This is a genomic window from Varibaculum cambriense, assembly GCF_022133705.1.
Classification (GTDB): Bacteria; Actinomycetota; Actinomycetes; order Actinomycetales; family Actinomycetaceae; genus Varibaculum; species Varibaculum cambriense_A.
Genome location: NZ_JAKNHJ010000021.1, coordinates 1 through 41,985, shown reverse-complemented (window position 1 = coordinate 41,985; position 41,985 = coordinate 1). Strand labels below are relative to the sequence as shown.

32 protein-coding genes, 4 tRNA genes and 1 riboswitch are annotated in these 41,985 nt (G+C 52.3%); of the genes, 27 read left to right on the top strand and 9 right to left on the bottom strand.

The features are described from left to right. Positions 1–321 precede the first annotated feature (321 nt). The 12 genes from brnA (at position 322) to L0M99_RS09180 (ending at position 10,268) form a co-directional block, all read left to right on the top strand. Entirely contained in the window at positions 322–585 is a 264-nt protein-coding gene (gene brnA / locus L0M99_RS09235; RefSeq protein ID WP_024058129.1) for a type II toxin-antitoxin system BrnA family antitoxin, read from the top strand. A gap of 462 nt (positions 586–1,047) precedes the next feature. Beyond that, positions 1,048–1,785 carry a GntR family transcriptional regulator gene (locus L0M99_RS09230; RefSeq protein ID WP_238128409.1) on the top strand — a complete coding sequence of 246 codons (738 nt, stop codon included), beginning with the start codon at positions 1,048–1,050 and terminating at the stop codon, positions 1,783–1,785. Continuing rightward, on the top strand, positions 1,782–2,399 hold the full coding sequence (locus tag L0M99_RS09225; RefSeq protein ID WP_238128408.1) for a histidine kinase: 618 nt from the start codon (positions 1,782–1,784) through the stop codon (positions 2,397–2,399). Before L0M99_RS09230 ends, L0M99_RS09225 begins: the two co-directional genes overlap by 4 nt. 9 nt (positions 2,400–2,408) lie before the next feature. Beyond that, positions 2,409–3,215: an energy-coupling factor transporter transmembrane component T gene (locus L0M99_RS09220; protein WP_024058132.1), complete on the top strand. Its 807-nt coding sequence runs from the start codon at positions 2,409–2,411 to the stop codon at positions 3,213–3,215. After that, a complete protein-coding gene (locus tag L0M99_RS09215; RefSeq protein WP_024058133.1) occupies positions 3,209–4,063 on the top strand; it encodes an energy-coupling factor ABC transporter ATP-binding protein in 855 nt (284 codons plus the stop codon). The genes L0M99_RS09220 and L0M99_RS09215 overlap by 7 nt, the downstream gene beginning before the upstream one ends. Further along, positions 4,047–4,850 (top strand): energy-coupling factor ABC transporter ATP-binding protein, encoded by an 804-nt coding sequence (locus L0M99_RS09210; RefSeq protein ID WP_024058134.1) that lies wholly within the window; start codon positions 4,047–4,049, stop codon positions 4,848–4,850. Before L0M99_RS09215 ends, L0M99_RS09210 begins: the two co-directional genes overlap by 17 nt. A 34-nt stretch (positions 4,851–4,884) precedes the next feature. Then, positions 4,885–5,652 carry a BtpA/SgcQ family protein gene (locus tag L0M99_RS09205; RefSeq protein WP_024058135.1) on the top strand — a complete coding sequence of 256 codons (768 nt, stop codon included), beginning with the start codon at positions 4,885–4,887 and terminating at the stop codon, positions 5,650–5,652. After that, positions 5,645–6,148, top strand: coding sequence for an ureidoglycolate lyase (locus L0M99_RS09200; protein ID WP_024058136.1), 504 nt, complete (start codon positions 5,645–5,647; stop codon positions 6,146–6,148). The genes L0M99_RS09205 and L0M99_RS09200 overlap by 8 nt, the downstream gene beginning before the upstream one ends. Then, positions 6,138–7,082: a carbohydrate kinase family protein gene (locus tag L0M99_RS09195; RefSeq protein WP_024058137.1), complete on the top strand. Its 945-nt coding sequence runs from the start codon at positions 6,138–6,140 to the stop codon at positions 7,080–7,082. Before L0M99_RS09200 ends, L0M99_RS09195 begins: the two co-directional genes overlap by 11 nt. A gap of 93 nt (positions 7,083–7,175) precedes the next feature. Beyond that, positions 7,176–8,270 (top strand): pseudouridine synthase, encoded by a 1,095-nt coding sequence (locus tag L0M99_RS09190; RefSeq protein WP_238128406.1) that lies wholly within the window; start codon positions 7,176–7,178, stop codon positions 8,268–8,270. 32 nt (positions 8,271–8,302) lie between these two features. Beyond that, on the top strand, positions 8,303–9,058 hold the full coding sequence (locus L0M99_RS09185) for a glutamine amidotransferase-related protein (RefSeq protein ID WP_024058139.1): 756 nt from the start codon (positions 8,303–8,305) through the stop codon (positions 9,056–9,058). 10 nt (positions 9,059–9,068) lie between these two features. Continuing rightward, positions 9,069–10,268 carry a glutamate--cysteine ligase gene (locus L0M99_RS09180; RefSeq protein ID WP_024058140.1) on the top strand — a complete coding sequence of 400 codons (1,200 nt, stop codon included), beginning with the start codon at positions 9,069–9,071 and terminating at the stop codon, positions 10,266–10,268. A gap of 294 nt (positions 10,269–10,562) precedes the next feature. Here L0M99_RS09180 and L0M99_RS09175 read toward each other — a convergent pair whose 3' ends face one another. Beyond that, positions 10,563–12,035, bottom strand: coding sequence for an amino acid permease (locus tag L0M99_RS09175; protein WP_024058141.1), 1,473 nt, complete (start codon positions 12,033–12,035; stop codon positions 10,563–10,565). Between the two features lie 158 nt (positions 12,036–12,193). Continuing rightward, positions 12,194–12,271: riboswitch (ZMP/ZTP riboswitch) on the top strand. Between the two features lie 25 nt (positions 12,272–12,296). Between L0M99_RS09175 and glyA the strand changes: the two genes are divergently transcribed. From glyA to L0M99_RS09155, 4 genes are all read left to right on the top strand, one after another. Beyond that, positions 12,297–13,589: a serine hydroxymethyltransferase gene (gene glyA, locus L0M99_RS09170; RefSeq protein WP_024058142.1), complete on the top strand. Its 1,293-nt coding sequence runs from the start codon at positions 12,297–12,299 to the stop codon at positions 13,587–13,589. Positions 13,590–13,662: 73 nt separating this feature from the next. After that, positions 13,663–14,565, top strand: a complete 903-nt coding sequence (locus L0M99_RS09165) for a bifunctional methylenetetrahydrofolate dehydrogenase/methenyltetrahydrofolate cyclohydrolase (protein ID WP_024058143.1) — start codon at positions 13,663–13,665, stop codon at positions 14,563–14,565. Between the two features lie 14 nt (positions 14,566–14,579). Beyond that, entirely contained in the window at positions 14,580–15,689 is a 1,110-nt protein-coding gene (locus L0M99_RS09160) for a BMP family lipoprotein (protein ID WP_024058144.1), read from the top strand. 26 nt (positions 15,690–15,715) lie between these two features. Then, positions 15,716–16,564 (top strand): exodeoxyribonuclease III, encoded by an 849-nt coding sequence (locus L0M99_RS09155; protein WP_238128405.1) that lies wholly within the window; start codon positions 15,716–15,718, stop codon positions 16,562–16,564. Positions 16,565–16,617: 53 nt separating this feature from the next. On the opposite strand, the gene L0M99_RS09150 is transcribed toward L0M99_RS09155, so the two are convergent. After that, positions 16,618–18,018, bottom strand: a complete 1,401-nt coding sequence (locus L0M99_RS09150) for a class II fumarate hydratase (RefSeq protein ID WP_024058146.1) — start codon at positions 18,016–18,018, stop codon at positions 16,618–16,620. Positions 18,019–18,189: 171 nt separating this feature from the next. Here L0M99_RS09150 and L0M99_RS09145 point away from each other — a divergent pair, with 171 nt between their 5' ends. Continuing rightward, on the top strand, positions 18,190–19,065 hold the full coding sequence (locus tag L0M99_RS09145; RefSeq protein WP_024058147.1) for a hypothetical protein: 876 nt from the start codon (positions 18,190–18,192) through the stop codon (positions 19,063–19,065). A gap of 78 nt (positions 19,066–19,143) precedes the next feature. Here the strand turns inward: L0M99_RS09145 and ppgK are convergent, their stop codons facing one another. From ppgK to L0M99_RS09130, 3 genes are all read right to left on the bottom strand, one after another. After that, positions 19,144–19,893 carry a polyphosphate--glucose phosphotransferase gene (gene ppgK, locus L0M99_RS09140; protein ID WP_024058148.1) on the bottom strand — a complete coding sequence of 250 codons (750 nt, stop codon included), beginning with the start codon at positions 19,891–19,893 and terminating at the stop codon, positions 19,144–19,146. A gap of 3 nt (positions 19,894–19,896) precedes the next feature. Next, positions 19,897–20,808: a type I methionyl aminopeptidase gene (gene map, locus L0M99_RS09135; RefSeq protein WP_024058149.1), complete on the bottom strand. Its 912-nt coding sequence runs from the start codon at positions 20,806–20,808 to the stop codon at positions 19,897–19,899. A gap of 170 nt (positions 20,809–20,978) precedes the next feature. Then, entirely contained in the window at positions 20,979–21,803 is an 825-nt protein-coding gene (locus tag L0M99_RS09130; RefSeq protein ID WP_238128404.1) for a substrate-binding domain-containing protein, read from the bottom strand. Between the two features lie 195 nt (positions 21,804–21,998). On the opposite strand from L0M99_RS09130, the gene pheS reads away from it, so the two are divergent. Continuing rightward, the gene (gene pheS, locus L0M99_RS09125) at positions 21,999–23,084 is read left to right on the top strand and encodes a phenylalanine--tRNA ligase subunit alpha (RefSeq protein ID WP_024058151.1); all 1,086 of its coding nucleotides are present in this window, start codon (positions 21,999–22,001) and stop codon (positions 23,082–23,084) included. 2 nt (positions 23,085–23,086) lie between these two features. Further along, the gene (gene pheT, locus L0M99_RS09120) at positions 23,087–25,735 is read left to right on the top strand and encodes a phenylalanine--tRNA ligase subunit beta (protein ID WP_024058152.1); all 2,649 of its coding nucleotides are present in this window, start codon (positions 23,087–23,089) and stop codon (positions 25,733–25,735) included. Between the two features lie 93 nt (positions 25,736–25,828). On the opposite strand, the gene L0M99_RS09115 is transcribed toward pheT, so the two are convergent. Then, positions 25,829–25,903: transfer RNA gene (locus L0M99_RS09115), tRNA-Ile, on the bottom strand. A 56-nt stretch (positions 25,904–25,959) separates the two neighbouring features. Between L0M99_RS09115 and L0M99_RS09110 the strand changes: the two genes are divergently transcribed. The 3 genes from L0M99_RS09110 (at position 25,960) to L0M99_RS09100 (ending at position 30,333) form a co-directional block, all read left to right on the top strand. Then, positions 25,960–26,478 (top strand): hypothetical protein, encoded by a 519-nt coding sequence (locus tag L0M99_RS09110; protein ID WP_024058153.1) that lies wholly within the window; start codon positions 25,960–25,962, stop codon positions 26,476–26,478. Positions 26,479–26,517: 39 nt separating this feature from the next. Further along, positions 26,518–26,589 (top strand) — tRNA-Asn (locus tag L0M99_RS09105). 255 nt (positions 26,590–26,844) lie between these two features. Next, entirely contained in the window at positions 26,845–30,333 is a 3,489-nt protein-coding gene (locus tag L0M99_RS09100; RefSeq protein WP_238128403.1) for a hypothetical protein, read from the top strand. Positions 30,334–30,464: 131 nt separating this feature from the next. Here the strand turns inward: L0M99_RS09100 and L0M99_RS09095 are convergent, their stop codons facing one another. Further along, a complete protein-coding gene (locus L0M99_RS09095; protein WP_278611511.1) occupies positions 30,465–30,776 on the bottom strand; it encodes a DUF4352 domain-containing protein in 312 nt (103 codons plus the stop codon). Positions 30,777–30,933: 157 nt separating this feature from the next. Here L0M99_RS09095 and L0M99_RS09090 point away from each other — a divergent pair, with 157 nt between their 5' ends. Together L0M99_RS09090 and L0M99_RS09085 are read left to right on the top strand one after the other, a co-directional pair. Beyond that, a complete protein-coding gene (locus L0M99_RS09090) occupies positions 30,934–31,776 on the top strand; it encodes an ABC transporter ATP-binding protein (RefSeq protein WP_238128402.1) in 843 nt (280 codons plus the stop codon). Further along, positions 31,761–33,464: a hypothetical protein gene (locus L0M99_RS09085; RefSeq protein ID WP_238128401.1), complete on the top strand. Its 1,704-nt coding sequence runs from the start codon at positions 31,761–31,763 to the stop codon at positions 33,462–33,464. The genes L0M99_RS09090 and L0M99_RS09085 overlap by 16 nt, the downstream gene beginning before the upstream one ends. Positions 33,465–33,618: 154 nt before the next feature. On the opposite strand, the gene L0M99_RS09080 is transcribed toward L0M99_RS09085, so the two are convergent. Then, positions 33,619–33,709, bottom strand: a tRNA-Ser gene (locus L0M99_RS09080). Between the two features lie 275 nt (positions 33,710–33,984). Here L0M99_RS09080 and L0M99_RS09075 point away from each other — a divergent pair. Beyond that, positions 33,985–35,319, top strand: a complete 1,335-nt coding sequence (locus L0M99_RS09075; protein ID WP_238128400.1) for an MFS transporter — start codon at positions 33,985–33,987, stop codon at positions 35,317–35,319. 195 nt (positions 35,320–35,514) lie between these two features. After that, a complete protein-coding gene (locus tag L0M99_RS09070; protein ID WP_238128399.1) occupies positions 35,515–37,149 on the top strand; it encodes an inorganic phosphate transporter in 1,635 nt (544 codons plus the stop codon). A gap of 109 nt (positions 37,150–37,258) precedes the next feature. Here L0M99_RS09070 and L0M99_RS09065 read toward each other — a convergent pair. Beyond that, positions 37,259–37,331: transfer RNA gene (locus tag L0M99_RS09065), tRNA-Arg, on the bottom strand. 191 nt (positions 37,332–37,522) lie between these two features. Here L0M99_RS09065 and L0M99_RS09060 point away from each other — a divergent pair. Continuing rightward, entirely contained in the window at positions 37,523–41,704 is a 4,182-nt protein-coding gene (locus L0M99_RS09060) for a DNA helicase (RefSeq protein WP_238128398.1), read from the top strand. Positions 41,705–41,985 lie beyond the last annotated feature (281 nt).

The following is a 41,985-nucleotide window of genomic DNA, read 5'->3' as shown; positions in this document are numbered from 1 at the left end:
TTTTTCCCTATTACAAGCGGACACAAGTCCTGAAAGATCTTAAAACCCCAACCCCCAAGAAAAACGGACACATCTCCTGAAACCACACACCACCGCTACCGCAAGGAAAAAATTCCCCAAGCGCTTGCGCTTGTGGGCATTTTTGACGCAGCGGTATGTAAAGCCGCGTAGCGGTTTTACATACCGCAATGTGATGTCCCGCGACATATGTCCGCATATGTCGCGGGATTTTTAGGATTTTGGGGTGTCTCGGATGCAAGGAGGATTGGCGCACGCGGATAATTTCGGTACGTCGCGCCAGGCAGAAGGAAGTAGAGATTTATGAGCAAAACATTTGATACCTTAACCGCCGAGGCGATTGATAAAAAGTTTGACGACGGTGAGGACGTCCTCGAATGTTTTGATCTAGAAAACCCACAGGTAAATACCCCGCTGCGTTCAATCGAGCAGAAGCGGGTAACTCTCACAATGCCGGAGTGGATGATTCAGCGACTGGATAAGCAGGCAGCCGACCTGGCTATTTCTAGGAATGCAGTAATAAACACTTACCTGGCAGAAAAGCTTACTAACCAAGCACTGAGTTGATCTCCATATTAGGTTTTACTCGTAGCTGGGCGCTATAGCGTGGAAGCTACGCCGAGCGCTTGCGCTTGTGGGCATTTTTGACGCAGCGGTATGTAAAACTGCGGAGCAGTTTTACATACCGCGTAATCTAATGGTTCAGGATCAATGTCCGCACATGTAACGGAACTGTGCAATGTCATGGTTGGATTTATCTCGACTTGTAATTCAGGGTGAGCTGCTAATTTTTGCCATCTATTATTGTCTCTAAATCTAAATTGCGCATCTTAATAAGAATTATCTGCGGTTGCGACTGTCTAAGGGCAAGTGAGTGGTATACAAAAGCTGAAACTCAATTATATGTACATATATACAGGTAGGAAGTGAACTCAAATGCTGTACATAAAGGCTGTACAGCAAAAGTGTTGACTTGTATATTGGCTGGAAGTATTTTCTTTACAACACGGTTTTTGTAAAGGGGCAAAAATGCTTAATAGTTCACCACCAGTTTATGAGCAGATTGCTGAGATAATACGTAGACAGATTCATGATGGAGACTATCTTGTAGGTGAGAAACTACCTTCAGAAAATGATCTTTGTGAAATCTATAATGTTGCGCGGGGAACCGTACGAAGGTCTATAAAAGGGCTAATTGCAGAAGGTATCCTTGAATCCAAAAAAGGTAAAGGAACTTTTGTGTCCTCGCCAGAGAGCAAAACTCTCTTATGGAATTTTGGATCTTTGACTGATCGTTTAAAAGGTACTGATGAACGCGCGCTCGCTAAGGTGCTAGAGCAGGCTGTCATAGTGCGTGAGAATCGGCGAATGTTGCGGTTGAAGAGATTACGAGCGATGGAGACTCCTAGCGGCGTGATACCTATCAGTTTGGATATTTCATTTCTTCCTCTCGATTTATTTCCAGCCATTGATACTTATAATTTTAATGACGAATCTATTTATGAAATTCTGCGCGAAAAATATAATAGAAATCCCACCAGGTCCGTTGTTTCTCTTAAATCAAGAACAGTAGATAGAGAAACAAAAAGAATCCTAAAAGAATTGCCAAGTACCCGTTGCTTATTACATGCAAGTGGAACTACTTATGACGAACACTACGCCTGCATTGAAGAAAGTGAGATAACTTATTCATCTCGTGTGCAGGCCAGTATGCAAATTGACCATATTAACGGATACACCAAACCATTAGAAAAAGGAGTTAAATGATGTCCACAAAAAGTATGAATAAAATGACGGTCTATTTAATACCGGTTGCAATCGCATTAAATATTGTGGTTTCGCAGATTGTGTTTGCCCTGAAGCTTCCTATTTGGTTGGACTCAATTGGAGTGGTACTTACTGCGGTAATCGCTGGTTTTTGGCCGGCAACTGTTGTGGGGCTACTAACAGGAGCTGCCTCCTTGATAACTAATCCATCTAATATTTTCTATATTCCGTTGTTTATTGTAACGGCAGGTGTGGCAGCGCTATTGACCCGTAAAAATGGCTACTCTTCTTTCCTGCGGTCGTTGCTGTCAGGAATCATTAATGGTTTAGCGACCGGAATCACTGGATCCTTAATTACAATTATGGTTTATGGTGGTCTTTCCTCTACTGGAACTGGGATTATCGCCGGGGTGCTACGGCAGCTAGGAGCTCCGAACTGGTCTGCTGCTATGGCGGCAGGAGTGTCTGGTGATATTACCGATAAAATATTAACTGCTTTGATCGTTTTTTATATTTTGATTGCTCTGCCGCAGCGTACTCTTGCAAAATTCCCTCGGGGGGAAGCCTATCTTCTTACCCGCGAAAAAAAGCAATTAAAAGGCGATTTGAAATAGGTTTTAGTGATGGGACAATCTGAAGAAATCGAAAAAGATATTAATAGGTTTGTGTTTCACCCGAGACAAGATCGACGTTATCAGAGAATCAATCCCTTAGTGAGATTTACTGTCCCACTGATCCTGATGCTTGGAGTTCTTGCTTGTGGAAATGCCACGATCTTCTATGCCTTCACAATCGTTAACTTACTTGTAGCGGTTGTTCTCCAAGTGTTTAAGGTCTTCTGGTCGCGTTTCTGGAAAATTGGATTAACGGTATCGATATTTACTCTGGGGGTAAGAGCTTTTTTCGAATATGGAAGTCACATAGTTTTCACTGTCGGGCCTCTGTCGGTTACTACGGAAGGGTTGATATCAGCTAACTGGTATATAGCAATGCTGCTAGCTGTATGTGCTCCTCTGGTTCTGCTGACTTCAACTCTGTCTCTACAAGACCTGTCTAACGCTTTAGAACAGTTGGGTGCGAGGCGGCAGGTATGTTACGTAGTTATGAATTCAGCAAGGTTGATTCCTGAACTGGCTGATAGAGGTAAAGCAGTTCGTGATGCTCAACGTTCCCGAGGGATTCAAGTAGAGGGAAATCGTATCGTTAAACTGAAAGCAGTTCTCCCGACTGTTGCCCCTCTGGTCTTGTCGTCGCTTTCTAGTGTTGAAGAAAGAGCTGTCGCGATGGAAGTTAGAGGAGCCAGTATCACCGAAATAAAAGGTACGCGGTTAATCCCTCAGCAAACTCTCTCATGGCTGGGTTATGGTGTTATTTTCGTCGCGGCTTTTCTTTCAATATTTATAGGAATCGGAGGGCGATTTCTTTGGTAGCAGCAATAAAGACTTTAAATTTAGGGGTTAAACATCCTCTGGCAAAGAGCTGGGCCCTGGAAAACGTAAATCTCAGTTTAGAGTCTGGGAAAGTCTATGGGTTGATTGGAGCTAATGGGTCAGGGAAAACGACTCTATGTAACACTCTCAAAGGTCTGATTCCAGGGGTTCTCGGAGGCGAGCTTAAAGGGACGATAGAGATATTTGGAAAGAATATTGCGGAGTTCTCACAACGAGAACTTGTTGAAAATGTTGCCTTGGTATTCGAAAATCCTTACACGCAACTAACTGGAACCTGTCAAACTGTAGTTGAAGAAATTGCTTTTGGGCTTGAGAATTTAGGTTGGCAACGGGATCGTATAATCAGCAGAACCGCACGTGTAATTGACGAAATGGATCTGAAAGATTTAGCATTTCGCGATCCATTGGAGTTGTCTGGTGGGCAGCGACAGAGGGTGTCAGTAGCGTCAGTTATGGCGATGGATACGCCAATTATTGTGATTGATGAACCAACTTCACAACTTGATCCCGCGACTACGGAAATGATTTTCGCAGCTATTACAAAAATGAAGCAGGAAGGGAAAACTGTTTTAGTAAGCGAAAATAAAATTGATCAATTGGTGGAAATCGCAGATGAACTAGTGGTACTCGATAACGGGAAAGTCTATGCGGTGGGTAATGCTAGAGATATCCTTACACAAGCTCAAAATGATGAAATTCGCTGCGGATTTCCTGAGCTTTTTACCCTGTCAAACTGGTTAAATTTGGATCCTCGATGGATAACGTTTGCTGAGGCTAAAACCACTGTTAATACAATTTTAAAGGGAAAAAATGATAACTTGCGATGAAGTCGAATTTGAGTATCCAGGTGGAACGACTGCTCTTAGAGGGGTGTCGTTAACGTTGGGGCAACAAGAACGCGTAGCACTGATAGGGCAAAACGGAGCTGGGAAAAGCACTTTATCAAAGTTACTTAATGGACTGCTAAGGCCTACGGCGGGATCTATTCTCTTAGAAGGTAAAGATACAGCGGAGTTTCGAACCGATGAAATAGCGCGGCAAGTGGGATACGTGTTTCAGAATCCTGATGATCAGATATTTTCAAAAACTGTTAAAGAAGAATGTGAATATGCGCTGAAACGTATCGGACTTAGTGAGACAGAGAGAAATAGAAGAGTAGAGGAAGCTCTATCAGTCTGCGGATTGTTGAATCAAACTGAGACTAATCCGTTGGACTTGCCGCTTGCACAACGTAAGTTTGTTGCAATCGCTGCTGTTCTAGCTATGAATCCCAACTATGTGATCCTAGACGAACCTACTGCAGGGTTGGATGAGGTTGGCCGGGAAGATCTGACAGCAATTATGGAATGGGCTTCAGACTCAGGGAAAAGCGTTATTGCAGTTTCCCATGATATGCGTTTTGTAATTGAGAATTTTTCCCGAATAGTAGTGATGAGTCAAGGAACGATTATCTGTGATAGCTCGGTTTCAGAGGCCTTCTTAGATGACCAAGTATTGGCGGAAGCTAAGTTAAATGTTCCTCCGGCGGTAGCGCTTGCTCGATCTGCAGGCGCACCCAAAGGCTTATTGAAAATGAACCAGATTAAACATTGGTATAAAGAATTTTTAAAGTAATGAATAGTTATGTTTTGGAGAAAGTGTTTATAAAATGATGAAAGACAGTAATAATCTACTTAAAGGTTGGCCGGGAAACGGCGAGAAACTACTGCTGGGTATGATCCATCTTAAAGGTGACGGAATTGAGGACATATACTCCCGAGCAATAAGGGAATGCGAAATATATTCTACCGGCGGCTTCGATGGAGTGGTGGTTGAAAACTATTTTGGCTCTCTTGAAGACGTGCGATATTGCCTTCCACGATTAAAGGGCAAATTTCCAGATTTGTTTGTTGGTGTGGATGTTATTTGGGATAACGATAAAAGTTTCGATTTAGCTGTTGAGCACCAGCTGCCTTTTATTCAACTAGACTCGCTTTCGGGACAACTTTCGCCAGAAGACGAGCCAGCTTTTGAAAAGCGCATCCGCTGGTGTCAAGAGAACACATCCACGGTTATTTTAGGTGGAGTGCGATTGAAGAACCAACCGGTGCTAAGCGGAAATTCTCTCGAAGTTGATTTACAACTAGCTAAAAGTCGCGGTGATGGGATCATCGTTACAGGGGTAGATACCGGCGTGGAGACTGACCTAAAAAAGATAAAGCAGTTTCGAGAACTTATAGGAGATTTCCCTCTGATAGTAGGTGCTGGAGTCAACGAGAATAACTGCGCTCAACAGCTGTCAATAGCTGATGGTGCGATTATTGGATCTTCTCTTAAGCATGGCGGAATAGCTAAAGGAGATTTAGAAATAGACAGGGTAAGGCGATTGGTGTCACTAGTGAGGTCTTTGACGGGAAAGGAGAATATCAATGACTAAGAGACTGGTCGTGGGACGCGATGATATTTCTGCATGGGGTACGGCACTAAGCTTTAAGGAGGAAAGCGAGTCTGTCGTAGTAACCAATGGTGATGGTTGGAATGACTACAAGAGTGCGAAAAAAATTTCCGATACTGCAGTAAATCTAGCTATGACACAGGTTGATGTCTTACCTAAACAGATTGAAAAAATGGAGCGGCACGATCACACTCAGGAAACTCTGTGTCCGACGGACCACCCAATAGTGCTGGGTGTATGCGCAAAGGAATTTGAGATCCCGGTGGCTGCTGAATGTGTGTTATTGGAAATTCCCTGTGGTACTTCTCTAGTTATGGATAAGGGCACCTGGCATTCTCCATGTTTTGGGATAAGGAAAGCAACCCAGTACTACTGGATCGCTACCTCTGATCCACGCTTCCCATCGGAGTGGGTACCGTTAGCAGGAGGCGGCTTAGAGACTCACGCAGAGACGGAAAGTAACCATAATGTCTTTTAGCGAGTTAAAGGGGGCGCCTGAACCTGATTTAGAGAACCAAGTTGATATCTGTTTCATTGGGGAGCCTGTTCTTGACGTATATGTAACCCTTGACCATTGGCCAAAACTTGGAGACAAAGCGTGCTTGTTGAATCAAGAAAACCTTCCCGGGGGAACCGTAGCTAACATGGCGGTCGACACTTCCTGGCTGGGACTGAAGACTTGCATGGTTGGCAGGTTAAAAGCTGGAGAAATCAGCGAGCAACTTGTAGCTGATTTAAGCGCACACGGCGTTAGCGCAAATCTTATCGACATGGTTCCTGATGCTCCTGAGCCGCTATGCTACGTATTTTTAACTGAAGGTAGTAACGTCGCAGTGTATCCAGATCGTTCAACGGAAAAGTTGTTACTGGATCAGGAAAGCCTTGAAAGTATTTCGAGGTCGAAAGTTGTGTGTTCAACACCTGAGAAGCTACGAAGGATAAGTAATAAGGATGATTTTCTCAGAGTAATTCGAAAACTGAAGTCTTCTGGAGGGCAACTGGTACTTGATATAGATACAGGTGCAGAGTTCAATCCGGGTAATCCTCTAGAACAAGCCGCCAACGTGATAATCATGAACGAGTTCGGGGTTGAGCGTTTATTCGGTATGAACTGGGAACAGCTATCTGCGCGACTGCCGAACCAACCACTAGATGTTTCATCTTTTTTTGCTGATTCAGATATTACGTTAATTGTCACCGGGGCAGAAAAGGGGGTATGGACTTACCGAGGTGGGTGGCGCCTGTGGAAAGTAACTCCAGCTACGGTTGTGGATCCTACGGGAGCAGGCGATGCTTTTATCGCAGGATTAGTAGCTGGTTTAGCGAAAAAGTATTCTTTCGAACAGTGCATTTCCCAGGCGTTAGACTGCGGTGCGCGGGTTGTCGGAGTCAAGGGTGCCCGATTGTGCTGACTGAGTATGCATACCTATAACAGAAAAGAACATGCGTACAGGTGCGATATACAGTAGGGGGGCTGACGGAAAAATCTCGGAGATAGGCGGGGTGTGGTGGGAAGACGTAGGAAGCGGAGGGCGGGGACACGTCCGCCTGCGCGGGGCGGAATTGATCCGGTGGGGTTTGTTTCTACTGGTCAGAAAGCTTTATCGCGGCAGTTGCAAGCCCAGCTGGAACGCAAACTATCACTGTCTACCAGTGAGATTGCGGATTTTGTAGTGAACGCGTTCGCGGCGGGGGATGTGGTGTCTCCCTTAGGGATCGCTTTATCCCCGGACAGCGAGCTTTTTGAGGGGCAACGCTACTACTTGCATCGAGTAGCTCCCGATGAGGACGCTGCTTTACCAAAGTTGCAGGTGCTTTGGGAGGGCGAGGGGGCAATCGTAGTTAATAAACCCGCTAGCCTGGCAACTATTCCCCGCGGCTCCTGGGTTACCCGCTCGGTGGTGGTAGCGGCTCGCCGCCAATTTAGAAACGACGAAATAACCGCTGCTCATCGCCTAGATCGCCTCACTACCGGATGTTTATTGCTGACCCTAGATCCGAAATGTCGGGCGCGTTACCAGCAGCTATTTGACCGCCGGCAAGTAAAGAAAACCTACTTGGCGCGCAGCCGCGGCGGTGGCGATAGGGGAGAAGGGGTGACTCCCCAGGTGGGGGAGTGTTTTGACTTCCAGCTCCCTATGTTTAAGGAAACCGGCTCGCTCACAGTATCGATAGGAGCGCCCCCGCGCGGGAAAAAGGTGGCGCGCTGCCAAAGCCGTACCCGCGGCCTCGTCCTCGGAAAATTCCCCCTCCCCGAAAAGGCAGAAAAGCCGGAGGGAGAGGGAAACGTAAACCCGGACAGCCAGGGACACGTGCCAGAAGAAGAATTATTGTGGCAGTTAGAGCCAGAAACCGGGTTTACTCATCAGCTGCGCGCCACCTTGGCGCATTTCGGGTATCCCCTGTTGGGCGACCCCCTCTATCCGGAAGTTTTGCCTGCAGATACCCCAGAAAATGTTGAGCCCCAGCTGTGCCTGCACGCCCAAGAGCTACAGTTTCCCGATCCGGAAAATCCTGCTAACACCGTAACCGTCACTGCCCCCACTCCCACCTGGGCAAAAGGCTATGAAAGTGCTAACAGCCCGAAGGGTTTGGCATGACGGATGGCGCGCTAACCCGTAAGCTATAACCCATGCGAGAAAGGCTGCCGTTTTTATTTATCCAATGCCGTCCCGCCGGAAAAATAGCGCGTGACGAGCTGCAAACCATTGCCGAGGTCACCGGACTAAAGATTGGCCAGGAACTACATTCTTACCTGCTGCCAGAAGAAACTGACCTTGACCTGGTGCGCGACCTTGACTTTAAGAACCGGTACAGCGCAGTCATTATTTCCGGTTCTCCCTTTCGGGCGCAGCCACCAACTGGCTCCGATAATCCCCTACAAAGGCAGCTATATAACCAGCTAATGCCACTCATGCATTACCTACTAGACCAGGATTTTCCCACCTTGGGGCTGTGCTACGGGCTGCAAATGTTGGGACAGGCGGCTGGCGCCACGTTAACCGACCGCACCGGCGAAGACCTGCAGGCGGTGGAAGTTACTTTAACCGCGAAGGGGCAACAAGACCCGGTGACCGGGCAGCTAGATCCGGTAATCCGCGGTTACACCGGGCATGGGGATTCCCTGGCGGAACTTCCGGAGGGAGCAACTTTGCTGGGCAGCGGGAAACACTGCCACTACCAGCTACTTCGATTACAAAATAATCTGTACGGCACCCAATTTCACCCCGAAATCACTACTGCGGGAATGCAGATCCGCATCGACCAATATGGGGACGCCTACTATGCGGCCGCCGAACGCGAAGCAGTCATTGCCCGCTGCATGAGTCAAGATGTAACTAGCTCGCACCGGTTGCTATCAGCCTTTACCGAGCATTACCGCCGTTAGGAGGCAGGCGATGAGCATAAAGTTTTCTCGTTCTGAACGATCCACCATTGGGATCGAATGGGAACTACAACTAATTGATAAAGACTCTTTCGACCTGCGGCAATGCGCTAGCGCGGTGATGGAGGAAGTGGAGCGGCTCCACCCCCAAAACCCCCTGGTACATCGGGAAATGCTGCTGAATACGGTAGAAGTAATATCCCGTCCTCGCCACAGCGTTCGTGACTGCATCATGGATCTGAAAGAGGGTATCAATCTGGTGCGTCCGGTTACTTCGGCGCTGCGAGTAGAGCTAGCATCTGCCGGATCCCACCCCTTCGCTAACCCCAGTTATCAACAGGTCACCGATTCTAAACGTTATGAAGAACTGGTCAATCGCACCCAGTATTGGGGACGCCAGATGCTACTTTTTGGCACCCACGTGCATGTGGGGGTAGAAGACCGCGACAAAGTCTTGCCGATCCAAAACTATTTGACCAGCAAACTTGGTCATATGCAGGCGCTATTTGCGTCCTCGCCCTATTGGGCGGGAGTCGACACTGGATATTGCGACAATCGGGCAATGGTATTCCAGCAGCTACCCACCGCCGGCAAGCCCTATCAGTTTGAAACCTGGGAGCAACTGGAAGATTTCACAGCGGGGATGCTCAAAACTGGGGTGATTGATTCTTTCGATGAGGTGCGTTGGGATATTCGCCCCTCGCCCAAGTTTGGCACCATTGAAGCGCGGGTAGCCGATGCCTCCTCCACTATTAAAGAGGTCGCCGCCGCAGCCGCACTCACCCAATCCCTGGTAGAAACGGCTTCCCGTCAGCTAGACGCCGGTAAAGAACTACCGGTTATGCCGGATTGGTTCGTGCGCGAAAACCGTTGGCGTGCAGCCCGCTACGGGATGGATGCCATCTTGATCGAGGACGCACACGGGGAAGAAGAACTGTTAACAGATTCCCTACCCGCGTGGTTAGAGGAACTGACGCCTGCCGCCGAAGATTTAGATTGCGCAGAAGAACTCTGGTCAATCCTGGAAATGGTGAAAATCGGTGTCGGCTATCAGCGGCAACGCACCATTTTTGACCGCACCAATTCTTACGAGGCAGTAGTAGCCTTCCTAATAGCCGAAATGGAGGCCGGCGAACCCTTAGACCCAGGGTGTTTTGTCGACAAATCCCTGCATAAGAGCGGGGTCAAAGGCTGGAAAGCCCGCGCCCGCTAATAGTGCCAGACACCAATAGCAGTAACGCTCACGGACAGCGCGGGGGAGAGTTTTATCCGAGCAGGCTAGGTGGGCGCAAAATTTGGAAAACGTCGCTACGTTTTCCAAATTTTTGGGCAGGAGGAAAAACTCTCCTCCGCGCGTAGCTCTAGGATTCCTCAGCGTGATAAGGGCGCACTTAGCGAGGGAAGGACTGTGATCTAGCGGGCGCGCTGGACATAAGAAATCGGGGAGAGACTAGGTCTCTCCCCGATTTCTTGGGCGGGAGGAAAAACTCTCCCCCACGCTTAAGTGTTACTGGTTATCGCTTGCTCCGGTCTCGGCGGGTGCGTCAGCAGTAAACATGTCATGGTCAACGTGGTTACGCACTATGAGCCAAGCCAGAGCCAGGGCTACGGTTACGCACGCGAAAGCGATAATCGCGGTTGGTCCCAGTCCGCCCTCGAACCACATAAGCACAATCATTGCTCCCAAAACTGCTAATACCAGGTAGTTAGAGTAGGGAGCGAGAGGCACATGGAACTTGGGGCGTTCAATACCATTCTTACGGCAGTGACGCACAAACAAAATATTTGAAATCATGATCGATCCCCACATGGCACAGATCCCAATCCCCGCCATATTGGCAATCACGTCAAAAGCTTCATTGGGGTAGAACAGATTCACCATCACGCCTACTAAACCGATAGTGCCAGCAGCGATAATAGCCGCATAGGGAACCGCGTTCCGGTTCATACCGGACAAGAAACGAGGAGCAGACCCGGACACCGCGAGGGAACGCAGACCCCTTCCACAAGTGTAAAGTTCCGCGTTAATAGCGCTAGCGGCAGCCAGCAATACCACCAGGTTCATGATGTGACCAGCAGCGGGAATCCCCAGACCGCTAAAGAAAGTCACAAACGGCGACTCGTTACGGTTATATACGTTATAGGGCAACAGCAAAGTAAACAGGACAATACACCCTACGTAGAACAACAAAATACGCCACATCATCGAGTTAACTGCCCTTGGCATTTCCTTTTGGGGATCCTCGGCCTCACCAGCGGCAGCCCCCAAATATTCAGAGCCCCCGTAGGCGAACAAAATCCCTAAAGAAAGGGTCACCATAGTGAATGCACCCTTAGGGAATAGTCCTCCATGCTCGGTGATTGCGTGCACGCCGGGAGTGTAGCTATTGCCATTGACCGTTAAGGAAATCCCGAAAACAATCGCTATTACCGCCAAAATCATGAAGATTACGATCGCAGCGACTTTAATCATCGCGAACCAAAACTCGAATTCGCCGAAAAACTTTACGCTGGCCAGATTGACAATCACCATTAAGGCCAAGGCGATAAAAGCCCACGCCCACAACGGGACAATCTGGAAGGGCTTCCAATAATGCATATAGTTAGCGATTGCGGTGATATCCGCCATCAAAGCAGAAGAATAAGTAATAAAGGCAAACCATCCGGTGAAATAGGCGCCGCGCTCGCCCATAAACTCGCGAGCATGAGAAATAAATCCTCCAGAAGAGGGGCGATACAGGCTAAGTTCTCCGAGGGCGCGAAGCATTAAATAAGCTATCCCCCCACAGATTGCGTAAACAATAGCAACTGACGGTCCCCCGTCAGCGATACGTCCAGATGCGCCATAAAACAGGCCGGACCCGATGGCCCCGCCCAGCGCAATCATGCGCATGTGGCGAGACTTTAACCCTTTGCGGTAGCCCTCATCGGATTTATCACGATGCGGGGTACCGCTAATCGGTTTTTGAGTTTCGCTCATTAGATTTCTCCTAAGTTTTACCTTTGATGCTCGATATCAGAGCACATAGGGAGTATAAGTTAGGGCAGTGACAGACATTTTAGGTAGTCAGCATGTGGAATCAGATATTTATATCAGGAAATATTTAGGTAAAAGTCCCCTCGGTCACGGTAGACTTAGGGCGTAACCGTGACTGGCGTAGGTGGGATACCACCGGGGAACAAGTGGTCAATCAGTCGCTCGCCTGGGCTGATTTGGCACTACGAAAATAAGGAAAACTCAATGGGAGACAAGCTTCTTATTCAATCCATTTCACAAGTAGATCCCGAGATTGCAGCGGTGCTAAACCAAGAGCTAGAGCGGCAACGCGGCACTTTGGAAATGATCGCTTCCGAAAACTTCGTGCCACGCGCCGTGCTGCAGGCGCAAGGATCCGTCCTCACCAATAAATATGCGGAAGGCTACCCAAGCCGACGTTACTACGGTGGCTGCGAGGCGGTCGATGTAGCCGAGAACTTGGCCCGGGATCGCGCTAAGGAAGTATTTTCCGCCGAGTTCGCTAATGTGCAGCCCCATTCGGGTGCGCAAGCCAACGCAGCAGTGCTATCGGCACTGGCTAAGCCAGGGGACACCATTATGGGGCTGGCGTTAGATCACGGCGGGCACCTTACCCACGGTATGAAAATCAATTTCTCCGGTCAGCTCTATAACGCCACCGCCTACCAGGTGGATAAAGAGAGCAACTGGGTGGATATGGATCAGGTGCGCGATGCGGCCTTGAAGTATCGTCCCAAAGTTATTATCGCGGGCTGGTCGGCATACCCCCGCCAGGAAGACTTCAAAGCTTTCCGGGAGATCGCGGACGAGGTCGGAGCCTACCTGTGGACAGATATGGCGCACTTTGCGGGGCTGGTAGCTGCGGGATTACACCCGAACCCAGTGCCGTATTCCGATGTGGTTTCTACCACCGTCCATAAGACTTTGGGCGGGCCGCGCTCCGGGATGATTCTGTCGCGCGATAAGGAACTCGGAAAGAAAATTAATTCCGCGGTTTTCCCCGGCCAGCAGGGCGGCCCGTTGATGCATGTAGTTGCGGCGAAAGCAGTCGCCATGAAGATTGCGGGCAGTGACGATTTCAAAGACCGGCAAAAACGCACTTTAGAGGGAGCGAAGATTCTGGCCAAGCGGTTAACTCAAGCAGATGTGGCCGATTGCGGGATTTCCTTACTGACTGGAGGAACCGATGTGCACCTGGTGATGGTCGATCTGCGTAACTCCCAGCTAGATGGGCAACAGGGCGAAGATTTGCTGCATGAAGCCGGAATTACTATTAACCGCAATACGGTGCCTTTCGATCCGCGTCCTCCGCGGGTAGGATCCGGGCTGCGGATTGGCACCCCGGCGCTCGCTACTCGCGGTTTCGGGAAGAAAGAGTTCACCGAGGTAGCAGAGATTATCGCCGGAGTGCTGGTGGATGCTTGCCGAGGCAATGTCGATAAGTCCAGCTATCGCGAGCGCGTAAATGCTTTGATTAAACGTTTCCCGTTGTATGTGGGGCTCAATCAGATAGCGTAAAGCGCAATCAATAGTCGATGGGGGAGCGGGCAGACTGGTAGGGTCTGCCCGCTCCGCAAACTAAGGAGAATAAATGCGTAAAGGTTGGAGCGGGGACGCGGTGCTGCTGGATGGGGCGGCGCGGGCTCGGCAGTTGAAAGAAGAAATGCGTCAGCAGGTGGAACGCCTGCATGACCAGGGAATTAAGCCGGGGCTCGGTACTATTTTGGTGGGAAGTGACCCGGGTTCGGTTTCCTATGTGGCCGGTAAACATCGTGACTGTGCCGAGGTAGGAATCGAGTCGATTCGGGTAGAACTGCCCGAGACGGTTTCCACTGCCCAGGTTTTAGCCGAAATTGAAAAACTCAACGAGAATCCGGCTTGTACCGGCTATATTGTGCAGCTGCCGCTGCCACGCCAAGTTGACGTTAACCAGGTGCTAGAGGCGATCGATCCCGATAAAGATGCGGACGGACTACACCCCATGAACCTGGGACGGCTGGTGCTGCGGGTTAAAGAGCCGGTAACCTCCCCGCTGCCTTGCACCCCCAGAGCCTGTATCGATTTGCTGCAGCAATACCAAGTGCCACTAGAGGGCGCGCAAGTGTGCGTAGTGGGACGGGGAACCACGGTGGGACGTTCCCTGCCGCTAATGCTTACTCGCAAAGATATTAATGCCACCGTCACCTGTTGCCATACCGGAACCCGGGATTTAGCTGCCCATACGCGCGCAGCAGATGTGATTGTTGCCTGCGCGGGATCCGCGGGAATTATTAAACCCGAAATGGTTAAAGAGGGCGCAGCAGTACTGGATGTGGGGGTTTCCCGCGGCGCCATCAATCCTAAAACCGGGAAAGCCCGGCTAGAGGGCGACGTGGCAGAAGGCGTCGACCAGGTAGCGGGCTGGCTCTCGCCGAACCCGGGAGGAATCGGTCCGATGACCCGCGCTAATCTGCTGCTCAACGTGGTAGAAACCGCGATGCGGCACGCCAACTAGGTGGAGAATTCCCTATGCGGATCTGGAAAGTTTCGACTGCCATAACCTGGGCGGCAACTTTGGTGCTAACTCTGGGTGCTTGTACTGCCAAGCCTCAGGCCACTCCTAGTACCTCGTCACCGGTAAACACTCAGGTAAATAAAGCGTTTTGTGTGGTAGAAAAACAGAATTCGCAAGATATAAGAGCCGTGGCGTTAGGGAAAGAAATGGAGGAGGCACTGGCAAAGCCGGAGAATAAGCAGATAGCCAAGGTCGTTAATCTCAGTGTGAAAACCGCGGAAGAAATCGCGGGAAAACTCCAGGAAAAGAAATGCAAAAATGTGCTTTCTTTAGAACCCGGATTTGCGTGGGCTCTGTTGCAGATCGCTAGAGATAACGCAGATATGAATTTTGCGGTCATGGGAGCGGTCGGGAAAACGGAAGCGTTAACTAATGCCAGTGGGATCGATTTTGATTTGCGGGAACCAGCTTTCCTTGCTGGATATGCCGCTGCCGGCGTCACGAAAAGTGGATTAGTGGGAGCCGTAAGTGACCTTGAGGCAGATAAAACCGCTAAAGAAGCAGGCGGTTCTCCCGGTATCTATACCCCATCTTCCTGGGCAAATAGCTTTCGTCTGGGGGTGGAGTACTATAACCAGTTTAAAGGTTCGGGAGTAAAACTTGCCGCTTGGGATCAAAACTCTAGAGAGCCAGTTCAGGTGACAAGTGTGCAGCTGCGCGACCAGCTACTCAAACTAGCGGATAAAAAGGTGGACATTATTTTTGTAATGGCACCCCCGGGTGAATCTGGAGTGGTAGAGGGACTCGCGGCGAAAGAGGCCACCGTCATCTGGAACGGGCAGGATTTGGCCGCCGCCTCCCCAAAGTTACAGAGCAACGTGCTCACTTCGACAGTGGTTGATCCTTCCGGGTGCGTAAAAAAGTTGCTTAAGCAATTGCAAACCGGTTCGATTGCCGGGAACGATTACCGGGGAACTCTCAAGAACTCCGGAGTTAAACTCGCTGGTTGGGGTGAATATGCTCCTAGGTTTTCTGATAGTCTTACCGCCGAATTGGCAGGGATTCGCAGCCAAATCGACAGCAAAAAAATTGATATCACCAAACTTGCAGCTCACCAAAGATAGTAGCGGGCACCAGGTAAGGGAGAAATATGCTCAAGATAGCCACAGTTAATGTAAACGGGATCCGGGCAGCGTTCCGAAAAGGAATGGATACCTGGCTGGAGCAGGCAAATCCCGATGTAGTGTTGGCGCAAGAAGTACGGGCTAGCGAAGAAATCACGCAGGAACTTTTTGGGGATGAATGGCAGGTGGCAGTAAATGCCTCGCAGCTCAAAGGGCGCGCGGGAGTAGCGGTCGCGGTGCGTAAATCCTCGCCCTGGCACTTAGAAGATTCTAAAGCCGACACGGTACCGGTCGAGGTTCCCCAAGATGGCGGTCGCTGGTTAGAAGCCTTATTGGTAAAAGAAAATGAAACCGGGGGTGGTGAGGATGCGCGGTTGCGAGTAATCTCTGCCTATTTTCATTCCGGGGAAGTGGGATCTGAAAAACAAGACCATAAAATGGGACATCTAGAGCGAATCGGGCACCGGCTAGAGCAGCTGATGTGTGCGGACGCGTCCTCGGATAATACCGAACCCTTAGTGCTGGTGGCCGGGGATTTTAACGTGGTACATACGGAGAGAGATATAAAAAACTGGAAACCGAACCACAATAAACGCGCCGGAGTCTTAGACGAAGAAATCGCTTTCTTGGATCGTTGGCGCGAGCAGGGGTGGGTAGATGTGGTGCGTACCCTAGCCGGTGAGGTGCAAGGGCCGTATTCCTGGTGGTCGTGGCGGGGAAAAGCCTTCGATAATGATGCCGGGTGGCGTATCGACTATCACTTAGCCACCCCGCGACTGGCGGAGGCGGCGCGCAGCCAGCAAGTAGATCGCGCCGCGGCCTATGACCAGCGGTTTTCCGACCATGCCCCGGTGGTAGTTACTTACGAAATATAAAATCGCGCTTGCCAGTGATAACAACTGGCAAGCGCGACCTAGTTAGTAGTTAATTACTTGCTGGCTTTCGGGTGAGTCATATCGGCAACATTTAGAGCTTTATCTAAATCTTCCTCACTGATTTCCCCGCGCTCAACAAATCCCAGATCCAGAGCCGATTCCTTGACCGTCATCTTCTCTTTCACCGCGTGTTTAGCGATCTTAGCGGCATTTTCATAGCCGATGTAGCGGTTCAGCGGAGTAACAATCGAAGCCGAGGATTCTGCCAATTCTAGGCAGCGCTCCGGATTAGCCACGATGCCATCCACGCAACGCTCGGCCAGCAGACCGGCGACTGCTCCCAGGCAGTTAATCGACTCTAGCAGGTCGACTGCCATTACCGGCAGCATCACCAGCAGGTCGAAGTTGCCTTGGGCACCCGCGAAAGCGATCGTCTGATCGTTACCGATTACCTGGGCAGCTACCTGCACGGTGGCCTCCGGCAATACCGGGTTGATCTTGCCAGGCATAATCGAAGAGCCAGGCTGCAAATCTGGCAGGGTGATTTCGCCGAGTCCGCAACGAGGCCCAGAAGATGCCCAGCGCAGATCGTTGGCGATCTTCACGAAGGAAACTGCTACTACCCGCAGCGCCCCCGACATTTCTACTAGGGAGTCTTGCGCGGCTTGGGCTTCGAAATGGTTATCTGCCTGACGGAACGGTAGATCCATATTCTCGGCGATCAGGGCAATCACTCGCTCGGAGAAACCTTCGGGAGTGTTAATCCCGGTACCGACGGCAGTTCCGCCCAAGGGTAGCTCTGCCAGGTTCTTTTCCGCGTCCTTTACCCGGTCAATGCCTTTGCGTACCTGCGCGGCATAACCGGAGAACTCTTGCCCCAGCATAATCGGGGTGGCATCCATTAGGTGGGTGCGCCCCGCCTTGACGATGTTTGCAAACTCGTCAGCTTTCTTTTCTAGGCTGTTAGCCAGCTGATCCAGTTTCGGAAGTAGGGCGTGCTCTACGGCCTCGTAAGCGGCGATATGAATGGAGGAGGGGAACACGTCATTAGAAGACTGGGAAGCGTTCACATGGTCATTGGGGTGAACTTTGCTGCCCTTAAATCCGGTTGCCAGGGTAGCGACGACCTCGTTGGTGTTCATATTCGAGGAGGTGCCGGATCCGGTTTGGAAAATATCGATCGGGAACTGGTCGTCATGTTTGCCAGCGATAACCTCTTCGGCGCCTTTAACAATGGCGTCACGGGTTTCGGTATCGATTACCTCTAGTTCGGCGTTAGCAATTGCTGCGGCTCGTTTGATTTGACCGAGGGCTGCAATATGGTGGCTGGAAAGAGTGCGACCTGAAATCGGGAAATTTTCTACCGCCCTTTGAGTTTGGGCTGCGTAGAGGGCGTCCTTAGGTACCCGAACTTCCCCCATGGTGTCATGTTCAATCCGATATTCTTCGCTCACGTGTAGCTCCTTTGATGTTAGTGATAAACGATTACTTAGCTACTAGCCTACCTGGGTTAGGTGCGAAGAACGTCCTAAAAATCCGGGGAAAAGTCTTGAAATTTGCTGCAGGTGTGATTTTAGAGGTGGTAGCCCCTTAGACTGGAAGTAACGACAGAAAGTGGGAGCACCATGAGCAAAGATGCCTCAGACGATAAACCTACCGAGTACCTACCGGGGGGAGCGATGGCAAACGCCTACGTTCCTCGGGGACGTCAGACTAATCGACGGATCACTCGGCAGGTAGCTCAGCCTGATGTTGACAGCGGCGCGCAAAGAAAAATCTCGGTACCGAATCCGCCGGCAGGCGCGCCCTCGGCAGTTCCTGATGCCGCTGCCTTAGCCGCCAATGCTCAAACGGAAGCGATTCCTAAAGCTAATGCTCCCGCCGCAACCAGCAGCGGCTATGTTCCTTCCCATGCGGCAGGTACCCGGGTACTTGACGGATCCGGGAATTCCTATCCGGATTCGGGAGCAGCTACTACCCAGCTGCCTCCGATTGATCCCGCTGCTGCCACCCCGCAGGTAGATTCTTATCCGCAAGGGGTTCCTCCCGCCTACGATCCGCAAGTCGACGCAGAAAAACTACGTGAAGAGCAAGAATACGAGGAAGAACGCGCCGATAAACGCCGCCTGTTGAAAGTAGTGGGAATCGTGACTGCAATTGTGGCGCTGTTAACGGGAGCGGTAGTCGTAGTGGCGCTAATGATTTCCTCTCGACAAGTCTTACCACCGGCAGAGCAAGAAACCACCACTTCCCAAAGGGCTACTACCAGTTCTTCAACTCCGGAAACTACCCGTAGCCAGCCCCAGACGCCAGAGCCAACCTCCAGCGAGCCTTCACAAACTCAAACTACCAGCCGAGAGCCAACGCCTACGAAGACTACTGGCACCACCCGGCCTACTGCGGAAAATCCAACCCCACCAGCCGAACAACCCACCGGAAGTCAGCAGCCTAGCGAGCAGCCTAGCGAGCGGCCCGACCCCAGTGAGAGCAACTCCCAATAAAAGCGAGAGGACGCGCCCGCCTTACCCAAGTAGTTAAAAATAATTGGTAAGGCCGGCGCGCCCTAAGGTACGACGGTTTTACTTAGCGGCTTTACTGGCGCTAACCGCTGCCCCTACAATCCCGGCGGTGTTACGCAGTTCCGCCGGAACAATCGGAGTTTTAATATCCAATAGCGGCAAGAACTTCTCGTGTTTACGAGAAACGCCCCCACCTACTACAAACAAATCCGGACTAAATAGTTTCTCGAGTTCCTGGTAGTACCGGGTCAGGCGCTTCGCCCATTTCTTCCAACCCAAATCATCACGTTTACGCACCGAAGCAGCTGCTCGAGTTTCTGCGTCATGACCATTAATTTCTATGTGACCGAGTTCAGTATTAGGCACCAGCACCCCGTCAATAAACAGGGCAGTTCCAATCCCGGTTCCTAAGGTAGTAAAAATAGTAACCCCAGGTTGATCTTTGAAAACGCCGTATGCTTGCTCTGCCACCCCGGCAGAATCAGCATCGTTTAGAACTGTAACTGGGCGCCCGAACGCATTAGAGAACACTTCCGCTGCGTCACAACCTACCCATTCTTGATCCAGGTTAGCGATGAAAGGAACCAGCCCTCCCGGAAGGGGAGCCGGGAAACAAACCCCCACCGGCACGTCCTCGGGAAGGTCGAAATGAGCTAGGACATCCGCCGAGGTTTTTGATACCGCTTGCGGGGTTGCCGGGTAGGGGGTTTCTATCCGGAAACGCTCCTGGGTTAGCTCGCCGGTCTCTAAATCGACCGGCGCTCCTTTAACTCCAGATCCGCCGATATCGATGCCAAATGCGATAGCCATTTGTTACTCCTTACTAGGCAGAGTCAGTATTTCTGCGCCGTATTCAGTTACCACAACGGTGTGTTCAAACTGGGCAGTTCGGGAACGATCCTTAGTTACTACTGTCCAGCCATTGTTCCATTGTTCCCACTCGATTGTACCTAAAGTGAGCATCGGTTCGATAGTGAACACCATTCCCGGCTCCATTACGGTGTCATAGGAGGGTGCGCAATCATAATGAGGGACAATCAGACCGGAATGGAAGGCCTCTCCCACGCCGTGCCCAGTAAAATCGCGTACCACTCCGTAACGGAAACGCTTCGCGTAGGCGCTGATTACCCGCCCAATAATGTTGATTTCGCGTCCCGGTTTCACCGCTTTAATCCCGCGCATCATGGCGTTATAAGTGCGCTCTACCAGCAGCTCAGATTCTTTATCTACCTGACCCACGCTAAACATGGCGCAGGTATCTCCGTGTACCCCGTCCTTGTAGGCGGTGATATCCACGTTGACAATATCGCCTTCCTGCAGCGGTTTATCATCCGGGATCCCGTGACAAATAACTTCATTTACCGAGGTGCACAGGGATTTCGGGAAACCCATATAGTTTAGGCAAGAAGGGTAGGCTCCCTGAGAAACAATATACTCGTGACCGATTTTATCGAGTTCATCGGTAGTTATACCGGGTCCAATCGCTTTACCTACCGCGGCGAGGGCATCGGCAGCGATCTGTCCGGCCGCGCGAATCTTTTCGACCGTTTCGGCGGATTTGGTATCGGAAGCAGTTACCTTTTCGGGGCCGTCATGGAAAAGGTATTCTGGGCGTTCAATATTTTTAGGTACCTCAAGCTCGGGGCTAATCTGTCCGGCTTCTTGATGCCCCAGCGGGGCACGTTCGGCAAGTTCTTTAAGGCTAAGTCCTGGATATTCATTCATACCGCTATTCTACGCGTTCAGGTAAATGTTCCAGATTTCGAATATCGGATTCCGTGGTTGGGGTAGCTGGGGTGAGGGCGCAGGCAGGCATAGCAGAGGACGCGCAGAAAATGCAGACCAAGCTAGTGAAACTGCATCCGTAGCAAACAAAAATAACAGCAGTGAAAACCCTAGACAGACTCGCGAGCCACGTATTGCAAAATCTGACCGCTGGGGGCTTTGCCTAAATCTAGATCGCCGCCCTCGCGCTGTGCGATATGTATTAACTCTTGATAGGCCAAAGCCGGGGTGTCTACCACCACCGACGCTAGGGGAGGACGGGAAACCTGCCCCGAGGGCGAATCGAATCCCCCAACTACCGAAGCGTCCTGGGGAACCATCTTTCCGCATTCACGCAGGCCATGAACAACCGCCATGGCGGCCATATCATCAATAGCGCAAAACCCATCTAAGCTCGGATGTTTTTGCAGCGCCCCCAACAGATAGGAAGGAATGTTCTCGGGATCTTGGGGAAGCACCAGTTGGGTGGGGGCAGAAAGTCCCGCCGCCTGGCAAGCCATTTGTGCAAAGAAGTAGTAAACGGTTGCGCCCTCTTCCGGATGTTTTCCGCGCCAATGCACGAAAGCCAAGTTACGCCGATTACGGGATGCCAGGGCATCTACCTGGATTTTCACCATTTGGAAGGTCATTAAACTGGTTGGATTTTGCCGATCCTTGCCCTGCGTTAAGGAGTCAAGAACCGTAGCCCCACACTGTTCTAGCTGCTTTAGAGTGTTCTGATCTAAAGGCAGGAGCGGTAAAACTGCCGCGTCGGTTTCCTTAATCGTGGAAATCAGATTTTCCGGATGATCTTCGAGGTGAACGGTGCAAACTACACTAACCCCGGCCTGGGCTAGCAGCACCGTCATGTCGCGCAGCAAAGCAGAGTTAATGGCGCCGATATCAACGCAGGGCACAACGAGATCAACTTTCGTTTTTCCAGCCAGGGTCGCCAAAATGCCTCCTCAATTACAAGTGTGATTCCATTCTACATATTAATGGCGTTCATACCGATAATCTTGGGTTTTTAATGTGCCAAAAGGCGTGAAATCTCTAGGGGGTTCGCTTAGTGGGCGGAAATTAGCCCTGAATTTGCTCGGCAACTAGAGTGTAAGACAAAAGGGAAAGAATTATTTAAGAAAGGTGAACCAGTGTCTGAGGCGACCACACCTATTTCTCCGTTAGATCAAGAGGGGATAGCTCGGGCAGTTGAGGCCGCGAAAGCGGATTTCTCTGCGGCGGGCTCACTAGACGAATTAAAGAGGGCGCGGGGAGCGCACCTGGGGGATAACGCCCCGATCATCCTGGCTAACCGGGAAATCCGCAACCTCGAAAAGAAAGACAAAGCCCAGGCGGGAAAGAATCTGGGCGGCGCCAAGAAACAGTTGCACGCCGCTTATGACCAGCGGCGCTGCGCCCTCGAAAAGGAAAAAGAAGCCCAAACCCTGGCGGCGGAGGCGCTAGACGTAACCCAAGTGGCAAGCCGGTATCCGCAGGGAGCGCGCCATCCCCTGGAAACCTTGATGGAAGATATTTCCGACTTTTTTGTGTCTATGGGTTGGGAAATCGCGGAAGGCCCGCAGGTCGAGCATGAATGGTTCAACTTTGATTCCCTCAACATCGATCCGGATCACCCGGCGCGGCAAGAACAGGACACCCTATATGTAGATGGGCGTTCCTTGGGAGGAGAAAATCCCGGGGATGGCAACTTGGTGTTGCGTACCCACACTTCGCCGGTACAGGCGCGAGTGATGCTTTCGCGAGGAGTCCCGGTCTATATCGCTTGCCCCGGGAAAGTTTTCCGCGCCGATGAACTAGACGCCACCCACACCCCGGTATTTCACCAGGTAGAAGGCCTGGCGGTGGATAAAGGTCTGACTATGGCAGATCTGAAGGGTACCTTGGATCATTTCGCACAATCCATGTTCGGGATGGAAGCGAAAACCCGGCTGCGCCCCTCGTTTTTCCCCTTCACTGAACCCAGCGCGGAAATGGACTTGTGGTTCCCGCAAAAGAAAGGCGGGCCGGGCTGGATCGAATGGGGCGGTTGCGGCATGGTTAACCCAAATGTGCTGGTAGCGTGCGGGATTGACCCTAATGTGTATTCAGGGTTCGCCTTCGGTATGGGCATTGAACGCACGTTGATGCTGCGGCATGGAATCACCGATATGCACGATATTGTCGAGGGCGACGTGCGATTTTCTAAACAGTTCGGTACTACCGGAAGGGGTAACTAGCAATGCCATTTGTAGCGCTTGATTGGCTCAAAGATCACGTCGAGGTAGTGCCGGGCACGGACATCAAACAGCTTTCATATGACCTGGTGAAAGTAGGTTTGGAAGAAGAAGCCATCCATCCCGCAGCAGTAATCGGTCCTCTGGTGGCAGGGCGGGTTTTGACCCTGGACGCCAAAGAACAATCCAATGGGAAAGTCATTAACTATTGCCGAGTAGATGTAGGCGAGTTTAATGACCGTCCCGGGGAAGGCAAAGAGCCCTCCGAACTGCCCAGTCGCGGAATTATTTGCGGCGCCCATAACTTTAAAGTTGGGGATTTAGTGGTGGTGTCGCTGCCGGGAGCTGTTTTGCCGGGTGATTTTCAGATTGCTGCCCGTAAAACCTATGGACATGTTTCTGACGGAATGATTTGTTCCCAGCGGGAGCTGGGGATTGGTGATGACCACAATGGCATTATTGTCCTGGAACAGTTGCTGCCGGAAAAGGCAGCGGCCGGGGAGCTGCCCGCTCCCGGAGAATCGGTGATTGAACTGCTGGGATTGGGGGAGGAAACCCTAGAAATCAATATCACCCCTGATCGCGGCTACTGTTTTGCAATGCGCGGGGTGGGGCGTGAATACGCGCATTCCACCGGCGCGAAGTTTACCGATCTGGGGTTGGCGGAAAACCTTCCTTCCGGGGCAGTCCCGGCGGTCACTGAGGACGGATTTGCGGTTAAAGTCGCAGATGAGGCTCCGGTAAATGGCAATGTTGGGTGTGATCGGTTTGTCACCCGCATTGTGACCGGCATTGATGCCCAGGCGGCGACTCCCGATTGGATGGTGCGCCGTCTAGAACAGGCAGGCATGCGTTCCATTTCTTTGGCAGTCGATGCCACCAATTATGTGATGCTGGATTTGGGGCAACCCCTGCACGCCTACGACTTGGAAAAAGTGTGCGAACCGATTGTGGTTCGCCGGGCTAAAGCCGGCGAAAAGCTAACTACCCTTGATGAGGTAGAGCGCACCTTAGATTTCGAAGATCTGCTGATCACCGACTCCCCGCAGGGTCAGGAAGGCTCCCGCGTGCTGGGTCTGGCCGGAGTAATGGGGGGTGCCTCCACCGAGGTAACCGCCGATACGGTGAACGTGCTGGTAGAAGCGGCGCATTTCCAACCTACCTCGATTGCGCGTACTGCGCGGCGGCATAAACTACCCACCGAAGCCTCTAAACGTTTTGAACGTGGCGTGGACTTCGAGCTGGCGCCGGTAGCTGCCCAGCGGGTAGTGGACATTTTGGTGGAATATGGCGGGGGCACCGACAGTGGGCGGGTCAGCGACCTCAATAACACCGAGCCTTTCCCGGAAATCGTAATGCCGCTGCATGAACCGGCACGGCTGACCGGGGTGGAATATGATCAGGAAACCATCACCCGCCTCTTAAAAGACGTGGGATGTGAAGTACGGGTGGAGGACGGCAAAGTCATTGCCCAGCCGCCCTCTTGGCGCCCAGATTTGACCGGACCGGCGCATTTGGTAGAAGAAATTGCTCGGTTGGCCGGCTATGACACGATTCCTTCGCGCAGGCCGCGCCCGATTGCCGGCCGCGGATACACTCCCAAGCAGCGGGCTCGCCGTGACGTGGGGCGGGCGCTCGCACAAGGCGGCCTGGTGCAGGTGCTTTCTTACCCCTTTATTTCCGAGGACGTGTTTGATAGCGAACTGTTAGGAGAAAAGGATGTGCGCCGCCAGGCGGTGCGGGTCGCGAATCCGCTGGCGGATGATCAACCGTTGCTGCGCACCTCGCTGCTCGATACTTTGCTGGGGGTAGCCCAGCGTAATATCGCGCGTGGTAATGAGCAGTGCGCGATATTTGAGACCGGTTTAGTGACCCGAGGAATGGGAACTGAACTTACCGGTTCCTTCGGGGTGGCGCAAAAACCGGATCCTGACCAGCAGCACGCCCTCGAAAAAGGAGTCCCTTACCAGCCAGAACATATTGCTGGGGTGCTAGTGGGACAGGCGGAACTAGCCGGCGCGCTGGGTGCAGGCCGCTCCTATGATTGGGCGGACGCAGTGGAGTTTGTGCGGACGGTGGCGCAAACTTTGGCGGTACCGATGCGCGTGCAAGGCAAAGATGGACGTCAGCGGGTAACTAACGACAATATGATGGGGGAGCCGAACTCGCCAGAGGCAGTCGCGCCTTTCCATCCAGGGCGGTGCGCCCGGATCGTGGTGCGGGGTGCCTGCGTTGGGTTGGCCGGCCAGCTGCACCCGGCGGTTTGCCGCAACTTTGGCTTACCGGAATCTGCTTGCGGCTTCGAGATCGACTTCGAGAAGTTTACGGCCGCGATGCCGAAGAAAGATTTGCAGGTGAAGCCGGTATCGTCCTTCCCACCCGCAAAAGAAGATATTGCGCTGGTAGTGGAGGCAGATATTCCCGCGGCTGACGTACAACAAGTGATTGAGAAACAGGCGGGAGACCTGCTGGAAGAAGTACGTCTCTTCGATGTTTTCAGTGGCGAACAGCTGGGAGAAGGCAAGAAGTCACTGGCGTTCTCGGTGAAGATTCGCTCCAGGGAAGGCACGCTTAGTGCTAGCGAAATTCAGGCGGTGCGCACCCGGATTATTAAGGCTACTGCGAAGAAGTTTAAGGCGACTTTGCGCGCCTAAGGGGATACTCGTTGGTGGTGATGAGGGTGCAAACGCGCCCTCATCACCGCTAAATATAGAGGCCGAGGACGTTGGAAACAGGGAACACAGGGGTGCCCCGTGCGGGACTTGAACCCGCGACCCACGAATTATGAGTTCGCTGCTACTAACCAACTGAGCTAACGGGGCGAATCTAGCCTACCGGATGGTGGGCAGAATAATGAATTTTGTTTAGGGTGGAGAACGTGACCAACATTTTGCGAAAGTTGCAGGGGCGTAAGCTTCCGGACGCAGTAAAAGCCGTCCTCACCTCCTCGGATAGAGTTTTTGAATTCCTGGAGGTAGCGGAGGATCGTTTCCTGGTTGTGACTATGCAGGCATTAACCGAAGTGGAATCCGGGCAGGTAAAGTCACGTTTTGGCTGGGATGAAGTTTCTCACGTCCGTTGGGATAGTGAAGCTGGCACGCTGCGGATCGTTTTTCATGAGGGCGAAGATTTGGTTCTTACTCCGATTGAAGCTCCCAAACACAACTTTATGGACATTATCCGAGAGGCACTGAGTGAGGCGCAGGTGTTTATTACCCCCCTAGAGCTGCCTTCCGGACAGAGAGTTAGCGCACAGATCTTGCGTGACGATAACCGCAATTTACGTTTACATCCGCCGATATCAAGCTTCAAAAACCCTGATGACCAGCAGTATTTGCGTTCGGTAGTGAGTGAGTGGGAACAAAAATTGGGGATTGTTCTGGGGCAGGAAGATTAGGAAGTTTTCGCCCTCTCACGGTAGGCTTATTCAAGTCGATCCCCCATAGCTCAACGGTAGAGCATTCGACTGTTAATCGAAGGGTTACTGGTTCGAATCCAGTTGGGGGAGCTCAAAACCTCAGTGCTTACCGGCACTGAGGATTTTTATTTTAGCGGCACGTAGGGGTGTTCGAGGTTAATAGCAATAGAACGTAGTTTCCTCATAGCGCATGAGACTTACGTCCATTGAGGGATGCTGCTCAGTCTGATAAGATTTTAATCGTTTGCCCTGGTGAGTTTGGTCACCGCTAGTGGGCACTCCAAATTTCAAAGTTGAGGGTTGAGATAGGTCATTGAGGGGTGACCTAAAGGAGATTTACGAGCAATGAAGCAGCATGCCGCAAAACTAACTGCTACCGGATTCGCTTTGGCGTTGGCGGGAACTCTGCCGGCCACGGGGATCGCGCAAGCCGCTCCCGAGCCTACCGGGCCCGCTGATCGCACAGGTACTGAACAGCAAAACCAGCAAACCAATCCGAAAATTCAATCGGAAAAAAACCTGGAAGCCGCGAAGAATAGCGCCCAAGAGAGCGCAAATAAGGCCGCGGATGCGGAAACTAAAGCGCAAGTAGCTGCGAAGAAAGCGCAGGAAGCTGCCGAGCAATCCGGAGAAAAGTCTGCGGCCAGCGAAAAGGCGAAGCAAGACGCCCTCGATGCCCTAGCGAAAGCGCAGAAAGAGAGCGCGCAAGCGGCAAGTGATGCAGCCAGCCTGCTTGAAAAAGCCAATGAGAAGAAAACGGCTGCCGAGAGCGCCGCAAAAGCTGCGGGTGAAGCCGTAACCAAAGCCGAGCAAGCAAAGGCGGAAGCAGATAAAGCAGTCGCGGATAATCCTGCCCCCGATGCTGGACAGCTGCAGGCAGCCAAAGACAAGGTAGCTGCCGCCGAAAAAGCCAAGCAAGAGGCAGACGCCAAAGCGGCCGCAGCACAAAAAGCGCTGCAAGACGCACAGGCAAGCGCGCAAACTGCGGCTACGAATTTGCAATCCGCCACGGAAACGGTCAATCAGACTACCCAAGCAAAACAAGATGCCGAAGCTGATGTACGCGCCAAGGAACAAAAAGTTAGCGAGCTAGAAGCCAAAGTTAAACAGCTGAGTGAGGACGCCGAGCAGGCCTTAAAGGACGCGCAGGCAGCGGTAGAGGCAGCTAAAGCACAGGTGACGGCAGCTAAGAACAATGTTGAGCAACGGCAAATAGAGCTAGAAAAAGCGCAACAGGCAGTCCCGGCTGCGCAAAACGAGCTGCAATTGAAACAGGCAGCAGTTGAGCAAGCTCAGAAAGATAAAGTTGCGGCAGACCAGGCAGTGCAGGCTGCCGGGAAACAGGTAAAAGCCGCGCAAGCAGAGCAAAGTAAAGCTGAGGCGGTTTTTGCGACCCGCCAGGGTGAAACTGCGGCTGCCAAGAAGGCTGCGGATGAGGCTAAAGCTGCACAAACTAAAGCAGAAAAAGATCTCGAAGAAGCGAAGACTAAGAAACAGCAAGCCGACGCAGCGGTAAAAGCAGCCGAAGCCGAAGTAGCGAACGCGGAAAAAGCGGTGAAAGAAGCTGCCGAAAAATTCAAGAAGGGCAGCTTTGGGTTCTTTGAAAGTGTAGGGGCAGCGGATGCTCTTGAGATTTTGAATGATAAAACCACTACCGCTGACGATGGCACCTTGGTTAACGGCACTTTGAAACCCGGTGCCCCGGACGACACTACCAATTTAGACAATATGAAAGAGGCCATCGCCTGGGTACGGGTAGTTAATCAATATCGCGCCAAAGGTGGACGCAATGGCGAAAAGCTTGACGATTACGTGATTACTGACCGCTTAATGGCGATTGCTCAAGCGCGAGCTAACTGGTCGAGGTACCAGATTGAGCACTCTGGTGCTTTTGGGGTGGCAGAAAACTTAGCGTGGGCTAAAAGCGATCCGGTGGCCAGGTGGTACGCCGAGAAATCCATCTATGAAGAAGCTTTGAAACAGCACCCCGATATGGCGAATATGTCCTCGTATCAGATTTATCAGAAGTACCCCAGCATATATTTCGATATAGGGCATTACCTCAATATCGTAGGTCACTCTACTGCCACCGGTTTTGCGGGTGCAGCAGGTGAGGGGATTGAATATGGAGCTGTTTGGGGCGAAGTCTATAGCGGAGTCAGGCAGGGAGAAAAAACCTATACCGTTGATGAATACGAACAACGGTTTATGGAGTACTACAACTCGGTGACTACCGAGGGCGCAAAGCAGAAGCTAGCGGATGCGAAAGCAAAACTGGCAAAGTTGCAAGCAGCGGCAAAGACTGCCGGTGACAATATAACTACAGCTGAAGCAGCGGTAGCAGAGGCGGAAGCTAAAACTCAGGAAAAGGATAATGCCTGGAAGGATGCCCAAAGCAAAGAAGCTGACGCCGCTGCGGCTCTAGAAAGCGAAAAAGAAAAGGTTGCGGCGGCGCAGAACAATAAGCAGACTGCCGAGGGTGTGGCTAAGGAAAAAGAGCAGGCGGTGCAGACAGCTACTCAGGCCGCTACTGACGCTAAGAGCGCCCTCGAGAATGCTAAGGCAGAATTAGCTACTGCGCAGAAAGCCCTGGAAACGGCAAAGCAGGACGTTAAAGACAAAGAGGCAGCGCAACTAGAGAAGGAAAAAGAACTAGAAGAGCTGGCTAAAGGCACGGCGTTAGGAAATGCCCAGCAAGAGTTGTCCGAGACGAAAGCAGCTTTAACCCAGGCTAAAGCCAAAGCTCAAGCAGCCGCCACCCAGCTGGAAACGGCGACCCAGGCACTCCAACAGGCACAGGCAGCGAAAGAGGCTGCAGATACTGCGCTAGAGGAGGCGACAACCGAAAATCAGCAAGCTGCAGAGACTGCCAACCGGGCTGAAAGCGAGCGTGCAAACGCGCAACAGGCGCTAAATCCACTTGTCGAGCAGCAGATAGCTCACGATCAGGCGGCTGGAAAGGCGCAAAAGGCGGAGCAAGACCTGCAAGCGGCCGAAGCTATCGCCGCCAAAGCTAATAAAGAATTGCAAGCCGTCACTAAGGTGGCGGACGACCTGCAAAAACAAGCGGAAGCCAAGCAGGCACTAGCGGATAAACTGGCGGCTATTGATGGTGAGCAGGCTTTGAAAGATGGCCTGCCCGCTGGGGACAGCGACCTAGACAACCTGGGATTGCCCGCTTCCTTTGCTGCTTATCGCGATGCGGCTACCGCTGCCGAGGAGGCGCAGAAAGCAGCAGATGAACTAGCGAGACTGGCTCAAGCTGCGCAAGATATCTTGGAGGAAGCCACCGCGGCTAATCGGGAAGCTCAAGCTCAGCTGGCAGCTGCCCAGGCAGTCTACGAACAATACCATCAGGTGCAGGCAGCCAAATCAGCCAATGGGCAGAGCAAGTTCTTGCCGGGAACCAAGTTCCAGGTACGTTTCACCGGTTTTAGTCCTAATAGTCAGAACCACGTCATTATGCATTCAACCGTGGTTGACCTGGGGGTACATCCCGCGGTAGGAAAAGGCGAATTTATGGTATCCGTGCAGGCGCCACGGGAGCAAGGTGTACACACCATCACCGCTACCAACGAATGGGGTGAGCGCGCCAGCTTCCAATTCGAAGTAGGGGAGAAACTACCGGCGAAACCCAAGGGAAAGAAAACCATCAAAACTGTCGTAGTTAAAGAGGTTAGCACCGTCAAACCGGCTGCCGGGAAACCGGCGGCCGGCGAGCAAATGGCAGTGACCGGGGTATCTATGACTTCCCTGTTGGCGTTGAACTCGCTAGCGGTAGTCACCGGAGTGGGACTGGTCGCCGCCAGCCGTCGCCGATCCCAGGAGGTCTAGGAAGCCAAACCTCCCTAAGTAATTAAAAGTTGTCCCCGGGCTTAGAAAGCCCGGGGACAACTTTTACTCAATTAACTAGCCGGAAAATACGTAGCTAAAAATGAGAGATAAAAGTAGTTTAAATTAAGAACCTATTTCAGTAGCCAAGTAGCCGTGGCTTCTTTATCTATGATGTTTCCGAAGTAGGAAATGCTGGCAGCGTCAGGTTTGACTGGAACAATCCCGGTCACGGTTCCACCGGCTTTTAAGGATCCGTCACCTAGGGGTTCTTCGTCTAGAACCGGAATTTCGGGATCTTTCATATTTCCCGAATCAGACGTTTGCTTCCAGTCAAACTGGTTGTAATCTACTGGTTCAGACCCGGTATTTTTGTAAGTAACCGTAACAAGCAGATATTTGTCGCCAACCTGATCAGTCTTTTCTTCTTTCGAATCAACCGATATTTGTAAACCGTTATCTAAAGTAACAGCTTTTCCGATAGCCAGCTTGCTGTTGTCGACATTTTTATCGGTCTTCTTGGAGTCTCCGGCAGCGGCTTTGCCCTCCTAGAATCCGCCTGTCGCACAGTTGGCGAATGGGGGGGGCTGTTAGTCTTTACCCATGGAACATGAACTCCCCAAACCTAACCCCAAACCTAAGCTGGATTCACCAGAAAAACCGGAGAGGCGCGCACCTCAAGCCGCGGGGATAGGTAATGCGATAGATGCTCAGGACGTGGTGAAACTCTACGGCAATAACCTTGCTTTAGACCATCTTTATTTGCAAATACCGGCTGGCTCATTTTTCGGGCTGGTAGGTCCTAATGGGGCTGGAAAATCCACGTTTCTGTCTATCGCTACCGGTCTTTTAGAACCCGACAGAGGCACAGTTTTCATTAATGGCATCAGTATGTGGGACGAACCGGTAGCGGCAAAGGGAGCGTTGGGGGTATTACCCGACGGGATGCATATGTTTGACCGTCTCAGCGGGATTGAACACTTAACATTTGTCGCTCAGCTGCGCGGTCTTGATAAACAGAGTGCAATTCAGCGCTCCCGTTCACTTTTGCAAACATTTGAACTGCCGCTAGATAAAAAGAAAACGATAAGCGAATACTCAACCGGTATGCGCAAGAAAATCGGTTTAGCTTTAGCGCTGGTAACCTCCCCGCGCCTAGTGGTTTTGGACGAACCTTTTGAAGCGGTCGATCCGGTTTCGGCAAACACCCTACAACAAGTGTTAAAAGAATATGTGAAGCGAGGGGGAACAGTAGTGTTATCTTCCCACGTGATGGCGACCGTGGAATCGTTGTGTACCCATGTGGCAGTGATTAATCAGGGTCGTATTCTGGTATCCGGAACCACCGAAGAAGTCGCGGCAGGGCAAGACCTCAACTCGCGCTTCCTACAGCTAGTAGGGGGACATCAGCAACGCGAAGGAGACCTGTCATGGTTGGGACGTTAATCCGGCTAAACCTGCGTTTGCAAACCAAACAGTTCACTAAACAGTGGTGGCGAATAGTCCTCGGTGTCCTAGCTATCATCTACGTGGCATTTATATTACTTGGGGTGGCAACCGGGTTTTGGCAAGCAGGTCAAGCAGGGCTTACCGCTCCGATTCAAATCTATTACGCGCTGCTTATCGTCCTGGTGTGGATGATGATGGTATCGGCATCGGTAGCTGGTGAGCAAAGCCTGACTCCCCAGGCTTTAAGCCCCTATATTGGTCCGACCCGGCGCGCCGCTTACGGGCTGCTCGCGGCTAATATCGTCAGTGTTTCCTCTTGCGTAGTTTTCGTTATCTACGAGGTGTCGCTGGCGGGGTGGCTAGCCGCCGGTAGCCTTGGTGCGAGTGTGCTTACCGTTCTAAGTGGGCTGCTAGGGGTATTTTTGATTGCAGCGTTCACTCAGATATTGCAAACTCGGCTGGTATCGCGATTAACTGCGAAGCGCGCTAGCTCTCGCCAGCTTTTTACCGCTATTGGGGTGATGGTGGTAATCGCCTTGGGATACTTGCTGGTGACTACGATTCCGCATTGGTTTGCTGATAGCGGTGGCGCAACCGCGTTTTTCCCGCTGCTGGTGCAAAAGCTGACCGGAAGTACAGCACAGATTTTTTGGTATTTCTTGGCACTTACTCCGCTTGCTCCTTTCCTGCTTGCCCCTTTCGTGATGGCTCACTTTTATTGGGGGCTGGCACTCTCCCTCGCCTCTACCTGCTTTTATGGGGTTCTAATCTTGAGGGCGTGGCCGAAGGTTTTTGCGAACGCTCTAATGGGGCGAGGGCGGGTTTTAGCGGAAGTATCCGCTGCCAAGAACTTAGATGCGTCCTTTAACGAAAATAGTGAGGACGAGTGGAGGATTCCTCTGTTAGCTCGAGTGTTACCCCTGTCGCCGGTAGGACAGATTCATTGGGCAAGAATAAGTTATTACCAGCGAAAAGACCCGCGCCAAATTATTTCCCTATCTTCGATACTGTATGTGGCAGTTATTTTTGGGATTATGTTGTGGGCAAACCATCCCTCGGGAGAAATGGTTTTTTGGGCGTTAAACGGAACTATCTTGCTGGTAGCGGTGACAGCCGCAACTGCGCTGCTGAATATGTGGTCCAATGATTCTTCCGCCTACTGGTATCAGATTATTGCCGGGGTTGCCGGTAAAACTGACAGAACCGTGCGTGTTGGGGTTCTTGCTAGCTATCAACTTCCGGTGATGGTGGCGATTACTTTGATTTTTGGTTTCGCGCTAAAAATGGACACCTCCGCAATTATGAAATCTGCCATTTTAGCCTGCTGCTACCTGTTAGTGGCTTTGGGCGCAAATTCTTTGATTTCTGCGGTGGTTACTATCCCCGGTCCGGCACCGGGACAGTCGGCTCTGCGTAATAATTCGGGCGGAAGCGGAAAATCTATGCTGGCTGCCATGGCATCCTCAATGGCGGCGTTATTGCTGTGTGCTCTCCCTTCGGGATTAATTGTGTTGGTCTGCGTCCTTTTGGATACCTCTTGGGTTTCGCTCTTGATAGCTGCCCTCATTACCGCTGCGGTGCTGGTGGGGGGAATCTACGGTGGCGGAAAACTGTTAGAACGCTTCCAGGTGCGCAATCTACGCCGAGTGATGGCGTGGCCAAAACATATATATAGCGGGGAGTAAACTAATAACGCCCAGATAGGCGTGATTTGCCGCGTATGGGGTGGCGAAATAAAAAACTTCGCGTATTTTTCTGTCACTTTGGCATTAGAACTGGTGAGAATCGCTAACAACCACCCTAAAAACTGACATAAATAGGGGTTAAAACCTGGTCTGTTGGCGGAGATGGAGGGATTCGAACCCTCGAGGGGCTATCCACCCCAACTCCCTTAGCAGGGGAGCGCACTAGGCCACTATGCGACATCTCCAATGTCAAAGCACCCCCATAGTTTAACGGACAGCAAGGTTAGCGGCAAAAACTGTTCGCGTGCATCCGGTCACTAGCTCCCTTATCCCAGTTGTTTACCTAGTAAGCCGTTGTCGGGGCGCTCGCTTTCAACAGGTAAAACGCCGCACTTTACTCTTTAAAACCCACCTGCAGCTGGCGTCGCTACGCTTAAAGCGTGGAAAGCTGCGGGCAGTATTCCAATAGAGCTAGGCTAAATAAGCAGGGATATAGATTGCAAGGTTTGAGGAGGTAGTTTTGTCGCGCACATTTACCTCCTTCAAATACCACAACTATCGGATCTGGTGGCTATCTAATATTTTTGCTTCCACCGCCACCTGGATGCAACGAGTCGCCCAAGACTGGGTAGTGTTGATGGTGCTTACCGACCAGTCCGGCTTTGCAGTCGGGGTGGTCACTGCGTTGCAGTTCCTGCCCCAATTGTTGCTGTCGATACCGGCGGGGATGGTGGCTGACCGCTTCAATCGGCGCCGCATTATTCAGATCTGCCAATGCGTAGTTGCCCTCTGCGGGCTCCTAACTGGGATTTTGCTACTCACGGGAGTCGCCGCTCTCTGGCATATTTATATAATCGCCCTGATAACCGGGGTTGCAGACTGCCTAACCTCCCCAGCGCGGCAAGCTTTCGTATCCGAACTGGTAACTAAAGAAGACCTGCCTAATGCGGTGGGGCTAAACTCGACTGCCTTTAACTCGGCACGTCTGATCGGTCCGGGACTTGCCGGATTTGTGATCGCTGGTATCGGGCCGGGCTGGGTTTTTATCGCCAACTTCGTCCTCTTTATCGTTCCAGTTCTCGGCTTGGCGCTGATGGATCCTGCCCGGCTTTATCGCCCGGAAAAGACTTCTCGCACTAAAGGAATGATGCGGGAAGGGCTGCGTTATGTCCAAAACCGTACCGACATTAAAGCGATTATCGCCATTCTTACGGTAGTGGGGGCCTTGGGGTTAAATTTCCAGCTCACCCAAGCGGTCATGGCTACCCGAGTGTTCGGTAAAGGTGCGGGTGAATATGGGTTATTGGGCTCGATTATGGCGATTGGAGCTCTGGCGGGAGCCCTGCAGGCTGCCCGGCGGCGCCAGCCCCGAGTGTTCACCGTAGTGGTATCAGCCGTACTATTTGGAGTTTTAGAGGGCGCGCTCGCGTTAGCTCCCACCTATGAGGTGTTTGCTCTGTTACTTATCCCCACCGGATTTGTAATGTTAAGCCTGCTTACCAGCGCTAATGCTGCTATTCAGATTTCCACCGATGAAGAGATTCGGGGCAGAGTTCTGTCTATCTATTTCCTCTTCTTCCTGGGGACCACCCCGATTGGGGCGCCAATAATCGGTTGGGTAGCTGAACATTGGGGGCCGCGTTGGTCACTAGGGGTGGGCGCCATCGCGTCCTTGCTGGTTGCGCTGATAGTGGGGTTTTGGCTGTGGCGACATTGGAAAGTAGACGTTACCCTGCGCGCCTCCCGCCCCTTCGTCAGCATCGAAGGGCCGCGCGAACGAGCGATGCGGCGTCGGAAGGAACGCGCTGAACGGCAGCGGATTATGGATAACCAGTCACGCGACACCGGAACCTAGAAGGTATCGGTTCCGCCATTGATACTGCTTTCGCGGTCACAAAACGCGAGAATACGCAGGTGTGGTCATACTTCTTGGGTTACTCTTCCTCTTAGCAGTTTTTCCTGCGGTTCCACTTTGTTAACCAATAGGTAACCTTAGGTTGTTAACTTCCAGGTGAAAGTTAAAAATTCTCATCTGAAGGGAGTTAATCCCGTGGCTAAAACTGATATGCCCCCAACAGAGGCCGAAGCACCTTTGGGACAGCTGACTTTTTTCCAAAAACTGGCGAAAAGAGATGTGTACTGGCATTTGGCTTTCGGTGGCCTGCTTTTGGGTAGTGCCATTTGGTTCATTTTTTGGGCTTTCGATTATGTAGGAGAAACTGATCAAGCGTTACTGCTAGTAATCACGATCGCCTTCGCCGTATTCATGGCCTTTAACATTGGCGGTAACGATGTGGCCAACTCCTTTGGAACCTCCGTCGGTGCGGGCACTCTATCAATGAAACAAGCCCTAGTAGTGGCCGCGATTTTTGAGGTGTCCGGGGCAGTAATTGCCGGGGGAGAAGTAACCGATACGGTGCGTTCCGGAATCGTAGACCTATCGGCGATCTCAAATCTGCAGGCTATGGACTTTGCGCTAATCATGGCGTCTTCCCTGCTAGGGGCGGCAGTATGGCTGCTGTTAGCGACCCGTATGGGTTGGCCGGTGTCTACCACTCACTCCATTGTGGGTGGCATCGTTGGGGCCGCCCTCACGGTAGGATTTACCACCCACACTGGAGGTTGGAACATGGTGCAATGGGGAGGTATCGGGAAAATCGCGATCTCCTGGGTGCTGTCCCCGGTACTGGGTGGGGTAGTGGCCTATATTTTGTTCAAATCTATTAAATCCTCGATCCTGGTTTACAATGAACGCGCCGACCAGCGTCTACGTGAAATCAAGCAGGAACGTGCAGACCTGCGTACTCGTCATAAGGCCTGGTTTGAGCGGCTCAATGAAATCCAGCAGGTTTCCTACACCAACGCGATGGTACGTGACGCCACCACCATGAATATGGGGGACTATGATCCCTCTGACCTGGAATCTGATTACTTCAAAGAGCTAGAACGGATCAACCGCGAAAAAGATGATGTTAATGCCCATAAAGCTCTAGATACTTGGGTGCCATTGTTGGCGGCATTTGGAGCGATCATCATTGGTTCTCTCATGCTGTTTAAAGGGCTGGATAACCTGGATATCAGCCTATCTATGTTGGGGAATGTCCTGATCCTGACAATGTTGGCGGCAGCAGTTTGGATGGCAGTATTCATTTTTGCCCGTTCCCTCAAGCGGCGTGATCTTTCCCGCTCCACCTTCCTGTTGTTCTCTTGGATGCAGGTATTTACCGCTTCCGCGTTCGCTTTCTCGCATGGATCGAACGATATTGCCAACGCTATTGGTCCGTTCATCGCGGTGCTAGACGTCTTGCGAACCGGGGGGATTTCCACTGAGAGTGCTGTCCCGGGAGCTGTTATGCTCACCTTGGGGATCGCGCTGATTGCGGGGCTGTGGTTCATTGGCCGCTACGTTATTAAAACTGTCGGTTCTGGGCTTACCGAAATGCACCCGGCCTCGGGATTTGCGGCAGAGCTTTCAGCTGCGGCGGTGGTTATGGGATCTTCACTGCTGGGACTGCCGGTTTCTTCCACCCATATTTTGATTGGTGCGGTGCTCGGGATTGGGATCGTGAACAAAGCGGCAAACTGGTCTTTAATGAAACCGATTGCATTGGCTTGGGTGATTACCTTGCCGGCAGCGGGGGTTATCTCCGCGATCACGGTCAGCGTATTGCGGGTCATTTTCTAAACCGGTAGTTACCCCTACTTGGCCAGGTACCCCGAGGTTCGTCCTCGTAGTGCCTGGCCAAAACGGTTTTCTAGAGGAAGATGACACCGTAAATACTGCCGTCAACTAGTGCCCCCGAGACGATTCGAACGTCCGACACCCGCTTTAGGAGAGCGGTGCTCTATCCCCTGAGCTACGAGGGCGCAAGGCGGCCGTCAGCGCCTCAGCCAGTCCAGGATAGCACTGGTTTACTGGCCTCAAAATTGCAGTCAGGTTTATCGAGGACGAATCGAGACGTGACAATTGTCGTTTTCGCTATCTTAGGGCATGGCAACCAGGGCAAACCCGCACTTTCGCGTATGGTGGCATCGTGAGCTTTAACCCGGAAACAGAGATGACCACAGCGGAAAACGTCACTAGCGAGGCCGCCGCGGAACCAGCGGCAGCTAAAAGCCGTAAGCAGCTGGTACAAGAGATGCTGTCGCATTGGAACGCCAACTTAGAGCATACAATCGCCGAAGAGACCTCCTCCGGCTACCTGGAGCTGTCTGCCGCCCACCCCGGGGGGTTAGCTCAATTATATGGAGGGCGTCCGACTCGGTTATCTAATCTGGTACGCGAACCGCGTGCCCTGTCCCATTGCCGGATTCGGGCTCGCGAAGTATTGTCCGCTTCCCGAGACCGCGAATCCCGTTATGGTAGCGCGCCGGTTTATCTGGCGATCGGGACTGCCTCCTGGCGACAAGGCGGCACATTAGGAGCCGCCTGGGAACGCGCCGCGAGCAAATCCGCGTCCTCGACCACGAAAATGTCGGCAACCGCTGCCACGGCAGTGAATGCAGAAAGTGACCTCTCTAGCAGCGAAGATACTGCTCAGGAGCAGGCTGCAGACAGCGCGGTTTACGATATTGAAAAAGTACGTGCCAGTGAGTCGCGCACTATCACCGGACCGGCATTACTCTGCCCGGTAGAGCTGTCTTTAACCGCTGATGAGGACGTGCTGATTACTCTAGATAGTGCGGTAGAAGTCTGGCCGCCGCTGGAAGCAGCGCTGCGAGAAAAGGGCGAGCAGGCGGAAATCGTTTCCATTCTGCAAGGTCTGCAAGCAGAAGTAGCTTTTAGCCCCACCAATGCGCTACACGAATTGCGACGCCTGGGATTGCGGCATCTGCTGGGATTTGACCTCTACGATTCGCTCACCGTAGGGCAATACCTGCATCCTCTCTCCAATCTGGTCAAAGACTTTGCGCTCAATCAAGATCTACTGGAACAGTCAGACGTGACAGCCGCCCTTTGCGGAGATGTAGAGGCCGCTGGAAAGGTGCTTTCTCCGCTACCGCAACCCGTGTTGACCGACCGGGATCCCCTGGCCGAGCATGGGATAGGGGATTTGGATCCCGCGCAGCATAACGTGCTAGATGCGGTGGCTTCCGGGGCAAATCTACTTCTAGATGCACCTCCGGAATCGGAAAAGACTTCCACGGTGGCAGCAATATTAGCTGACGCTGCCAGTGCGGGGCGCACCATTGCCTATGTGCCAGGCGCGCGGCGTCGTCTCCAACAAGTGTTGGGGTATTTGAATCGTCTGGGGCTAGAGAGCCTCACCCTGGATTTGTCCAGTCGCAGCCGGTGGCGCGACCTCATCCCCGCCAAGTTACTGGAATCTCTAAACGCTCCTGAAGAATCAGAAGATCCGGCAGCTGACGAAGCCACTATAAAGATGCGTAACGAACTAACGCAGGTGCGCTCTCAGCTGGGTGGCTATATGGAGCAGCTGCATCGTAAACGCGACCCCTGGCAGGTGTCCGCCTATGATGCCTTGCAGGTGCTGGCAGATTTGACTTCTATGAAGCCCGGGCCGCGCACTAAAGTACGTTTTGACCTAGAAACTTTGCATCGGATTGCCTCCGATGGTGCGAAACGTGCCCAAGAGTTACTGGCACAAGCTGCTAAAGAAGGAATCTTCTCCCAGACGCGGGCAACCAATCCGTGGCATTCGGTGGTAATTTCTTCCCCCGAAATGGTTGACACCGCAGTAGAGGGGGTCAACCAGTTAGCGGGACGAATGTTGCCGCAGGTGCGTGCGGATATTGATCGCGCCCAGAAAGAAACCGGCCTGCTGCGTGCCAAGAACCTGAACCAATGGCATGACCAGTTACGCATGTTAGATGGTCTGCGCGAAGCCATGGATGTGTTTAAGCCCCAGATTTTCGAGCGCTCAGCTGCTGATATGGTGATCGCCACCGCGACCAAGAAATGGCGTAAAGAACGCGCACTCAATATGAAGGAATCCCAGCGGCGACGCCTGATAAAACAGGCCAAAGACATGGTGCGGCCAGGACGAAAAGTAGAAGACCTGCATCGGGAACTGATTCGGGTGCAACAGCAACGCCGGATTTGGCGCGAATACTCTCCCGCTGGCGGCTGGCCGGTATTGCCGGGGCGCCTTGACCAGATGCAAAAAGCTGAGGAAGCGCTGCGCGGCCATATCACGCGCTTACAGCCGTTCTTCTCCACTGGATTCGGCGATCTAATGCAAATGCCACTAGACGAGTTAGCCAGTTTGCTTGATAACTTGTCCCAAGATGAGCAAGGAGCCGAGCGCCTGCCGCAACGGGTAGCGATCCTGAAAGAGCTTCACGATTTAGGTCTCGACGAATTGGTTGATGACCTGCGAGAACGGAGAGTTCCTTTCGATTTGTTGCGTGCAGAGCTTGACCTTTCCTGGTGGGCATCAGCATTGGCAGAAATGCTACGTCTAGATGACCGTCTGGCTCATTTTGATGGAGAACGTCTCGCCGAGCTATCTGCGCGGCTACGGGAACTGGATCTTGCTCAGGTGAACTCGCTGTCGGAACAAGTCTTGCGCCAGGTGCGTCACCAGGTAGCCAAACTGGTAGGCACCCAGTCTGAAACGGTCTCAGACCTAGAGCAAGTGTTGAAAGATGCCCGCAGCGATCTGCCGGAAGTGATCGGGCAGTTCCCGATTGTGGAGCGCCTGCGCCCGATTCGCGCGATTCCTCCGGTGCTGGTACCGCAGATTCTTGGTAATGATCACCCCGTGGATTTACTGGTACTGGACGGAGTGGAAAACACTGACTTGGCGGAAGTCATTCCCGCGATTGCGAGAGCCAAACAAGTGGTAGTCGTAGGGGATGTGCGCCGCAGCGAGCAAGGCACCATCTCGGAGTTTGCGGGGATATTCCCGCAGCTCACCGCACCTCCTACCCGATCTCGAGTAAATGAGTGGGTGGCATCGTTCCTGGCCGATCACGACTATGGGCGAGACGTAATGCCGGTGACCGTACCGCGCCCCTCCCGCCCGGTGACTTTGACAGTAGTCGATGGACGTGGAATGCCTGCCCCCGGTGCCCAATGCGTCGAAACCTCTTCCCAAGAAGTTGAAGAGGTAGTGCGACAGGTTTGCTTGCACGCCCAGACCCAAAGCAAAGAGTCTTTGGGGGTGGTAGCTTTGACGGTCAAACATGCCCGGCGAATCAGTGCCGCGATCATGAGTGAAGTCGCTCGTAACCCACAGTTAGATAAATTCTTGGGTAGTCAGCAAGAAGAACCCTTCGTGATAGTAGACGCAGCTGGTGCAGCAGGTTTGCGCCGTGACCACGTGATTTTATCGGTAGGGTTCGCCAAGACTCCTCACGGCCAAGTACTTCATGACTTCGGAGTAATCTCGGCAGCAGATGGTACGGCGCTACTGGTAGACGCGGTTTCAATGGTGCGTAAAGAACTATCTCTGGTGTCGTCGATGGCACCGGAAGCGATCGACCCGCAACGGCTGCATCATCCGGGCTCCCAGATGCTATACGATTTGCTGCAGGCTGCCCGAGCCGAAGCCCAAACTGTAGGGCCAGTTGAGGCCGCGCAGGCGATGGGGGAGGAAGAATCTCAACCTGATCGGTTACTACTTGATCTCGCCGAACGGCTCTATTCAGTGGGGCTGACCGTGATTCCCAACTTAGGGCCCAAGAACGGTATGAGGATCCCCCTAGCCATCGGACACCCGGACTATCCCGATGAACTGCTGGTGGCGGTGCTGACCGACAACCCCGACTATGTCGCCGAGAAATCTTTACGGCGGCGGGAACGTCATTGGCGGCAACGACTCAAAGAATACGGATGGGTGGTTAGCATCGTCTATTCCACCGCGGTATTTATGGATCCGGCCGTACAGGCTCAGCAGCTACTAGACTTGGTGGTGGATGTGGTTGAGGAACGCAAAAAAGCGCAGGCACAGCGCCAAGCAGTGGCAGCTCCCGCGCCAGCTGCCTCCCCTGCGCCCGCGGTAGCGGTAGCGCCACTTCCGGCTTCCTCTCCCGTTTCGCACGAGGCAACAGGTGAAGAACAGCGTAGTGTAAAGCGTCCCGCCATCTCCCGAGGATTGCCTCTAACCGCCTACGGTGATGACCAGCTAGATGATCTGCTCGCCTGGATTCGTTCGGACGATAAAACTCGCAGCGTGGAGGAAGAAGTAGATCTGCTGTTTAATGAGCTAGGTTTGCAGCGCCGAGATGGTCAGGTGGAAACGATACTGAAGAATGTCGTCACCCGGAACGCTTAACCATGAAACATCCGGCCGCGCGTAGCTACTCCGAGGTTGACCGGCAGCGCATCCGCGAAGGTAAACCTACCTCCTGGCAGGAAAGTGCAGATCGGACCGCGGTTCAAGGCGAGCGCCGAGCAACTGCTAATCAGCACCCGGAAATAGACTACCTATCCGAAATGCCCCCGCATTGGCGCGAGCGTAACCAATAGTCATCATTTGGGTTTTCTTGTAGTTCCCGCGTGGAGCCTGGGTTTTTCCTCCCGCCCAAGAAATTCGGAAAACGTAGCGGCGTTTTC

Coding starts and splice junctions, on each gene's coding strand:
- brnA (WP_024058129.1), top strand. CDS start 322: ATGAGCAAAACATTTGATACCTTAACCGCCGAGGCGATTGATAAAAAG.
- L0M99_RS09230 (WP_238128409.1), top strand. CDS start 1,048: ATGCTTAATAGTTCACCACCAGTTTATGAGCAGATTGCTGAGATAATA.
- L0M99_RS09225 (WP_238128408.1), top strand. CDS start 1,782: ATGATGTCCACAAAAAGTATGAATAAAATGACGGTCTATTTAATACCG.
- L0M99_RS09220 (WP_024058132.1), top strand. CDS start 2,409: ATGGGACAATCTGAAGAAATCGAAAAAGATATTAATAGGTTTGTGTTT.
- L0M99_RS09210 (WP_024058134.1), top strand. CDS start 4,047: ATGATAACTTGCGATGAAGTCGAATTTGAGTATCCAGGTGGAACGACT.
- L0M99_RS09205 (WP_024058135.1), top strand. CDS start 4,885: ATGATGAAAGACAGTAATAATCTACTTAAAGGTTGGCCGGGAAACGGC.
- L0M99_RS09200 (WP_024058136.1), top strand. CDS start 5,645: ATGACTAAGAGACTGGTCGTGGGACGCGATGATATTTCTGCATGGGGT.
- L0M99_RS09195 (WP_024058137.1), top strand. CDS start 6,138: ATGTCTTTTAGCGAGTTAAAGGGGGCGCCTGAACCTGATTTAGAGAAC.
- L0M99_RS09185 (WP_024058139.1), top strand. CDS start 8,303: ATGCGAGAAAGGCTGCCGTTTTTATTTATCCAATGCCGTCCCGCCGGA.
- L0M99_RS09180 (WP_024058140.1), top strand. CDS start 9,069: ATGAGCATAAAGTTTTCTCGTTCTGAACGATCCACCATTGGGATCGAA.
- L0M99_RS09175 (WP_024058141.1), bottom strand. CDS start 12,035: ATGAGCGAAACTCAAAAACCGATTAGCGGTACCCCGCATCGTGATAAA.
- glyA (WP_024058142.1), top strand. CDS start 12,297: ATGGGAGACAAGCTTCTTATTCAATCCATTTCACAAGTAGATCCCGAG.
- L0M99_RS09165 (WP_024058143.1), top strand. CDS start 13,663: ATGCGTAAAGGTTGGAGCGGGGACGCGGTGCTGCTGGATGGGGCGGCG.
- L0M99_RS09160 (WP_024058144.1), top strand. CDS start 14,580: ATGCGGATCTGGAAAGTTTCGACTGCCATAACCTGGGCGGCAACTTTG.
- L0M99_RS09155 (WP_238128405.1), top strand. CDS start 15,716: ATGCTCAAGATAGCCACAGTTAATGTAAACGGGATCCGGGCAGCGTTC.
- L0M99_RS09145 (WP_024058147.1), top strand. CDS start 18,190: ATGAGCAAAGATGCCTCAGACGATAAACCTACCGAGTACCTACCGGGG.
- ppgK (WP_024058148.1), bottom strand. CDS start 19,893: ATGGCTATCGCATTTGGCATCGATATCGGCGGATCTGGAGTTAAAGGA.
- map (WP_024058149.1), bottom strand. CDS start 20,808: ATGAATGAATATCCAGGACTTAGCCTTAAAGAACTTGCCGAACGTGCC.
- pheT (WP_024058152.1), top strand. CDS start 23,087: ATGCCATTTGTAGCGCTTGATTGGCTCAAAGATCACGTCGAGGTAGTG.
- L0M99_RS09100 (WP_238128403.1), top strand. CDS start 26,845: ATGAAGCAGCATGCCGCAAAACTAACTGCTACCGGATTCGCTTTGGCG.
- L0M99_RS09090 (WP_238128402.1), top strand. CDS start 30,934: ATGGAACATGAACTCCCCAAACCTAACCCCAAACCTAAGCTGGATTCA.
- L0M99_RS09085 (WP_238128401.1), top strand. CDS start 31,761: ATGGTTGGGACGTTAATCCGGCTAAACCTGCGTTTGCAAACCAAACAG.
- L0M99_RS09060 (WP_238128398.1), top strand. CDS start 37,523: ATGACCACAGCGGAAAACGTCACTAGCGAGGCCGCCGCGGAACCAGCG.